General features: G+C 68.9%; 39 protein-coding genes, 1 tRNA gene and 3 pseudogenes. 21 read left to right on the top strand and 22 right to left on the bottom strand.

Features of this window, described 5'->3' with window-relative positions; genetic code table 11:
- Nucleotides 1-30: 30 nt before the first annotated feature.
- Nucleotides 31-186, bottom strand: a complete 156-nt coding sequence (locus tag QR64_RS26995) for a hypothetical protein (protein ID WP_153811621.1) — start codon at nucleotides 184-186, stop codon at nucleotides 31-33.
- Between the two features lie 124 nt (nucleotides 187-310).
- On the opposite strand from QR64_RS26995, the gene QR64_RS02775 reads away from it, so the two are divergent.
- From QR64_RS02775 to QR64_RS02740, 8 genes are all read left to right on the top strand, one after another.
- On the top strand, nucleotides 311-2,719 hold the full coding sequence (locus QR64_RS02775) for an ATP-dependent DNA ligase (protein WP_039583980.1): 2,409 nt from the start codon (nucleotides 311-313) through the stop codon (nucleotides 2,717-2,719).
- A gap of 43 nt (nucleotides 2,720-2,762) precedes the next feature.
- Nucleotides 2,763-3,440 carry a response regulator transcription factor gene (locus QR64_RS02770; protein ID WP_006551596.1) on the top strand — a complete coding sequence of 226 codons (678 nt, stop codon included), beginning with the start codon at nucleotides 2,763-2,765 and terminating at the stop codon, nucleotides 3,438-3,440.
- A complete protein-coding gene (locus QR64_RS02765) occupies nucleotides 3,424-4,647 on the top strand; it encodes a sensor histidine kinase (protein ID WP_039583979.1) in 1,224 nt (407 codons plus the stop codon). Before QR64_RS02770 ends, QR64_RS02765 begins: the two co-directional genes overlap by 17 nt.
- Nucleotides 4,644-5,666, top strand: a complete 1,023-nt coding sequence (locus QR64_RS02760) for a hypothetical protein (RefSeq protein WP_024103134.1) — start codon at nucleotides 4,644-4,646, stop codon at nucleotides 5,664-5,666. The genes QR64_RS02765 and QR64_RS02760 overlap by 4 nt, the downstream gene beginning before the upstream one ends.
- A 148-nt stretch (nucleotides 5,667-5,814) precedes the next feature.
- Nucleotides 5,815-6,087, top strand: a complete 273-nt coding sequence (locus tag QR64_RS02755) for a LuxR C-terminal-related transcriptional regulator (RefSeq protein ID WP_016692216.1) — start codon at nucleotides 5,815-5,817, stop codon at nucleotides 6,085-6,087.
- Entirely contained in the window at nucleotides 6,084-7,298 is a 1,215-nt protein-coding gene (locus tag QR64_RS02750; protein ID WP_039583976.1) for an ATP-binding protein, read from the top strand. The genes QR64_RS02755 and QR64_RS02750 overlap by 4 nt, the downstream gene beginning before the upstream one ends.
- Nucleotides 7,295-8,308 (top strand): hypothetical protein, encoded by a 1,014-nt coding sequence (locus tag QR64_RS02745; protein ID WP_039583988.1) that lies wholly within the window; start codon nucleotides 7,295-7,297, stop codon nucleotides 8,306-8,308. The genes QR64_RS02750 and QR64_RS02745 overlap by 4 nt, the downstream gene beginning before the upstream one ends.
- Nucleotides 8,309-8,319: 11 nt before the next feature.
- Nucleotides 8,320-8,649 carry a YnfA family protein gene (locus QR64_RS02740; protein ID WP_006551592.1) on the top strand — a complete coding sequence of 110 codons (330 nt, stop codon included), beginning with the start codon at nucleotides 8,320-8,322 and terminating at the stop codon, nucleotides 8,647-8,649.
- Between the two features lie 68 nt (nucleotides 8,650-8,717).
- On the opposite strand, the gene QR64_RS02735 is transcribed toward QR64_RS02740, so the two are convergent.
- The 3 genes from QR64_RS02735 to QR64_RS02725 form a co-directional block, all read right to left on the bottom strand.
- The gene (locus tag QR64_RS02735) at nucleotides 8,718-9,170 is read right to left on the bottom strand and encodes a hypothetical protein (RefSeq protein ID WP_039583975.1); all 453 of its coding nucleotides are present in this window, start codon (nucleotides 9,168-9,170) and stop codon (nucleotides 8,718-8,720) included.
- A 94-nt stretch (nucleotides 9,171-9,264) separates the two neighbouring features.
- Entirely contained in the window at nucleotides 9,265-9,885 is a 621-nt protein-coding gene (locus QR64_RS02730) for an amidohydrolase family protein (protein ID WP_039583973.1), read from the bottom strand.
- 55 nt (nucleotides 9,886-9,940) lie between these two features.
- A complete protein-coding gene (locus QR64_RS02725) occupies nucleotides 9,941-10,924 on the bottom strand; it encodes a helix-turn-helix transcriptional regulator (RefSeq protein ID WP_006551589.1) in 984 nt (327 codons plus the stop codon).
- Between the two features lie 99 nt (nucleotides 10,925-11,023).
- Between QR64_RS02725 and QR64_RS02720 the strand changes: the two genes are divergently transcribed.
- A complete protein-coding gene (locus QR64_RS02720) occupies nucleotides 11,024-11,395 on the top strand; it encodes a VOC family protein (protein WP_235366966.1) in 372 nt (123 codons plus the stop codon).
- Between the two features lie 21 nt (nucleotides 11,396-11,416).
- Here the strand turns inward: QR64_RS02720 and QR64_RS02715 are convergent, their stop codons facing one another.
- Complete coding sequence (locus tag QR64_RS02715; protein WP_039583971.1) at nucleotides 11,417-12,232, bottom strand: DUF5602 domain-containing protein; 816 nt, start codon at nucleotides 12,230-12,232, stop codon at nucleotides 11,417-11,419.
- Nucleotides 12,233-12,402: 170 nt separating this feature from the next.
- A tRNA-Arg gene (locus tag QR64_RS02710) sits at nucleotides 12,403-12,475 on the bottom strand.
- Between the two features lie 236 nt (nucleotides 12,476-12,711).
- Here QR64_RS02710 and QR64_RS02705 point away from each other — a divergent pair.
- Nucleotides 12,712-13,533, top strand: a complete 822-nt coding sequence (locus QR64_RS02705) for a M23 family metallopeptidase (RefSeq protein WP_006551574.1) — start codon at nucleotides 12,712-12,714, stop codon at nucleotides 13,531-13,533.
- 109 nt (nucleotides 13,534-13,642) lie between these two features.
- Nucleotides 13,643-15,151 (top strand): glutamate-cysteine ligase family protein, encoded by a 1,509-nt coding sequence (locus tag QR64_RS02700; RefSeq protein ID WP_033096747.1) that lies wholly within the window; start codon nucleotides 13,643-13,645, stop codon nucleotides 15,149-15,151.
- Nucleotides 15,152-15,156: 5 nt separating this feature from the next.
- On the opposite strand, the gene QR64_RS02695 is transcribed toward QR64_RS02700, so the two are convergent.
- The 3 genes from QR64_RS02695 to QR64_RS02685 all read right to left on the bottom strand — a co-directional run bounded on the left by QR64_RS02695 (nucleotide 15,157) and on the right by QR64_RS02685 (nucleotide 19,250).
- Nucleotides 15,157-17,148 carry a M28 family peptidase gene (locus QR64_RS02695; protein WP_235366968.1) on the bottom strand — a complete coding sequence of 664 codons (1,992 nt, stop codon included), beginning with the start codon at nucleotides 17,146-17,148 and terminating at the stop codon, nucleotides 15,157-15,159.
- A gap of 380 nt (nucleotides 17,149-17,528) precedes the next feature.
- Nucleotides 17,529-18,752, bottom strand: a complete 1,224-nt coding sequence (locus tag QR64_RS02690; RefSeq protein WP_019289865.1) for a globin domain-containing protein — start codon at nucleotides 18,750-18,752, stop codon at nucleotides 17,529-17,531.
- Between the two features lie 54 nt (nucleotides 18,753-18,806).
- Entirely contained in the window at nucleotides 18,807-19,250 is a 444-nt protein-coding gene (locus QR64_RS02685; protein ID WP_006551570.1) for an RrF2 family transcriptional regulator, read from the bottom strand.
- 146 nt (nucleotides 19,251-19,396) lie between these two features.
- Here QR64_RS02685 and QR64_RS02680 point away from each other — a divergent pair, with 146 nt between their 5' ends.
- The 3 genes from QR64_RS02680 (at nucleotide 19,397) to QR64_RS02670 (ending at nucleotide 22,356) form a co-directional block, all read left to right on the top strand.
- The gene (locus QR64_RS02680; RefSeq protein WP_006551569.1) at nucleotides 19,397-20,305 is read left to right on the top strand and encodes a universal stress protein; all 909 of its coding nucleotides are present in this window, start codon (nucleotides 19,397-19,399) and stop codon (nucleotides 20,303-20,305) included.
- 73 nt (nucleotides 20,306-20,378) lie between these two features.
- On the top strand, nucleotides 20,379-21,419 hold the full coding sequence (locus tag QR64_RS02675) for an LLM class F420-dependent oxidoreductase (protein ID WP_006551568.1): 1,041 nt from the start codon (nucleotides 20,379-20,381) through the stop codon (nucleotides 21,417-21,419).
- A gap of 25 nt (nucleotides 21,420-21,444) precedes the next feature.
- Nucleotides 21,445-22,356: a universal stress protein gene (locus QR64_RS02670; RefSeq protein ID WP_006551567.1), complete on the top strand. Its 912-nt coding sequence runs from the start codon at nucleotides 21,445-21,447 to the stop codon at nucleotides 22,354-22,356.
- Nucleotides 22,357-22,383: 27 nt separating this feature from the next.
- On the opposite strand, the gene QR64_RS02665 is transcribed toward QR64_RS02670, so the two are convergent.
- Entirely contained in the window at nucleotides 22,384-22,653 is a 270-nt protein-coding gene (locus QR64_RS02665; protein ID WP_006551566.1) for a hypothetical protein, read from the bottom strand.
- Between the two features lie 17 nt (nucleotides 22,654-22,670).
- Nucleotides 22,671-23,594, bottom strand: a complete 924-nt coding sequence (locus QR64_RS02660; RefSeq protein WP_039583966.1) for a nitroreductase family protein — start codon at nucleotides 23,592-23,594, stop codon at nucleotides 22,671-22,673.
- Nucleotides 23,595-23,778: 184 nt separating this feature from the next.
- Between QR64_RS02660 and QR64_RS02655 the strand changes: the two genes are divergently transcribed.
- The gene (locus QR64_RS02655) at nucleotides 23,779-24,426 is read left to right on the top strand and encodes a response regulator transcription factor (RefSeq protein WP_033096942.1); all 648 of its coding nucleotides are present in this window, start codon (nucleotides 23,779-23,781) and stop codon (nucleotides 24,424-24,426) included.
- 25 nt (nucleotides 24,427-24,451) lie between these two features.
- Here the strand turns inward: QR64_RS02655 and QR64_RS02650 are convergent, their stop codons facing one another.
- The 9 genes and pseudogenes from QR64_RS02650 to QR64_RS02610 all read right to left on the bottom strand — a co-directional run bounded on the left by QR64_RS02650 (nucleotide 24,452) and on the right by QR64_RS02610 (nucleotide 32,841).
- Nucleotides 24,452-26,110, bottom strand: a complete 1,659-nt coding sequence (locus tag QR64_RS02650; protein WP_006551563.1) for a GAF domain-containing sensor histidine kinase — start codon at nucleotides 26,108-26,110, stop codon at nucleotides 24,452-24,454.
- Nucleotides 26,107-26,754 carry an alpha/beta family hydrolase gene (locus QR64_RS02645; RefSeq protein ID WP_019289864.1) on the bottom strand — a complete coding sequence of 216 codons (648 nt, stop codon included), beginning with the start codon at nucleotides 26,752-26,754 and terminating at the stop codon, nucleotides 26,107-26,109. The genes QR64_RS02650 and QR64_RS02645 overlap by 4 nt, the downstream gene beginning before the upstream one ends.
- A complete protein-coding gene (locus QR64_RS02640; RefSeq protein ID WP_039583964.1) occupies nucleotides 26,751-27,245 on the bottom strand; it encodes a hypothetical protein in 495 nt (164 codons plus the stop codon). The genes QR64_RS02645 and QR64_RS02640 overlap by 4 nt, the downstream gene beginning before the upstream one ends.
- A pseudogene (locus tag QR64_RS02635) lies at nucleotides 27,242-27,685 on the bottom strand (tellurite resistance protein permease); the annotation flags it as partial. The gene QR64_RS02640 and the pseudogene QR64_RS02635, both read right to left, overlap by 4 nt.
- Nucleotides 27,686-27,695: 10 nt before the next feature.
- Nucleotides 27,696-28,239 (bottom strand): annotated as a pseudogene (locus QR64_RS25420) (ISL3 family transposase).
- A gap of 76 nt (nucleotides 28,240-28,315) precedes the next feature.
- Nucleotides 28,316-29,407 (bottom strand): hypothetical protein, encoded by a 1,092-nt coding sequence (locus QR64_RS02625; protein WP_006551558.1) that lies wholly within the window; start codon nucleotides 29,405-29,407, stop codon nucleotides 28,316-28,318.
- A gap of 527 nt (nucleotides 29,408-29,934) precedes the next feature.
- Nucleotides 29,935-31,224, bottom strand: coding sequence for an ISL3 family transposase (locus QR64_RS02620; protein ID WP_084222265.1), 1,290 nt, complete (start codon nucleotides 31,222-31,224; stop codon nucleotides 29,935-29,937).
- Nucleotides 31,225-31,307: 83 nt separating this feature from the next.
- The gene (locus tag QR64_RS02615) at nucleotides 31,308-31,964 is read right to left on the bottom strand and encodes a tellurite resistance/C4-dicarboxylate transporter family protein (RefSeq protein WP_019289860.1); all 657 of its coding nucleotides are present in this window, start codon (nucleotides 31,962-31,964) and stop codon (nucleotides 31,308-31,310) included.
- Nucleotides 31,965-31,974: 10 nt separating this feature from the next.
- Nucleotides 31,975-32,841 (bottom strand): Fpg/Nei family DNA glycosylase, encoded by an 867-nt coding sequence (locus QR64_RS02610; RefSeq protein ID WP_039583963.1) that lies wholly within the window; start codon nucleotides 32,839-32,841, stop codon nucleotides 31,975-31,977.
- A gap of 73 nt (nucleotides 32,842-32,914) precedes the next feature.
- Here QR64_RS02610 and QR64_RS02605 point away from each other — a divergent pair, with 73 nt between their 5' ends.
- Genes QR64_RS02605 through QR64_RS02595 form a run of 3 tightly spaced genes read left to right on the top strand, consistent with a single transcriptional unit; the run spans nucleotide 32,915 to nucleotide 34,562 of the window.
- Complete coding sequence (locus QR64_RS02605; RefSeq protein ID WP_039583962.1) at nucleotides 32,915-33,715, top strand: thymidylate synthase; 801 nt, start codon at nucleotides 32,915-32,917, stop codon at nucleotides 33,713-33,715.
- Nucleotides 33,715-34,200: a dihydrofolate reductase gene (locus tag QR64_RS02600; RefSeq protein ID WP_033096739.1), complete on the top strand. Its 486-nt coding sequence runs from the start codon at nucleotides 33,715-33,717 to the stop codon at nucleotides 34,198-34,200. Before QR64_RS02605 ends, QR64_RS02600 begins: the two co-directional genes overlap by 1 nt.
- A gap of 35 nt (nucleotides 34,201-34,235) precedes the next feature.
- Nucleotides 34,236-34,562, top strand: a complete 327-nt coding sequence (locus tag QR64_RS02595) for a cupin domain-containing protein (protein ID WP_006551553.1) — start codon at nucleotides 34,236-34,238, stop codon at nucleotides 34,560-34,562.
- A gap of 58 nt (nucleotides 34,563-34,620) precedes the next feature.
- Here the strand turns inward: QR64_RS02595 and QR64_RS02590 are convergent.
- Nucleotides 34,621-36,145 (bottom strand): annotated as a pseudogene (locus QR64_RS02590) (carboxylesterase/lipase family protein).
- Between the two features lie 55 nt (nucleotides 36,146-36,200).
- Nucleotides 36,201-37,424, bottom strand: coding sequence for a hypothetical protein (locus QR64_RS02585; RefSeq protein ID WP_039583960.1), 1,224 nt, complete (start codon nucleotides 37,422-37,424; stop codon nucleotides 36,201-36,203).
- Between the two features lie 59 nt (nucleotides 37,425-37,483).
- On the opposite strand from QR64_RS02585, the gene QR64_RS02580 reads away from it, so the two are divergent.
- From QR64_RS02580 to QR64_RS02570, 3 genes are all read left to right on the top strand, one after another.
- Nucleotides 37,484-38,146, top strand: a complete 663-nt coding sequence (locus tag QR64_RS02580) for a TetR/AcrR family transcriptional regulator (protein WP_024103164.1) — start codon at nucleotides 37,484-37,486, stop codon at nucleotides 38,144-38,146.
- Between the two features lie 4 nt (nucleotides 38,147-38,150).
- Nucleotides 38,151-39,773, top strand: a complete 1,623-nt coding sequence (locus QR64_RS02575) for an acyl-CoA dehydrogenase family protein (protein WP_033096736.1) — start codon at nucleotides 38,151-38,153, stop codon at nucleotides 39,771-39,773.
- A gap of 97 nt (nucleotides 39,774-39,870) precedes the next feature.
- Entirely contained in the window at nucleotides 39,871-40,662 is a 792-nt protein-coding gene (locus QR64_RS02570) for an FAD:protein FMN transferase (protein ID WP_033096735.1), read from the top strand.
- Nucleotides 40,663-40,739: the final 77 nt, after the last annotated feature.

Raw genomic sequence — 40,739 nt, 5'->3', positions numbered from 1 at the left:
GGTCGCACCCAGCCGGCGCCAGTACCACTGCTAACTGCGAAGAGCCAGATACGCCTCGATCTCCATCTTCCCCACCTCGCCGCCGAGTGCGAAGTGGCGGAGCCACAACTCCTCGACACCGGGTTCGGAAGCGCGGAGCGCAGCGAGGAGTTGCCGGCGATGCTCGCCGTCGGGGAAATAGTTCATCGCCGCGTCAGACCGACTCTCCGAACCTACCTCCTTTCGAAGCTCGGCGTTCCCGGACGTGCAGTCCCGATCGTCACCCTTCGACACCGCACCCGAACGCGTCCGAATTGGCAGAATTCGAGATATGCCGACCCGGACGATCGGTGGTCACCGCATCACCCTGACCAACCTCGACAAGGTGCTGTATCCGAGCACCGGGACGACGAAGGGCGAGGTCGTCGAGTACTACGAAGCCGTCGCCGAAGCGATGCTTCCCCACATCGTCGGCCGGGCAGCGACCCGTAATCGGTGGCCGAACGGTGTCGGCGAACAGTCCTTCTTCGAGAAGAACCTCCCCGACCACGCACCGGCCTGGCTCGACCGTCGCACCCTGCATCACAAGGACCGGCGGGTCACCTACCCGCTGTTCGATTCCGCCGCCGGGCTCGTCTGGCTCGGGCAACAGGCAGCCCTCGAACTCCACGTGCACCAGTGGCGTTTCGACGGAGAGAAGGTCGGACCCGCGACCCGCATCGTCTTCGACCTCGACCCGGGGCCCGGCGTGGGCCTGGCCGAGTGTGCGGAGGTCGCGCGCCACGTGCGCGACACCGTCGCCGAACTCGGGTGGTCGGCCTATCCGGTCACCAGCGGCAGCAAGGGCATCCACCTGTACGTCCCGCTCGATCGGATGCTGTCGTCGTCGGGGGCGTCGAAGGTCGCGAAGCAGGTCGCGCGCAATCTCGAGACCACCCTTCCCGACCTGGTGACCGCGACGATGGCGAAATCGGCGCGCGAGGGCAAGGTCTTCGTCGACTGGAGCCAGAACAACAGTTCCAAGACGACGGTCGCGCCGTACTCGCTGCGCGGTCGCGATGAGCCGTGGGTGGCGGCGCCGCGCAGCTGGGACGAACTCGACGACCCCGACCTCGCGCAACTGCAGTTCCGGGAGGTCCTCGCCCGCATCGAGGAGTTCGGGGACCTGCTCGCCGGTCTCGACCCGCCCCTCGACAAGGCTGTGTCCGGAGACAAGGCCGTGTCCGGAGACAAGGCCGTGTCCGGAGACAAGGCCGGGTCCGGCGGCAAGACCGTGTCCGGCGGAGACGCCCTGGACACCTACCGCGGCAAGCGCGACGCGTCGCGCACCCCGGAACCGGTACCCGACCGCGTCCCCGAGGACGGTCCCGGCAACAGGTTCGTCATCCAGGAGCACCACGCGCGTCGCCTGCACTACGACCTGAGGCTCGAACGCGACGGTGTGCTGGCGTCGTGGGCCGTACCGAAGAACCTGCCGGACACCTCGGGGCGCAACAATCTCGCGGTACGGACCGAGGACCACCCGATCGAGTACCTGACCTTCCACGGGACGATCCCGAAGGGCGAATACGGCGCCGGCAGCATGACCGTGTGGGACACCGGCACCTACGAGACCGAGAAGTGGCGGGACGACGAGGTGATCGTGCGGTTCCACGGCGACCGGATCGAGGGACGGTACGCGCTGATCCGCACCGAGAAGAACCAGTGGCTGGCGCACCGCATGAAGGACCAGTCGTCGCCGAGCACCGAGTCGTCCGATGCCGATCCGGCCTCCCTCGTCGGATCGTCGGGGTCCAAGGCCTTCCCGCGCGATCTCGCGCCCATGCTCGCGACCTCCGGTGACGTCTCGGGTCTCGACGCCGAAGACTGGGCGTTCGAAGGCAAATGGGACGGATACCGCGCCATCGCGGAGATCGAGGACGGCACCGTCAGGCTCCGCAGCCGATCCGGTCGCGATGTCACCGGCGACTACCGGAAGCTCGTCGAACTCGCGACGATCCTCGACGGTCACCGGGCGGTGCTCGACGGGGAGATCGTCGCCGTCGACCGCTCCGGGGTGACGAGCTTCTCGATGCTGCAGCGGGGCGTGAACTACGAGTACCGCGTGTTCGACGTGCTGTATCTCGACGGGGTGTCGCTGCTGCGCAAGACCTACGACGATCGCCGACGGGTCCTCGAGGCGCTCGCCGCTGCCACGGACGGACTGATCGTCCCGGATCTGCTCTCGGGTGACGGCTCGAAGGCTCTCGCGCGCAGCCGCGCGAAGAACTGGGAGGGCGTGGTCGCCAAACGCCGGGACTCCGTGTATCTGCCGGGCAAGCGCGGCGCCGGATGGATCAAATCGAAGAACTGGCTCACCCAGACCGTCGTGCTCGGCGGATACCGCCGTGGCAACGGCAACCGTGCCTCGACCTTCGGCTCCCTGCTGCTCGGCGTCTACGACGACGACGGTGAGTTCGTGTACGTCGGCAAGGTCGGCACCGGTTTCGACGACGAGACGCTCCTGTCGGTGGCGAAGGCTGTGAAAGGGCGCATGAGCCGCACGAACCCGTTCGCGAACGAGGTGCCGGCCGCCGAACGCCGCGATGCGGTGTGGTTGCGGCCCGATCTCGTGGGGGAGGTGCGGTTCGGAGGATGGACGGAAGGAGACCGGGTGCGGCACGCGAGCTGGCGTGGTCTGCGCGACGATGTGGACGCGTCGAGTGTGGTGCGAGAAGAGGAAACAGGCGCTGACTGCTAACGTTCGTTCGAAGTCGGGTGATCGGGCATTAGGGGAGGCATCAATGGCCGAGGGCTCGCGTGGCGTCGTCCGTCGGATCGGTTTGGTCGAGGATCACGAGTCGGTCGCGCTCGGGTTCGCAGCGATGCTCGCCGATCAACCCGATCTCGAGCTCGCAGGTACCGCCACCACCGTCTCGGGTCTGCTCGAGCAGGTCACCGACCTCGACCTCGCCGTTCTCGACCTGCGCCTGTCCGACGGATCCTCCCCGAAGAGCAACGTCGAGCAGCTGCGCGCGGCGGGCCTCGAGACCCTGGTCTTCACCGGCGCCGAGAACCCGTATCTGCTGCGTTCGGCCGCCCGCGCCGGTGTGCTCGGGGTGGTGCGGAAATCCGAGCCCGCGGCCGTGGTGATCGAGGCGATCCGCGTGGCCGCCGCCGGAGGGCAGGTCGCCAGCACCGAGTGGGCCGCGGCGATCGACGGTGATCCCGAACTCGACGATGTCGGCCTGAGTCCGCGACAGCTCGAAGTGCTCGAACTGTATGCGTCGGGGGAGAAGCTCGACCGGGTCGCCCGGCTGACGGGTCTCGCTCCGCAGACCGTCAACGACTACCTGCAGCGGATCCGCCAGAAGTACGCGGAGGCAGGTCGTCCCGCACCCACGAAGACGGATCTGTACAAACGTGCCGTCGAGGACGGGTGGCTGCCGATGCCCGAACGGTCGGATGTCCGCCGTCGCTGACGAGCCGGCCGGGGACACCGGGGAGAAGTCGCACGATCGCAGCACGGCGGCTGCCGACCGACTTCTCCGGGTGTTCGCGCGATTCGTCGCGATCGGATATCTCTGCTACTTCGCGTTGCTCGTGCCGGAGATCCTCGAAGTGTCGGCACTCGTCGCGAGGTGGTGGACTCCCACCGCGGCCGTCCTCATGTTCGGATCCGGGGTCGCGCTCGGCTTCGCCTCGTTCCGCGGCACGGTGTGGATGCAGCGGACCGCGACCGTCAATGCGCTCGCCTACGTCGTGATGGTCGCATTGTGGTTCGTGGCGTGGAACGGGACGCAGATCCCGCAGGACCAGTCGTTGTGGTTCACCGCCTTTCCCGGCCTCGCGTCGCTCGCGGCGGCGGTCGCGTGGAGACCCCGGCGGGCGTTCGTCCACATGATCCTCGTGGTTCTGCTCGCGCAGTGCGCGAATCACCTCGTCCGCGACGCCCCCTTCGGATACTTCCTGGCACCCGACCTGGCGTTCGCGTTCGTCTTCTGCACGGTCTTCCTCGCGGCCGCGGTGGTGGGACTCGGCACCGGCCGCACCCTCGACGAGACCATCGCTGCCACCCAGGCCACGGCGGCCGCCGCGGCCTCAGCGGAAGCACGGAACGCCGAGCGCGCACGGTTCGATGCCCTGGTCCACGACCGCGTGATGTCCACCCTGCTGGCGGTGTCACGCAACGCACCCCGAGAGTCGCTCGTCGAGCAGGCCGAACGAGCGGTCGCCGAACTCGACGAGTTGCGGCGCGGCACCGATCGGGAGTCGGCGCTCGACGCCGCCGCGGTCGTGGCGCGGCTCCGATCGGCGGCGACCGAGGCCGACGAGGATGTCGTCTTCACCGGCCGTGTCGCCCCGGGATCCGGCGACGTTGCGTTCCCACCCGAACCCGCGCGCGCGACCGCCGCTGCCCTCGCCGAGGCGGTACGCAACAGCGTGCGGCATGCCGGAAAGGACGCGTCCCGCACGGTCGAGGTCGACGTGGCACCGAGATGGATCTCCGTGCAGGTCGTGGACGACGGCAGAGGCTTCGAACCCGAGGCCGTCGACCCGCACCGGCTCGGTCTGGAAGTGAGCATCCGAGGACGTATGCGCCGGGTGTCCGGGGGCCGGGCGGTCGTGCAGTCCGCTCCCGGCGCCGGGACCCGGGTGTTGTTGTACTGGCGGGATCCGGCCGCATGAACACTGCGAACTCGACCGTCTCCGATCTGCTGCGGATGCACAGCAGGCCCGCGCGGGCCTTCGCCGTCCTGTACGCGGTGACCTGCGTGGTGCTCGCCCTGAACACCGCGCCCCATGCGGAGGTCCGCTGGCCCCTCGCGATCGCCGTGATCGTGTGTGTGGCCGCCGCCTACGCGCTCGTCGCAGTCGAGGGGGACCCACTACCGGTGCGACCCGCACTGGCGATGACGTTCTCGGGCGCGATCGCGTCGGCGTCGGTGCTGTGGGTGGTGCCCGCCGATCCGGCACCGCACCCCATCGAGTTATGGCCGTTCGGGATGTCCACGACGATCCTCGTGTTCATGTGCGTGCGGGGACGCACGGCGTACGCCTGGTGCGGGATGCTCCTCATGCTCGTCGTCGCCGCGCTGTGGTCGCATCTCACGGGCCCCGGGATGGGCTACGGGCTCGGCCTGACGATCACGAGTGCGGGACCGGTGCTCATGGGCACCGTCTGCGCCTACACGATCCGCCCGCTCGCGCGGTCGATCTACCTGCTGCGCGCCCGGTCGATGCAGCGGATCGCGGCGGAGTCCGCGGCCGCCGCGGCTCTGGAGGAACGTGACGTCCGCCTCGGAAGCCTCGACGCGTCGGCGCGTCCGTTGCTCGAGCGGATCGTCTCGGGCGAACCCCTCGACGAGAACGAACGGATCGAGTGCGGACTCGTCGAGGCACGACTGCGCGACGGTCTGCGTGCGCCCGTACTCCAGGTACCCGAGGTCGACCGGGCCGCCGCTACGGCCCGCCGGCGCGGCGTCGAGATCGTTATGCTCGACGACCACGCCATGGACTCGGCATCTCCCGAGGTTCGGCGCGCCGTCTACCGGGAGGTGGTGGACGCGCTCGATTCGGTGAGAGAAGGGTCGGTGACCGTGCGTGTGTTGCCGCCGGCCCGCGCGGCGATGGTGACGATGCTCGTGAAGGGCGAGGATGTGCGCCGAATCGAGATCGGACACGACGGCCGGCGCACCGGTAATTAGGCGAAACACCGATGCCCATATTCTCTTGGGCAGAGAAAAATCTGTCTGGGTAGTTGTCGGTTTCAACCGTTAAGTTGTAGGCACTCGAAACGGAGTTCGTCGGGGGACTCGGTTCGATCCCATGTATTCATCTCGGTAGGGACGCGCTATGACGACGATGCTCGAACATTCCCCGGCACAGAAGCCTGCGCCTCAGAAGCCCGCACTCTCGGCTCGCGAGATCGAGATCCTGCGGGCCTGGCTGCTCTGCGAGTCCAAGTCCGAGGCGGCTGCGAGCCTGTTCGTCACCGCAGCCACGGTCAGCACCCACATCGTCCGCATCCGTGAGAAGTACGCCCGCGTCGGGCGTACGGCGACCACGAAGACGGCACTGCTCGCCCGCGCTCTGCAGGACGGTGTGGTCTCCATCGACGAGCTGTGACCCGTCGGCCTGCCACCACACAGGGTGGACACACGACGGATCCGACGAGCGCGGCCGACCGGATCCACCGGGTCTTCGGTCGGTTCATCAGCGCGGGCTACGTGTTCTACCTGCTGTTCGTCGTCCCCACAGCGGTGTCGCAGGCCCACCTCACGGCATGGTGGTGGTTGCCGACGGCACTGCTCGCGATCTTCGGCACCGGGATCGCGCTCGGGGTGGCGACCTTCCTGAGCGATGTCCGGTGGGTCGGACGACTCGCAGCCGCCAACGCCGTCGCCTTCCTGGTCGCGGCGGTCCTGTGGTTCCCGGCCTGGACGGGTGAGGTTTCCACGAACACGGCCTGGCAGGCGCTCTTCCCCGGAGTGGCAGGACTGTCCGCGGCGGCAGCGTGGCGGCCGCGGACGGCGCTCGCCTACCTCACGGTGGTGGTGCTCGTCGTGCAGACCACCAACTATCTGCTGGTGAACACCACGACGGGATACCGCTTCGTCCCGGAACTCGCGTTCGCGCTCATGTTCTGCGGGGTCTTCGCCGCCGCGGCGATCGTCGCCTTCCGCACGGGCGACGTCCTCGATTCCACCGTCGCGGCCACGGAGAAATCCGTCGTCGCAGCAGCGGCGGCCGCGGCCAGGACGGTCGAACGCGAGCGGTTCGACGCACTCGTCCACGACCGGGTGATGTCCACCCTGCTCGCCTCGGGTCGCGGCGCATCCGACGGTCCCGTCGCGGCCCAGGCCCGTCGTGCGCTGGAGATGTTCGACTCCCTGCGGCGCGGCGACGACACCGAGAGCAGCTTCGACGCCGACCGGGTGGCAGCCCAGTTCCGCTCGGCAGCCTCCGAGGTCGACGAGGACGTCGAGTTCACGACCACGACGAGCACCGATGCCGGACCGCACTACCCGGCCGACGTGATCAGAGCGGTCGCAGCCGCACTGGCCGAGGCCGTGCGGAACAGCGTGCGCCACGCCGGCCCGGGCACGCAGCGGGCCGTGCACGTCGACCTCGGGCCTGGATCGGTCCGGGTGGTCGTCCGCGACGACGGCCACGGATTCGACCCCGCCCAGATCGACCCCTACCGGATGGGCATCCGCGCGAGCATCCACGGACGCATGCGCGGCATGGCCGGGGGCGACTCGGAGATCACCTCGGGTCCCGCGGGCACGACGGTGACGCTGCACTGGTGCGATCCGGCCGAGCGTCGCGCGCCGTGACCGCCGAACCCACCCGCGACGTGCGCGACCTGCTGGGGATGCGCACCACGGCCGCACGTGTGCTCGTGAGCCTCTACGCCCTGGTCTGCCTCGTGCTGGCGGCGTTCGGCGCCGAGCACACTTCCGCGAGCTGGCCTCCCGCCCTCGCCGTGCTCGTGTGCACGTTCGCGGCGTTCACCCTCATCACCGTTCCGGGCGACCCGCTGCCGATGCCGGCGACGATCCTGCTCGCCGCCACCGGGACGGTCTCGTCGGCGCTCGTGTTCTCGGTGCTACCGGTGCCGTCTCCGGGAGGCATCGCGACCTGGCCGCTCGGGATGTCCACGGTCGTCTTCACCTTCATGTGCGTGCGCGGTCGCACCTTCGCGGCGTGGATCGGGTTGGCCTGCATGATCGCGACCGCGACCTTCTGGACCTACGCCACCGGACAGGGGATCGGCTCCGGCCTGTCGCTGTCGCTCGTCAACGCCGCCCCGGTCCTCATGTCCACCTTCTTCGCCTTCACCCTGCGACCCCTCGCCGGATCCATCTACCTGCTGCGTGCGATGTCGTTGCAACGCAGCGCAGAACAGGCGGCCTCGGCTGCAGCGCTCGAGGAGCGCGACGCGCAGCTCGACCGGCTCGACTCCCTGGCCCGGCCCCTCCTCGAACGCATCGCGACCGGGGAGGTACTCGAGGCGGGGGAGCGACGCGCCGGTGTGCTGCTCGAAGCACGTCTGCGGGACGGGCTTCGAGCACCGGCCCTGCAGGACCCCCAGGTCGTCGAGGCGGCCGACGCCGCGCGCCGGCGAGGCGTGGACGTGGTGATGCTCGACGATCACGGCCTGGACGGGGTGCCCCCCGACGAACAGGCCCGCCTCCGCAGTGCGGTCGCCGACGAACTCGACTCGGTGTCACACGGTTCCGTCACGGTGCGGGTCCTGCCCCCGGGACGCCGGGCCCTCGTGACGATCCTCGTGCGCGGGGACTCCGTGCGCCGCATCGAGCTGGGCAAGGCGTCGCAGGGTTAGAGTCACACCTCGTGACCGTGCTGAAGTCGTTGCTGCTGTTCGCCGTTGCCGCCCTGTTCGAGATCGGTGGCGCGTGGCTGGTGTGGCAGGGCGTGCGCGAACACCGCGGCTGGATCTGGATGGGGTTGGGCGTGATCGCTCTCGGCGCTTACGGTTTCGTCGCCACACTCCAGCCCGACGCGAACTTCGGTCGCATCCTCGCGGCGTACGGCGGTGTGTTCGTGGCGGGTTCCCTGGTGTGGGGCATGGTGATGGACGGCTTCCGGCCGGATCGGTGGGATGTCGCGGGCGCGCTGGTGTGCCTCGCCGGCGTCGCCATCATCATGTATTCACCCAGGTGACGACGCATCCGGCACTACCTCGGTGACGAGGCATACGGCACAACTCGGCCGGATGCCTCGTCCGGGCGTCACGGCACCACGACGCTGCCGACTGCGGGGGTCGAGTTGCACAGCGGTCCACTGCCGAGATTCACCGAACCGAAGACCGTCGCCACGACCTCGCCCGGACCGGTGTCGACCAGGGTCGACAGGTTCGGGTACGTACCGACCAGATCGACGATGCCGGTGCGGCCGTTGTTGCGGTTGAGCCATGCGACGCTGACCTGCCCCGCTGCCGGGACCGGCCACAGGGCCTCCCGTGTGGAGAACAGGACGTGGCCACCGGGGATGCCCTCGTCCGGTCCGGGTTGCGCCGTGACCGAGGTGAACGACGCCAGGCTGCCCTGGTTGATGCAGCCGATGGTGATCGCCGTGCCCAGAGGCTGAGGGGGTGCAGCGGTGGCCACACCGGTGAATGCGATTGCGGCGGCGACGGGTGCCGCCAGGGTGAGAACTCGACGTGGAATTCGCAGTGCAGGCATGGTGCTGCTCCTCGGAAAGGGAAGGTCACGTCCGGGAGCCGACCGCAGCGAGGAATACCGCGGCGCGTCCCGCGCACCGATGACGTGCGTGAGTCTATCGAGACACCGAAGACCCAGGAGCGGTTTCGGTCTCGATCCGATACAGCTCGGAAGCATTGCGGCGCAGTACCGCGTCGGAGAGCTCGTCGCCGAGGACGTCCTCGACGAGGGTGATGTCGCTGTCCCGGAACGGTCGCGGTGCGCGGGTCGACGGCAGGTCGGTGCCGAACACGAGTGCCCCGGGATTCACATCGGCAACGGCGCGAAGCGCGTCGGCCACCGGGAGATCGACGCGCCCGAACCCTGTTGCCTTCACGTGGATACCGCTCTCCACCAGCCGCAACAGTGACGGCAAGCCGTCCTGCGACAGGCCCAGGTGGTCGACGGAGACGGCGGGCAGAGCCGCGATCGTGGTGTGCAGCTCGGCCAGATCGCGCGAATCGATGTACAACTCGGCGTGCCAGCCGACGAAAGTGGGCCCGAGCCGGTCGAGCGCATCGAGGAGATAGCCGTGGTCGAAAGCCTGGAACGACCCCGACACCACCGCGCCACCGGTGACACCCAGATGCGCGACCCGCGCGAGATAGTCGTCGACGGTGAACGGTTCGGGCAGATAGCCGTCGTTCTCGACGAGGGGGAAACGCGGATCGATGATGTGCAGGTGGGCGTCGAACATCTCCCCACGATAGGAAGCCCGGTCCGAGCGGAACAGGGTTCGGATCAGCGGGAGTTCACTCGCGGCGGCGATGCGCGGTGTGACGGCGGAGGAGGGATTCGGCCAGTTCCGCCACGAGGTTCCGTGCCTCGGGTGGCCCGACGATCTCGATGTGCTCACCGAACTGCAGCAGTTGCCGCACACCGTCGATCGAGTCGTAGGCCACCGTGATCCGCGAGACGTCCGGTCGCGGCCCTGCGGTGCTCCCGCGCAGGCGGGCACCGAGGATGCGCCGGGCGAGATCGAGGCGGTTCGCCGCGAGATCGGCGGTGACGACGACGTCCTCGCGTCGTTCGAGTGCGTCGCCGAGTTCGCGTGCCAGCGCGGGCAGGGTGCGGCCGGGGGACAGGCGGCGCGGCCGGTCGAGCACTGTCCACGCACTCAGGCGGGTCAGTGCGAACAGTCGTGGTCGCCCCTCGTCGTCCGCCACGAGATACCAACGGCCGGCGCGGGAGAGCACACCGTAGGGATCGACGACGATCTCGCGTTCGCCGCGGTGCCCGCTCGACCGGTACGTGATGGCGAGTTGCCGTCCGCGCCGCAGGTCGCGGGTGAGGGCAGCGACGTCGGCCCGGTCCTCGGTGGCGAACCATCCCCGATTGTCGACGGTGACCACCTCGGTCAGTGGCAGCAGGTCGTTCTCGCGTGCGGTGGAGGGCGTGCGCCGGGCGCGTGCGGTGAGCTTGTGGACGGCGTCCCGCGCGGCGGCGTCGACACCGAGTTGGCGGGCCCGGCCCATGTCGACCCCCAGGGCGCGCAGGACATCCACCTCGGACGCGTTGAGCCGGTTCAGGTCGGTCTGCCGGCCGGGGAGCATCACGATGCCGCCGTACCTGCCGCGTTCGGCGACCACCGGAAGGTCCGCAGCAGCAAGCGTTTCCACATCGCGCAACACGGTGCGCTCGGAGACGCCGAACTCCTCCGCGAGTTCGGCGGCCGTGACCCGGCTGCGGGCCTGCAGGACGACCAGCATGCTCAGCAACCGCTGCGGCCGGTTCATCGGATGCGCGATCTCCTTTCGAAAACACGACAGGAACTGTCGGGTTTCGGTGTCACGGTAGTCCTCGAAGCCTTCACCGCCTACCGGAAGGAGGGACCGATGACCGTGTCGTCGCCCAACCTGTTCCTGATCTACGTGACCGACGTCGAACGCGCGACCCGCTTCTACAGCGACCTGTTCGCCATGACCCCGCAGATGACGACCCCGCGCTACGTCTCCTTCGAAGTGGCGCCGGGAGTGCTGTTCGCACTGTGGTCGGGTCGCGCGGAGACCGTGGATGCGACCGCTCCGCGGTTCTCCGAGGTGGGCCTGATGGTGCCGGGCTCGACCGCCGCCGTCGATGCGATCCACGACGAGTGGGCCGGTACGGGGGTGACGGTCGTGGAGGCGCCGCACGACGAGGTGTTCGGGCGGACGTTCGTGGTCTCGGACCCGGACGGAAACCTCATCCGCGTCTCCCCGCTGGACTGAGCCTCCGCTCGACCGACCGGCCTACGACGCCTCGCGCATCGTGAGCCCACCGAGTTCGACCGTGTACGTCTGCGACGCCTCGTCCCACCACACGGAGTAGGTGGTGGGGTAGAGGCCCTCGCGGTGGTACGCCTCGGGCAGACGGAGTTCCTCGTGGTGCGCCGGCCGCGTCGCGAGCCACTCCCGGCTCAGCATGGGTTCGATGAACGCCTGCCGTCCGTCCCACGTGCCGTAGAGCACGGTCTCGGTGAGGTGGTGTCCCGCTGCCGGATCGTGCTCCGCCTCGGTGGTGTCCACCCAGTGCAGTCCCATGCCCGCGACGGTCGACGTCAGCGGATCCCCGGACGGTGCGTACCCCTCCGGCACGTAACGCGGGTCGGGCACGCGGGCCGCGGCCGGGATGTAGCCGGGGGCGAAGGGATGGATCGACTCCACCGTGGGCCGATCCAGGAGATAGAAGTGGACGTCGAAGTGCGGGACGTCGAAGCCGTGCTGGGGGTCGTGGCCGTGCGAGTTCCAGTCGACCGTGACGTGGTCGAACGCGGTGGCGGCCGCCTCCTCGGGCAACTCGAGCACGTAGGCCTCGGTGACCGGCAGCAGCGCACCGGGCAGGTCGTCGAGGGCCGCCGCATCGAGTCGCACCCCGATGGTGGCCGGCGTGCCCGCCTCGTCGACGGTGACGTACGTGCGGGCGTTGCCCGCCCCGACGGGATGAGCGGGTCCTTCGACCAGGCCGGAGACTCCCCCGGCTCCTGCGGGAGCGGGAGTGACGAACAATCCGAGGACCGCCGCCGAGACGATCACGGCGAGATGTCGGGCACGAGGCCGAATGTCCATGCGGGGTCCTCGATTTCCGTCGTCGTCGAGCGGCATCGTTGTGGATGCTAACTGTCGCGCGAACGGTGGAGGGCTGACTAGATCGAACCGTGATGCGTGGACGGGACGGTACCCGTGACGCTCCGGGGGTGGGGTCCGGGAGTGCTCGCGGAGCCGGCGGACCCGATGTGTGCCCCCGGCAGGATTCGAACCTGCGACACCCGCTTTAGGAGAGCGGTGCTCTATCCCCTGAGCTACGGAGGCGTCCGGCCGGGCGAAGCCGACCTTGGCGCGTTGTGAGTGTAGCCGCCGGGCGCGTGCCGTAACCAAGCGCCCGTTCTCGAGGCTCTCGAGGCCGGGCGTACGACCTGCATGTTCCCGCCGATTGAGATCAAGGAAGGGTAACACTGGCCTTTCCCTATACCGTTTTGTTACCTTGGGTCGCCAGGAGCGGCCGGGGGGATACCCGGTCGAAGTCGGGACGAAACAAGGGACACACTGTGGGACGCCATCAGCGCACACGCGAAGACGAAGCATTCGACCTCGAGACGATTCGCGTGCCGTCCTCCGGCAAGGGCCGTCACCGCGTCGAGCCCACCGGTACGTCCGCGCCGGTCAAGGCCGCCACCGTCGCCGCTGCCACGGGTGCCTTCTTCGCTGTCGGCTCGCAGATCGGCGCCGGCACCGCTGCCGCGCATCCCGGCCACGACCACGTCCAGGCCGAGGCCCCCGCGCCCAGCCTGCCCTTCGAGCTCCCCGCGGGCCTGCTGCCCGAGGGTGTCGAGATCCCGGCCATCCCCGGCATCACCACCCCGGCCGAGCAGGGCGCACCCGAGCTTCCGGCCGAGGTCACCGGCTTCCTCGATCAGTTCTCGGGTCCCAGCTGGCTCGACCAGCTCAACCCGGCTTCTCCCTCCGCCGTCCAGCCCGTCTCCGGCACCCTCACCTCCGACTGGGGTCCGCGCTGGGGCGCCCACCACGGCGGCATCGACATCGCAGCCCCGATCGGAACGCCCATCAAGTCCGCGGCCAACGGCACGGTCCTCGACGCCGGACCGGCTTCCGGCTTCGGCCAGTGGGTCCGCGTCCTCAACGACGACGGCACCACCGCCGTCTACGGTCACGTGAGCACCTACCAGGTCTCGGCGGGTCAGCGTGTCAACGCCGGCCAGCAGATCGCCACCGTCGGCAACGAGGGCTGGTCCACCGGACCGCACCTGCACTTCGAGGTCTGGGACACCGAAGGAACCAAGATCAACCCCAACGCGTGGCTGAGCGATCGCGGCGTCGTCACCGACTGGGGTGGCTACCGCGCCGTCTGATCCCACCGCAGTGTTCGATCCCACCCGACGGCACGCCGTCGATCCCACCCGCAGCGTGAGCGCGCGCTAGGCTTGGCTCGACAGACCGCGCGCCGACCCGGGGGTTCCATTGGGAGCTGAGATATCCGCACGTTCGTTCACCGGGGAAGACCGGCGGATGTTCCGGAGCAAGGTTCGCGACTGCATGAAGGCGCTCGAGCGGATGCTTCGAGAGGACGTCTTCGTCGACGTGCACTCGTCACCCGAACCGCATCTCGGCATGGAGATCGAGTTCAACCTCGTCCGCGACGACATGTCGCCCGCGATGTCGAACCTCGAGGTACTCCAGGCGATCGACGATCACGCGGTCTTCCAGACCGAACTCGGCCAGTTCAACGTCGAGATGAACGTCGAGCCACGACGTCTCACCGGCGACGAACCCTTCGAACTCGAAGAGTCGCTGCGGTCGTCGCTGCGGCGCGCCGACGAGCGGATGCACCTGCACGACGCGCAGCTGGTCATGATCGGCATGCTGCCCACGCTCGAACTCGACGATCTCGAACGGGGCCGGATCACCGCCAATCCCCGCTACGAAGCGCTCAACGAGCAGATCTTCGCGGCGCGCGGCGAGGACATCGAACTCGATCTCGACGGTGTGCCGTTGCCCGGCACTGATGTCGTGGAAACCCTTCGTGCAGACATGAATTCGGTGGTCCCCGAGGCTGCCTGCACGTCCCTGCAGCTGCACCTGCGGATCGCCCCCGAAGATTTCGCGACGCACTGGAACGCCGCCCAGTGCCTGGCCGGAGCGCAGGTCGCGCTCGCGGCGAACTCGCCCTTCCTCGCCGGCAAGGCGCTGTGGCACGAGAGCCGGATCCCGTTGTTCGCGCAGGCCACTGACACGCGTCCGCTCGAACTGCGGAACCAGGGTGTCCGTCCCCGCGTGTGGTTCGGTGAGCGGTGGATCGACTCCGTCCTCGACCTGTTCGAGGAGAACTCCCACTACTTCACGGCTCTCCTTCCGGAGGTCTCGGACGTCGATCCGATGGCCGAACTCGACGCCGGCCGGATTCCCGAACTGCGCGAACTGCAGATGCACAACGGCACCATCTACCGGTGGAACCGGCCCGTCTACGACATCAGCGACGGCCATCCGCACCTGCGCGTCGAGAACCGTGTGCTCCCTGCAGGACCGACCGTCCTCGACACCATGGCCAACGCCGCCTTCTACTACGGGACGCTGCGCGCCCTCACCGACGCCGACGAGCCGCTCTGGCGCGACCTCAGCTTCGACGCCGCCGAGCGGAACCTCGTGCTCGGTGCGAAGTTCGGTCTCGACGCGAAGCTGTACTGGCCGCGCACCGGATGGGTCGGCGCCGACGAACTCGTGCTGCGGTGCCTGTTGCCGCTTGCGCACCAGGGCCTCGAGGCATACGGACTGTCGGCGGCGGTCCGCGACCGCTATCTCGGCATCGTCGAGGGGCGTGCACTGACCCGGCAGACCGGGGCGGCGTGGCAACGACGGCAGGTGGCCCGACGCGAGGCTGCCGGCGAGAACCGTCGCACCGCCCTGCTCGGGATGATGAAGGACTACGTGCAGAACATGGCCTCGGGTACTCCCGCTCACGAGTGGGAGTGACGGCCCTACAGTTGTAGGGTCCGCGTCACGGCCACCGTCGGCTGGACGACGACGCGATCCGCGGGTGGCTCGAGGCCGGCTACTTCGCCGAGATCGTCACCGAGATCGGCGACGCGGACGCCTAGGCGGCTCTCGAGCATGCTCAACGTCAGCTCGACCTCGATCCCGTCGGCGCCGGGAGCCCAGAACAGGAAACCGAAGTCGTCGGACGGTTCGGCGCGGAAGCCGTCCACCGTCGCGCCGTGGACGTGGGCGGTGGTGTTGTCGATCCACAACCCGACAGCCTGGGCGTTCCTCGGTGAGCTCAACCGCAGTCGTATCTTCCGGGCGCTTCCGCCGGTCGTGTCCTCGAGGATCTCGACCTCGGGCGCCTCGAGGTCGGCGACCGGAGCGGGCCCGTGGTACATCGGCCGGTACTCCCGCCACGGGAAGGCGGTGGGGAGCGATTCGGGACCGGTGGTGAGCAGCCCTTCGCTCCAGTCGGATCTCGGGCCGTCCGGCGATCCCCACACCGCGGCACCCCGATCGGCGTCGAGCGAGTACCAAAGGTACTCCTGCCGGGGATCGGTCGCCCCGTCCCGGTTGAGGTAGCCGGCGAGCAGCGTGCCCACCACGACGATCGCGATCGTGCCGGTCGCGGAGACGACGAGCCCGCGGGTGGTCGACGCGAACGGCTCGCACAGCGGGAGTACCGCGGCGAACGTGAATGCGACGAACAGACCGGCCACCGGTGCCCCGTAGAGGAGTCCGGCGTCGAACGACACCAACACGGCGGGCAGGCCGAAGATCAGCGACCCGAGCGCGCCCAGCGTGATCGCGACGAGCGGCCACACCGTGTCGCGTTGCGGAAGGAGCAGCGCCACCAGCAGACCCAGCGCCGCCGGCAGGATGAGTACGAGCATTGTCAGAGGCACACCGGCGAAGGGGATGCCGGCGAGCGCGAGCAGCGCGACGAGCGTGAACGCTCCGCACGTGAGCGCGGCGGCCGGACGGCCGCGACCCCACCACGATCGCGCGACCAGCAGGACGCCGAGGGCCGCGACGACCGCCGCGAACTGGAAGACACCCGGCCGGTAGGGCTCGTCGGCGACCGGCGCGGCCATGCCCGGATCGACGGTCTGCACGATCCACCACGGCAGCCACGCTGCGCCCGCCGCGAGCACGGCGGCGAGCAGGGCCACGGCCACGGCCGCGCCGACCTGCCAGGCAGACGTCTCGCCGCGGCGCACCTGCAGTACGACGATCGCCCCCACGATTCCGGCCAGCGTGATCGCCCCGACGATCTCGGCCCAGCGCGGAATGTGGAGAAGTCCCCAGGGCGCGGTCGTCACGACCTGGTCGCCGCCGTCGCCGACGGTCGTGAGATCGGATCCGGCGAGCGTGCGGGCGGTCGTGAGGGAGGTGTCGCCCATGTGTTGCAGCGACGTCCGGCTGAGACGGTCGGGGGTGTCGAGAGGGCTGTGGTAGTACGCCGAGCCCGCGGAGATCGCGGTGTCGAGGGCGTGGTGGCCGTGTTCGGCGAAGCGTCGGAAATCGGTGTCGTTCGGCAGTGCCTCGAAGATCAGCTCGGTGAGGGAGTCGGCGTTCGCTCCCGGCGCTCCCGCAAGGCTGTCGATCAGGACGCCGTTCGGTGAGGTGATCCGGAAGGTCGTCGGAGTACCGGCGTTTCCGCGCGCCTCGTGGTTGAGCACGACGACGGGACCGGCCCGCACCGACTCCGTGCCCACGAACCGGTGGGCGCCGAGCAGACCGTTCTCCTCACCGTCGGTGAGCAGGACGACGACGTCGTTCCGTGGGGGAGGACCGGAATCGATGGCACGCGCGACCTCGAGGACCGTGCCGACGCCGATCCCGTCGTCGCCCGCGCCGGGGGAGCCCCGGACCGTGTCGTAGTGCGCGGCGAGCACGACGGTGCCGGTGGGGTCGGTACCGTCCCGGGTCGCCACGATGTTCTGCACGCGGGCGCCGCGCTGGGTGGCCTCACCGGACCGCGCCATCCATCCGACGCCGGAGTCGACGCGGGTGGACCACCCGAGTTCCTCGAGGACGGCGACGAGATGGTCGCGGGCATCGGCGTGGGCGGTCGATCCGAGCGGCCGTGGGCCGGTGGCGATCGCGTCGATGTGTTCGCCGGCGCGGGCGGCGCTGAAGACGTCGGCGGGNGGCTCGTCGGACCCGGGGAACAGGGCGACGAGGCCCGCCACGAGGAGGACTCCGATCAGTGCGAGGACACGGCTACCCAGTGCCGTGAATCGGCTGCGCGGGGACCGGGCCGGGTGGCGAACAGCCGCGGCGGAGTCCATGGGTGCAGCCTAGCCGCGAATGCAGCGGTGCCCCGGCAGACTCGGCCGGGGCACCGCGATCGGATCGGGTCGGATCAGGAGGCAGGCGCCCAGCTGTCGGGCCCGAACACCTCGTAGTGGATGTTCTCGGCCGGGACGTTGCGCTCGATCAGGGCCTCGCGCAGCGAGAGCATGAACGGCAGCGGGCCGCACAGGTAGGCCTGGGTCTTCGGATCGAGCGGCAGATCGGAGATGTCGGCACGTCCGACGCGGACCGTCTCGAGCGGCCGGCGGTTGCCGAGGTCCTCGTACCAGCGGTACAGCTGGGCCGACGGGATCTTCTCGGCAAGGGTCTCGAGCTCGCGGCGGTGGGCGTGGCTCGCGACCGACCGGTCGGCGTGCAGGACCGCGACGGGACGCTCGTCGCCGACGCCGGCGAGATGATCGAGCATGCCGATCATCGGGGTGCATCCGATGCCGGCGGACGCCAACAGGATCGGGGTGTCGTCCTCGGTGAGTACGAGATCGCCGAAGGGAGTGGTGACTTCCAGCTCGTCGCCCTCGAAGACGTTGTTGTACAGGAAGTTCGACACCTCACCGGCGGGAAGCACGGTGCCGTCGGGTGCGGTGGTCTCCAGGACCCGCTTGACGGTGATACGCCAGTCGCCCTTCGCGGGTGCGCTCGACAGGCTGTACTGACGGATCTGGCGGGCGCCGTCGGGGAGGCGGACGCCGACCGAGAGGTACTGGCCCGGACGGAAGGTGGGCAGCGGGGAACCGTCGAGCGAGGTGAGCACGAACGAGACGGTGTCGGCGGACTGGTGGACGCGGTCGGCGACGCGGACGGTGCGCCAGACGTCGCCGGCCTCGACACCTGCGGCCCGGTACAGATCGGCCTCCATCGAGATGAGGGTATTGGCCATCAGCCAGTACAGCTCGTCCCACGCCTTCGCGACTTCCGGAGTCACTGCCTCTCCGAGGATTTCGACGATCGCCTCGAAGAGGTGCTTGTGGACGATCCAGTACTCGTCGGGCTTGATGCCGAGCGAGGCGTGCTTGTGGGCGATGCGGGACAGGATCGCCTCGACACGGGCGGGATCGGGATCGAGCTGGAGCGTCGCGAAGGCCGCGATCGATCCGGCGAGTGCCTTCTGCTGCTCACCCTGCTTCTGGTTGCCGCGGTTGAACAGATCGCGTTCGAGCTCGGGATGGGCGGCGAACATCTTGCTATAGAACAACGGGGTGATGTCGCCGATGGCGGCTCCCACCGCCGGGAGGGTCGCGGCGATGACGTCCTTGGATTCGGGTGAGAGCGGCATGGTGTGTCTCCTCGTGTGTGTCGTGACGGGCTGCACCGGCAGCCTCGCCGTGGGTCAGCGGCCGGTGGGTGGTTCGAGGGTGAGCAGGACCGGACCGGCGTCAGGGGTCGCCAGGTCGGCGATCGTGACGTCGTCGAGAGCGGCGTAGAAGGCGTCCTGTGCGGTACGCAGCTTCGAGCGCAGGGTGCAGCCGTGACGCAGGGGGCACGGCTTCGCTCCTTCGCACTCGACGACTTCTTCTTCACCTTCGAGGGCTCGGGTGAGCCATCCGAGGCTCGCCGTGCGGCCGAGTTCGGTGACGGTCAGGCCTCCGCCGCGTCCGCGGCGGGTGGCCACCACCCCGAGCTCGCCGAGTCGGGCGACGACCTTCGTCGTATGTGCGTACGACAGATCGAGCTGGTTTGCAATCGTTCTGGTACCGGGCATACTCCCCGCCGGGCCGGCGACGAGATGCATCACAACTCTCAGTCCGAGATCGGTGAACCGGGTGAGTTGCATGGCCCTACGCTAGTAAATTCGCATTCGCGATGACAATTTTATGTGACGCACATCGCTGTCGATGGAATGCATTGCCACCGAAGGAATCCCGATGTGATGACCAAAGTCCGTATCCGGACGTACCGGATCCGACTAGCCTCACGGACGTGAAACCTCTCGGTGAAGCACCCCGCGACCACAACCACGTAACCGTCGGTGCCGACGGTTCCCCGGCCTCCGAGCGGGCGGTGAGGTGGGCTGCCGCCACCGCGGCCGGCCGGAAGATCCCACTGCATCTCGTCCACGCGGTGGACTTCGCACCCTCGGGTTGGACGAAACTTCCCTTCTTCCGCCCCTCGCAGGTCTTCGAATGGAGCGAGGCCGAGGCTCAGGCACTCCTGAAGGAGGCTGCAGAGACCGCCGAGGCGGTGGCGCCGGACCTCGAGATCACCGCCGAGCTCGCCCTCACCGGAAGCGCCAAGTGGCTCGTCGAACTGTCCCGCACGTCGCGCATGATAGTCCTCGGGGCCACCGGCAGCACCAAGATGGGGGAGGCCTTCCTCGGTTCCACCCCGGTCTCCGTCGCCGGTCATGCCGAATGCCCGGTCGTCGTGGTGCGAGGACCGGAAGGGCCCGTCCCCGACGAGCGACCCGTCGTCGTCGGCGTGGACGGCAGCCCCGCGAGCCGCCAAGCGGTCGATCTGGCGTTCGAGGAGGCATCCTGGCGCAGGGTCGACCTCGTCGCCGTCCACGTCTGGAGCGACCTGAAAGTCGGGGAGATCGACGAGTCGCCCCTCGACTTCGATCCCCGCGCGTTCGAGGAGTACGAGCACTCCCTGCTGTCCGAGTGCCTCGCGGGCTACGGCGAGCGCTATCCGGACGTGACGGTCCACCGGAAGGTCTACGTCGACGGCCCCCGCGCCCATCTGCAGTCCTGGAGCGAGAAAGCCCAGCTCGTCGTGGTAGGGACTCGCGGCAGGGGAGGCTTCAAGGGGATGGTGCTCGGTTCTACCGGAAACGCGCTCATGCGCGAGGCGCGCTGCCCGGTGATGGTGGTGCGACCGGTCACCTCCTGACGGCGGTAGTGTGCGGGGCACATGGACGATCGCGCCCCCGAACGGGGGTGTGCAGCAGGGACGAAGGTGGCGCATGCGCATCGGGATGGGACTGAACTACAGCGGAGGTTTCGCGGAGACCGCGGCGGAGGTGGCCGACCTGGAGAAGGCCGGCCTCGACATCGTGTTCGTACCCGAGGCCTATTCGTTCGATGCGGTGAGTCAGCTCGGCTATCTGGCGGCGAAGACCTCCCGGGTCGAACTCGCCTCCGGCATCCTCCAGTTGTTCACCCGGACACCGACGCTCACCGCCATGACGGCGGCCGGTCTGGACTTCGTCTCCGACGGCCGATTCGTGCTCGGTGTCGGCGCGTCGGGCCCTCAGGTCATCGAAGGTTTCCACGGCGTTCCCTACAACGCGCCGCTGGGTCGCACCCGCGAGATCGTCGACATCTGCCGGCAGGTGTGGCGCCGCGAGAAGGTGGACCACCAGGGCAAGTACTACCAGATCCCGCTGCCCGAAGACCGCGGCACCGGACTCGGCAAGCCGCTGAAGATCATCAACAAGCCTGTGCGCGAACGTATCCCGATCATCATCGCGTCGCTCGGCCCGAAGAACGTCGAGATGACCGCCGAGATCGCCGAGGGCTGGCAGCCGCTGTTCTATTACCCGGAGAAGGCCGCCGACGTGTGGGGCGAATCGATCGCGAAGGGCAAGGCCAAGCGCGATCCCGCACTCGGCGACCTGCAGATCTACGCGCAGACCCCGCTCGCCATCGGCGACGACGTCGACCACATGCTCGACTGGGTCCGGCCCATGGTCGCGCTGTACGTCGGCGGCATGGGCGCCAAGGGCAAGAACTTCTACAACGACCTCGCGATCCGCTACGGCTACGCGAAGGAAGCCGAGACCATCCAGGAGCTCTACCTGGCCGGCAAGAAGGAGGAGGCGGCCGCGGCGGTGCCCGTCGAACTGCTCCGCTCGATCTCCCTGATCGGTTCGGAGGGCTTCGTGCGGGAGCGAGTCGCTGCCTTCGCGGAGGCCGGGGTCACCACCCTCAACGTCACCCCCTTCGCGGCCGACACCGCAGGTCGTGTGCGACTGATCGAACAGCTGCGGCAGATCTGCGGCTGACCCACCGAGAAAGGTTCCTCGTGCGATGACCGAGAACAAGCCGATCGTCGTGGCCGTCGACGGATCCGACGCGTCCACGACCGCGGTGCACTGGGCGGCACGGACGGCTGCGATCCGCGGCCTGCCGTTGCGCATCGTCACCGTCGTGCACATCCCCGCCTTCTACTACTCCGAGCCCTACCTCGCGCAGAGCTTCCACGAGGAGATGAAGGCGACGGCCCGCGACCGGCTCGACAACGCGGCCGTGCTCGCCCGGCAGATCATCGACGAGAACCGTCACGGGAACGTCGAGATCACCACCGAACAGCTCGAAGGCAAGGTCGTTCCCACGCTCATCGCACAGGCCGAGCACGCCGACCGGCTCGTCGTCGGCTCGCGCGGCCTCGGCGAGGTGAAGGGCCTGCTCGCCGGTTCGGTCTCCACGGCGGTCGTCTCGCACGCGATGGCGCCCGTCGTCGTGGTGCGGGGCCGCACCTTCGACGGTGCGCCGCCGACAAAGGGGCCCGTCGTCGTCGGTGTCGACGGCTCGGTCTCGTGCCGCGACGCGGTGGAGGTCGCGTTCGAGGAGGCATCCGCACGCGGCGCGACGCTCGTCGCGGTGAACGTGTGGAGCGACGTGAGCGTCCAGCCCTCGCTCGGCGCCGTCCCGGAGGACCCGCACTGGAGCCGGATCCAGACCGGTGAGGAGATCGTGCTCGCCGAACGTCTCGCCGGATACCAGGAGCGGTACCCGGACGTCACCGTCGAACGTGTCGTCGCCCGCGACCGGCCGGTGCGAGTGCTCAGCGAATACGCCGAGGCCGCACAGCTTCTCGTGGTCGGAACCCGCGGACGCGGCGGCTTCAAGGGGTTGCTGCTCGGCTCCACGAGCAATGCGCTGATCCAGACCGCGGACTGCCCGGTCCTCGTCGTCCGGTCGAAGCAGACCGAGGACTGATCCCGGACGAGGGAGCGATGCGGGGCGTCACCCGAAGTCGTCGACGCCCCGCTCGCGCAGTTCCCTCCACGCGTCGGCCGGATGCACGCCGCGGCTGATCGCGCCGTTCTCGATGAGCACCCCGAGCATCTGCGAGAGTACGAACGCGACGTCCTCGACGCGCCCGCACTCGTAACGGGCGGACAGCCACCCGGAGACGTTGCCGGCCTTGGCGGCCTGTGCCATGTCCAGGGCCGTGCGGAACAACTCGCGGGTCGGATCGTCGATCGGATCCTCGGTCGGTGCGCTCATCGTCACCTCGATCTCTCTTCTCGTCAGAAACCCACGCGCAGGATCACCAGCGGCACGACCGGCAGGTCGAGCATCTCTGCCAGGCGCGAACCGGCGTCCTCGACCCGCAGCGGATGCGTCACGACCGACGCCGACAATCGCGCATCGATGGCCGCGAGCCAGCACCGCTCCACCGCCGCGCCCACCCGGACCAGATCCGCCGGCGAGGTGGACGGGGCGGAGAACAGCAGCACCGATTCGCGCGCGATCGCCGCCGCCAGCGCATCGACGTCGGGGATCCCCGACGTGACCATGGCCTCGCCGGCCGCGCCGTGTTCGTCGAGGGTCGCGCTCCAGGTGGTGACCACCTCGGCGTTGCCGCGCGGCTGCCAGTGGGAGGTCCACGAGAACATCTCCCGCTGGTAGTGCGGGTGACGCCGGCGGGCCTCCGCCGCATAGGCGAGCACCTGCGCCAGGGCGACGGCCTCGTCGGCGGCGAGCAGACGCACGTCGACGTCGGGTATCTCCCCGGCCGCGGCGACGACGTCTGCGAGCGTCGCCGTCGGCACCGGGATGTCGGTGAACGATTCGCGATGGCTGCGCCGATGCGAGATGGCGGCGTACAACCGCAGGTCGCGGCTACTCGGGGTACCCGAGCCGAGCGTCTCGATCCGGGCGATGAGCTCCGGACGTTGCGGATCGGGCAGCACCGAGGTGCGCGATCGGTTGCCGAGGACCCGGATCGCGAGCTCGAGATTCGCGAGGGCCGTGCCACACGAGATCAACCGGTCGACGCGCAGCGGGTCCGGTCCCGGCTCGGCGAACTCGAGGCGTTCCTCCAGTTCGGCGCTGTGATCGGGCAGTCGCAGATTCCACGGTTGCGTGTCGTGTACCGAGGGTGCCTCCACCACCGCACGCGCAATGATCTCGGTGTCACCGAGCGACCAGGTTCCGGCATCGACAGTCACGACATCCTCCGCGTCGGCTCGTTCGCCCTACATGTCCACCTCTGCCCTTCCAGCGTCTCCCGAGCGGCGCCCGCGGGGCAGGGGGAGAAGGTCCCCAGATGGGCGTCGAACGGCCCCGAGGACGTGGGTATCGCGGTACACCTGGGACAATGACGGGACAGCATGTCAACGAAAGGTGCCCGAGATGACCCGCGTGTTCCTCGTCGACGATCACGAGATCGTGCGGCGCGGCCTGGTGGATCTGCTGAGCAGCGTGCCCGACTTCACCGTCGTCGGTGAGGCCGCCTCGGTGGGCGAGGCCCTGGCCCGCGTGCCCGAGAGCGGCGCCGACGTCGCGGTGCTCGACGTGCGGCTTCCCGACGGCAACGGTGTCGAACTGTGCCGCGAGCTGCGTACCCGCATGCCGGGTCTGCGCGCCCTGATGCTCACCTCCTACGCCGACGACGAGGCACTCTTCGACGCGATCATGGCGGGTGCCTCGGGGTTCGTGCTCAAGCAGATCCTCGGCACCGACCTCGTCTCGGCGATCCGCACCGTCGGCGAGGGCGGCTCGTTGCTGGACAGCCGTGCCACCGCCGCCCTCATGGAGCGGATCCGGGCATCGCGCACGGCCGATCCACTGGCCGAGCTGTCGGAGCAGGAACGCGCCGTCTTCGAACTCATCGGTGAAGGCCTGACCAACCGCGAGATCGCCGAGCGGCTGTTCCTCGCGGAGAAGACCGTGAAGAACTACGTCTCGCGGCTGCTGGCGAAGCTCGGCATGCAGCGCCGCACGCAGGCCGCGGTGCTCGCCACCGAGCTGCGCAACGAGCGCGGCAAGCCGACGTCCTAGTCCGACGCGGGCGGGACCCGTTCCGTCAGAGCGGGACCGCCCACAGCACCCGGGTGCCGCGCGGGTGGGCCGGACCGATCTCGCACGACCCGCCGCACTGCACGGCGCGCCGCTCGAGGTTCGCCAGCCCGCTGCGGCGAGGCATGTCGGGCAGACCCGTGCCGTCGTCGAGGATCTCGATCCGGAAATCGTCCTGAACCGAGACCGACACCGAGATGTTGTCGGACTGGGAATGGCGCAGCGCGTTGCTCAGCCCCTCGCGGAGAACAGCCTCGGCATGCGGGTGGATGCGCATCGGCACCAGCGTGTCGATGGGTCCGACGAACTGCACGTTGGGCGCCACCGAGGAGTGGATGCTCAGGTCGCCCACCACGTCCAGCAGTCTCCGGCGCAGACTGTTCGACGCCGCCGCGCCGGTGGTGTGCAGATCGAAGATGGTCGTGCGGATCTCGCGCACCGTCCGGTCGAGCTGTTCGATCGCGTGGCGGATCACCTCCACGACGCGTTCGGTACCCGCACCGTCCGCGGTCGCGCTCTGCAAGCTCATACCCGTGGCGAACAGGCGCTGGATGACGTTGTCGTGCAGGTCCTGTGCGATGCGATCGCGATCGGCCAGCACGTCGAGCAACCGCTTCTTGCGTTGCTGTTCGGCGAATTCGAGGGCCACGGCCGCGAGGTTCGCCATGGATTCGAAGCGGGCCACGTCCTCGTCGTCCCACGGTTCGGTACCGGCCTCGCGGGTCGCGACGAGCACACCCGTGACCGTCGACGTCGCCGACAGCGGCAGCACCACCGCGTGGCCCTCGTCGCCCTGCTCCATCGGTGGCAGTCCCTCGAGAGTGTCGAGGTGCATCGGCTGCCTGCTCTTGAGCGCTTTCAGCACAGGCGATCCGGTGAGATCGAAACGCTTGTCCTTCCCGCACGGCGCCGCGGGGGACGCGGCCTGCAGGCGGCCGTGGTGGCCGTCGACGAGCATCACATAGGCGCCCGCACACCGGGCGAGTTCGCGGACCTGGCCGGTGAGCATCGACAGCGTCTCGTCCACCGACCCACCCATCAGCAGCCGGGAGTTGATGGATGCCATTGCGGTAAGCCATCTCTCGCGGTCGAGGGAGCCCTCGAACAGGCGCGCGTTCTCGACGGCCACACCGGCGGACATCGCGAGCACCTTGAGGATCACCTCGTCCTCTTCGGTGAACTCGGGTGCGCCCAGTTTCTCGGTGAGGTAGATGCTGCCGAAAACCTTGCCGCGCACCATGATCGGAGTTCCGAGGAAGCTCTTCATGGGCGGATGGTTGGGCGGGAAACCGATGGAGGCGGAATGCTTCGACAGGTCGCCGAGACGGACCGGCCGGGGATCGTTGATGAGCAGACCCAGGATGCCCCGGCCCTCGGGCAGATGGCCCATCACCTCGCGCTGCGTCGGATTGATCCCGACGTACACGAACTCCGACAGACCACCGTCGGCGGCGCGCACGCCGAGCGCGCCGTAGCGGGCGTCGAGAAGGGCGGTCGCGGCGGAGACGATGCGCTGGAGCATGGAGTCGAGTTCGAGACCCGACCCCACGACGAGCACCGCTTCGAGCAGTCCGCGCAGGGTCGTCGGGGCGTCGACGGAATCGTCGAGCCGGTCGCGGAGCTCGGCGAGCAGCGTGTCGATGGCGACGTCGGTGGGTTCGATCATGACTTCTTCTCTTCCAGCAGGTGCAGCGCGGCGGACACGGCGGATTCCGAGGGATCCGTCTTCGCGCGGCTCAGGTCGTGTGCGGCCCCGGTGACCTCGATGAGAGTCGTGGCCGCGGGCAGGAGATCGAGTGCCTCCCGCAGTTCGTCGAAGGTACCGAAGGGGTCGCGGTCGCCGTGGACGAACACCGTGGGCACCGATATCTTCGGCAGGTGCTCGGTGCGCAGCTTCTCCGGCTTGCCCGGGGGATGGAGGGGATAGGACAGCAGGACGAGGGCGTCGGCGATGCCGGGTTCGTCGGCCGCGAGCATCGACGTCTGCCGGCCGCCGTAGGAGACGCCGCCGAGCAGTAAGGGCCCGGACACGCGGTCGCGCAGCTCCGCGGCCGCGGCAGACACACCCTCGCGGTCCTCCGCGGCGCGGGACGGCTGCGGGGGTCCCTTGGGCTTGCGACGGCGAAACGGCAGGTCGTAGCGCAGGGCGAGGAAGCCGGCATCGGCGAACCGGGAGCACATCAGCTGCAGGATCCGGGCGTCGCAGTTGCCGCCGGCGCCGTGCGTCAACGCGACGGCACCCCGCGGACTGCCCTCGGGAAGATGCAGGTGACCGGCCACGGTGCCGGTGTCCAGCGGTTCGACATTCACACCGATACGGTAACCGCCGCGTCGGCGACGGCACCGGTGACGAAGCCGTAGACGCTCTTGTGGAGGACGTCGATCGCCAGCTCGGAACGGGGCCACGTTTGCGGGGGTGCTCCCACGCCGGTCGCGTTCTCGAGGATCTGGTCGTTGGTCAGACGGACGACGGTGAACTTCGACGATGCGAGCGGCCCCCGCAGGCCCACCTCGGCCATGACCGAACGCAGGACGCCGAGGGCGATATCCTGCCCGAAGTGCATCGCCCAGTTCAGGGCGGTCGAGCGCTGTCCGGCCGATTCCGAGGCGCCCGTCAACCGTGCGAGTACGCGGCCCGGCACGTGGGAGTTCGGTCGCCCGGTGACGGCCTGCTCGATCTTCTCCCCGATGGTCATGGCGGCCACGCCGGCCGCACCGGCGACCAGGCCTGTGGCCCTGGCTGTCGTGCTCGCCGTCCGCTGGTACGGCGGGATGGGGCGGGCCCGAGCACGGGCGGTCACCGTCGGTCGCGCTCGACCGGCCGTATGAGCCGTACCCACATGCGGTGCAGCATCGCGGCGAACACCGCGACCCAGGCCGCCACCGCGACCCACAATTCGGCGGCGCCGATCGCGCCGACCAGTGGCAGATCGTCGGCGCGACCCAGATACATCCCCGCGATCGCGTACATGCCGAGCGGGAAGACGATCGACCACAGGGACGAGTCGTAGTCCAGCCGCACCCGGTGGACGCGGTGTCGCCACCAACCGGCCGCGACGAGCGGGGGGAGCAGCCACGTCGCGAAGACCCAGATGACGACGGCGAGGCCCGCGATCAGTCCGCGGGTCGCGTCGACCATCGGTGCGTCGTCCATCTCGACGATCCGTGAACCCGCCACGACGGTGATCGAGCACGCTCCCATCGACACCCAGTAAGGGGCTCTCCGCATTTGAGCGGGGCGTGTGCTGATTTCATGCTGCTGGTCTCTGCCCTCGGGTGAGGGCGATGTGGACCATGATGCGCCTTCGGTAGTTGTCCATGTTGGTGAAGCCGCATCCGACACGCTTGGTTTGCTTGATGATCCGGTTGAAGCCCTCGGTGCGGGCGTTGGTCACGTCCTCGGTGAGCGCGACGAGCACCGCTGGCCACCAGGTGTCGATCGTGGTCGCCAGGCGGCTGGTTTCCTCCATGTCGGCGCGGGCGGCGGCGTCGTAGAAGTCGTACAGCCTGCGCCGGATCTGGTGCGGCTGGTGTTCGGCCAGCAGCAGGCGCAGGCGTTCCTTGACGGCATGCGCGGCGGCCGTGCAGTTGCCGGGTGATCCGTTGACGGACCTGGGTGACCATGAGGTTGGCGAGGGCGACGAGATGCCACTTGTCGACTGCGATCCGCGCGTCCGGCAGGGCGGTGCGGATCCCGGATCGACAGGTACAACAGCGCCCGCCCGCACACCCGCCTCGGCAACGCCCCACCCGCCGAGTACGAGGCAGCGCACTGCGCTGAGCCCACCAAGTCATCGCGACCGGCAATGACACCTGCATAGACGTGGCATCAACGCGTAGATGTTTCAGTTTCTTCTGTGCTGGGGCTGTGTCAGGTGCTGGACCGGGTGTAGGCAGCGGCGCGCACCACATCGTCGTCCTCCAGTCCAGCTCCTAGTGCTCCGCCCACGGTGGCCAGGCTGGCGGTGAGCCAGCTGATCTTCGCGTAGTCCAAAGCGTTCACTGGGTGACCGGCGACACCGGCCAGTACCTGCTCGTCGATGAGCAGCAGCGCGCCGACCCAGGACAGGATGAATAAGCCGAGGTAGAACACCACAACCCCGATGGCCACGGTCGCGGTGGTGGCCAAATTGAACAGGATCACCTGCTCACGTTGGGCTCGCCGCCGTGGGCGCTCCCACAAGTCGGCTCCCAGGATCAGGGTGGCACTCACCGCCCCGATCGCCATCACCGCCAGCAGGACCAGGCGCACCGGCCCGTAGGCCATGGCCAGTACCCATAGGTCCGAGGCCACCAATGTCAGCATGCCGGTGGCCGCTGCCACGACCATCGCCCGGGAGAGCCGGGCCACGAAGGCCCAAGGCTGGTTGGCGCGGATCATGCCCAGCAGCAACCGCACGTTGCCGCTCAGCACTCGGGCCGTGAACTGCACGACGTTGTCGTCCGGGCGTTCGTCGAGATCGGTGGACAGCTGGTGGGCTCTTCGAGCAAGATCCCGCTGGGCGTTGAGGTCTTCGGCGTCGTAGCCCAGGAGCTGCCCGACCACGTGCACGGTGGTCTCTTGCACCTTCTGCCGCACGTGCACGGCTCCCAGGGTTGGGACGGAGACCAGTCCTACCCCGTGCACGGGGCTGAGCTGGGTGAGCACCGGACGTCGGCCGGTCTTCAGGGGGATCTCGGTGAGCACCACGGCCAAATCCCAGTTCTCCTCCAGCACGCGGTTTCGGGCCGCCTCCAGCAGGTCCAAGGTCTCGGTGGGTGGATCGACCAGCCGGTCTTCGGCCATCTTCAGTTGCCAGCGCACTCCCGGATACCGCTGCACCAAAATCTTGCGCACCGAGGTGGTGACCTCGGGGCCGAGCATCGCACTCAGGGATGGTGAGACCACCAGGCCGATGAGCAGCTCGGCATCGGAAAGGGGTTCGGCAGGATCGGCGGTGGATCGGCGACGCTTAGCAGTCACCGCTCCATGGTGAGGCAACCACGGGCCGATTGCCACTGGCTCGATGGAGCCCCAAGGTTTCGTGCAGCACCGCGGGCCGGATTCGGTGGTCGCCTCGATCCCGGAGAGAGCGGTGCTGCTCACTGCGAAATCCTCTCCCCGCCGACGCCGCCAGCGCGAAGACATCACAGCCAGCGGGCCCGGGACCTGCCGGTGTCGAGGACGGCTTCTCGATGATGCTGCAGTGACGGATCGGTTGAAGTGCTTCGGCGGTGTGGGAGCAGTGATCAGCGTGGGGCCGGTCGATTCCGTTCGGACAGGTGATGCATCGACTGCCCAGCGGCAGGTGCGGTACTGATGCGGGGGTACCCGGTGCAGGGGTGTCAAGGCCCAGCTCCGAAGACGGCAAGCCGGGCACGTGAAAGGCGAATTATGGCCCGCCGCAACCCGAGCGGGAAGGCATGTGTGGCACGAGGCGCCGAAGACGGGCCGGGCGTTTACTGCAGAGATAAATGGCTCTCCGCATTTGAGCGGGGCGTGTGCTGATTTCATGCTGCTGGTCTCTGCCCTCGGGTGAGGGCGATGTGGACCATGATGCGCCTTCGGTAGTTGTCCATGTTGGTGAAGCCGCATCCGACACGCTTGGTTTGCTTGATGATCCGGTTGAAGCCCTCGGTGCGGGCGTTGGTCACGTCCTCGGTGAGCGCGACGAGCACCGCTGGCCACCAGGTGTCGATCGTGGTCGCCAGGCGGCTGGTTTCCTCCATGTCGGCGCGGGCGGCGGCGTCGTAGAAGTCGTACAGCCTGCGCCGGATCTGGTGCGGCTGGTGTTCGGCCAGCAGCAGGCGCAGGCGTTCCTTGACGGCATGCGCGGCGGCGATCTCGTTGGTCGGATCCTCGGCGGCGAGGGCGGCGTTGAACCGGGCCTTTTGCTTCACGGTGAGGTGCTCGTAGCCGGTGAGCAGCAGTTGCCGGCTGGCCCAGACTTTGTCGGTGGCGGTGCCGCGGCGGCCGTGCAGTTGCCGGGTGATCCGTTGACGGACCTGGGTGACCATGAGGTTGGCGAGGGCGACGAGATGCCACTTGTCGACTGCGATCCGCGCGTCCGGCAGGGCGGTGCGGATCCCGCCCGCGTACGGCGCGGACGGGTCGATCACGACCAGGTCGATGCCGGCCCGGAACGCGGGTGTCTGCAGCGCGAGCCAGTCGATCACGCACGCCCCGGAGCGTCCCGGGGTCAGCCCGAGAAGGTGCCCGGGCAGGGTGGGGTCGGCGTTGACGAACGAGGTCATCCACGGGTTCGACGGTGTCCAGCCGGCCTCTTCGAGCACCCAGCGCACCGACCGGGCGCGGGTCTCGTCGATGTTGAGCACGCGGGTGGGTTCCGGCTCGGGCAGCCACTGGTTGGCCAGTGCGATGAGCGCCCGGTGCGCGGTCGACCACGCCACCTGGTACTCGCTAGCGACCTCGCTGACGGCGCGGTTGCCCGACGCGATCGCCGAACCGATCTTCTCTCGTAGCCGGGTCGTGAGCCGCGACCGTGCCGGCGCAGCGCGGGACTGCTGCGTGAATGTCGCTGCCCCACAGGCCGGTTCGCGGCACACCAAGCGCCGTTTGAGCCACCACAGATCGGTTCTTTGGCCGGAGGCAGGCAAGTCCTTGACTCGAACCAGTGGCCGCTCCTTGATCCTTGAGGTGAGCACCCCGCACTCGGGGCAGGCGCCCTCCGGGTCGATGACCTCGATGACGACACGCACCGTGTCGGCATCGATTCGTTCGAGCTGCGGGACGGTGAACTCGTCCTCCAGCCCGAGCAGCACTGACGTACCCTCGTTCATGCTCGTGGTCTCGCTGTTGTCGCGTTGTGAGAGACCAACAGCATGTCGGGGCCACGAGCCCCATCAACTACCGGGCACCCCGCTCAAGCGCGAAGAGCCCAGTAAGGGGCGGTCAGGTCGGTGGGTCGCAACGGGTACTCCAACATCCGAACCGCGGCGAAGACGCCGGCCGCCGCGTACAGGAACAGCCCGACGCCCCAGGTGAACACCGCGAGGGCGGCGAGGAGCCGGTCCAGTTCGCGGTAGACCGGTTGGAGCGTGGCCGCGGCGATGGCCACCGACTCGCTGGCGACGACCCAGATGAACCACGTTCCGTTCGCCTTCGCGAGGACGGGACGCTCCGCCGTGCCGAGCACGGCGGTCCACGGGACGACATATCCGAGCACCAGCCACGTCGCCGCCGCGCCCACGAGTAGTACGGCCGCGGTGGAATGCCAGCCGTCCATCATCAGGCGTACGCCGAGCACGTTGCTGCCCGCGACGAAGGTGAAGAAGCCGAACGCCCGTCCGGAATCGGCGAGATCGGCGCGGACCTCGTCGCGGAACGCGAAGAACCGCCACACCGACAGGGCCACCAGCGTCGCGTATCCGATCGCGGACACGATCAGCAGCACGGCCGATGCGAGGTGGAAACCGCGGAGGTGGAGTCCGGTGGACACGATTCCGCCGGCCATGACGAAGGCGAAGTAACCCGGCGCGAGGATGCGGACTTCTTCGCGGAGACGGGAAGGGGCCTGCACTGCGTGCCCGCTACTTCAGCAGGCGGGACATCCGCCGGTCGGCGAGGACCTTCCCTCCGGTCTGGCAGGTCGGGCAGTACTGGAACGAACGGTCGGTGTAGGAGACCTCGCGGACGGTGTCGCCGCACACCGGGCACGGCTCACCGGTGCGGCCGTGCACGCGCAGCCCCGACCGTTTCTCGCCCTTGAGGCGCGCCGCGTCCTGCCCGACCGAGCGCGTGACGGCATCGGTCAGCACCGACCGCATCGCCCCGTAAAGGGCGGTCGCCGCGTCGTCGGTGAGCTTGCCGGCGGTCGCGAACGGCGACTGCTGAGCGACGTGCAGGATCTCGTCGGAGTAGGCATTGCCGATGCCCGCGAGAACCTTCTGATCGGTGAGCAGCGTCTTGAGGCGCGAGGTGCTGTCGGTCAGGAGCTCGGCGAACTCGTCGCGGGTGAGGGCGAGCGCGTCGGGGCCGAGGCGGGCGATGCCGGGCACCTGCTGCGGATCGTCGACAATCCAGACCGCGAGGCGCTTCTTCGTGCCGGCCTCGGTGAGATCGAAGGCCGGTGTCGTCGCGTCGGGGGCGAACAGGTGCACGCGGAGGGCGAGCGGACCGCGACCGAGTTTCGGGGGAGTCTGCGACGGTTCGTCGAGCCAGCGCAACCAGCCGCCGCGCGACAGGTGCGTGATCAGGTGCAGCCCCGAGCAGTCGATCGCGAGGAACTTGCCGAAGCGCACCGCTCCGGTGATGTCGCGTCCCTGCAGCGCCGTGATCGGCGGGTCGGCCGTCTGCAGTACGTTCAGCGCCGCGACGTCGATGCGTCCGATGACGCTGCCGACCGCGTGCTCGCGCAGGAACACCGCAAGTGCTTCCACCTCGGGGAGCTCGGGCATGGGAACAGGCTACGGTCGCCGGGCCGTTCGCGGGTGGCGACGGACACCTTCGACCCACCGATAGACTGCGCTCGTGACTGTGTCGACGCCCTACGAAGACCTGATGCGCCTGATCCTCGAGACCGGCGCGGAGAAGGCGGACCGTACCGGAACCGGCACGCGGAGCCTGTTCGGCCATCAGATGCGCTTCGATCTGTCCGAGGGCTTCCCGCTGATCACCACGAAGAAGGTGCACCTGAAGTCCATCGTCTACGAGTTGCTGTGGTTCCTGCGCGGCGACTCCAACGTCAAGTGGCTGCAGGAGCACGGCGTGACGATCTGGGACGAGTGGGCCGCACCCGACGGCGATCTGGGCCCGGTCTACGGCGTGCAGTGGCGCTCGTGGCCGACCCCCGACGGGCAGCACATCGACCAGATCGGCCAGGTGATCGAGACCCTGCGCACCGACCCCGATTCGCGGCGCATCCTCGTCTCGGCGTGGAACGTGGCCGAGCTCGACAAGATGGCGCTCATGCCGTGCCACGCCTTCTTCCAGTTCTACGTGGCCGACGGCAAGCTCAGCTGCCAGCTCTACCAGCGCAGCGCCGACATGTTCCTCGGCGTGCCGTTCAACATCGCCAGCTACGCGCTGCTCACCCACATGGTCGCGCAGCAGACCGGACTCGAGCCGGGAGAGTTCATCTGGACCGGCGGCGACTGCCACATCTACTCGAACCACATCGAGCAGGTCACGGAGCAGCTCACCCGTGATCCGTATCCCTACCCGACGTTGAAGCTGCACCCGCGCGACTCGATCTTCGACTACCGCTACGAGGACGTCGAGGTGGTCGGCTACCGGCACCACCCGGCGATCAAGGCGCCGGTGGCCGTCTGATGGGGGATGTCACCCTCGTCTGGGCTCAGGCACGTGGTGGTGTGATCGGCCGGGAGAACACCATCCCGTGGCACATCCCCGAGGACATGGCGTTCTTCAAGGACGCGACGATGGGAAAGCCGGTGATCATGGGCCGGCTCACCTGGGATTCACTGCCGCCGAGGTTCCGGCCGCTACCGGGACGCCGGAACATCGTCGTCACCCGCAACGTCGAGTGGTCGGCCCAGGGCGCCGAGACCGCGACGAGCCTCGAGGACGCACTGACACTCGCCCGTGAGGACGAGGTCGTCGTCATGGGTGGGGGCCAGATCTACGCGCAGGCGATGCCGTTCGCGAAGCAGCTGCTCGTGACCGAGGTCGACCTCGACGTCGCAGGAGATGCGACCGCACCTCCGATCGGCGCCGAGTGGGTGGCGGATCCCGGAGAATGGCTGACGTCCACCAAGGGAATCAGGTTCCGCTGGATCCGGTACGCCCGAAGCTGAGTTCTCGCGGCGGCATCTGAGCGATACTGCGGTACATGGACAAGCTCTCCTTGACCGCCATGGCACGGCAGCAGCTCAAACTCGCAGCGACGTCCAGCAGCGGACGCAGCTCCCAGACGGTTTTCGGTGGGCATACCAAGCACCTGCGGCAGACCGTCGTCGCGTTGCTGGCGGGGCACGAACTCGGCGAGCACGACAGCCCGGGCGAGGCGACCCTGCAGGTGCTGTCGGGTCAGCTCCAGCTCGTCGCCGGCAACGACGTGTGGAAGGGTTCGGCGGGCGACATGATCATCATCCCGCCGGTCCGGCACAGCGTCAGCGCCATCGAGGACGTCGCCTTCCTGCTCACCGTCGCCAAGTAGCGTCGCTCACTGCACGCGCCGAGTAGCGACGCTCATTGCGCGCGTCGAGAAGCGGCGCTTACTGAACAGGTGCCGGAGCGGCGTACCCGCGGTAGCCCTCCCACGCGAGGCGGCGCTCGCGACGCGGATCGTGCTCGATGCGCGTGACCTCGTCGAAAATCACTGTCGCGCGGTCCTTCTCGTCGTAGGGTGGCCACGACGGCAGTGGTTCACCGTGCCGGGCCACGTTCAGCCACTGGCGCTGCATCGCCCCGGCGGCCGTCCGCAGGCCGCGTCGCCCACCGAGTGCCGTGAGCGCCCGGCCGAGCGGTTCGTCGGTCTGGTCGAAGACCGCGAGCAACTCCACCGCGTGCGTCGCGTCGAAGCCCGTCCAGCGCAGCACTCGCGGCGCGAGATCGAAGCGGTACATGAAGGTCGGCGCGAAACGCGAATGTGCCTGCGCGAACTGCACGGACGGATACCAGAAGGTGAGGTCGCCGCCGAGATCGATCGCGGCACGCTCGTCCGGATATCCCGGATAGATCCCCGTGATGCGATCCTTCGCCTCGGGATCTGTCGCGGCGAACAGTGCGTCGATCCGCCGAGGGTTCGTCGGCAGCGCGTCGAGGAACTTCGGGAACAGTGCACCTTCGCGGTCGTTCGTCCCGAGCACGAGCGGAACGGGATGCGCCGCGCCCGTCTCGTACGCCTCGAGCGGTTGGAGCGGAACGAAATCGCCGTCGACGACCGGGCCGAAGGGATGCAGACCGGGAGTCGCGCGCAGTACCTGCGCCCCGAGGCGCGATCCCACCCGCCCGAGTTCGACGGGGGAGGTGTCGAGCAGCGCCTGCGCGGCGGTATCCGGATCGGCACCGAGCAGTTCGACGAACTTCCGGCCCCATTCGGCCGAGCGGTCGGAGGTGACGACGAGATTCGGCGCCGGGCTCTGTGCGATCGCGGCGGAGAACAGTCCGCGCGCGGCGGGTGTCGCGAGCAGGGTCGTCACCGAGGTGCCGCCGGCGGACTCGCCGAAGATCGTCACGTTGTCGGGGTCGCCGCCGAAGGCCGCGATGTTGCGCTGGACCCATTCGAGCGCCGCCACCTGGTCGCGCAGACCGAGATTGGAATCGAATCGGACCGAATCGGTGGAGAAGGACCCGAAGTCGAGATAGCCGAGCGCTCCGAGACGGTAGTTGATCGACACGTAGACTACGTCGCCGCGTCGGACCAGCGACTCGCCGCCGTAGACCGACAGGGCACTCGTGCCGAGGGTGAAGGCGCCGCCGTGGATGAACACCATGACCGGTCGCGGTGCATGGACCCGACCGGCGGGGGCGAGCACGTTGAGGGTCAGGCAGTCCTCGTCGGGACGCACTCGCACCCCGCGACGACCGGTCTCGGCGTAGCGCGGACGCTGCGGGGGCATTTCCGAACTGCGTCGCATCGCGCACTCCCGTCCAGGGCTCGACCGGTTGCGGCGCCCGCAGCCGCAGCGGGCCCACCGGGGGAGCGGCGTAGGGAATGCCGCGCCAGGCGAGGAGGCCGTCGAGCCGGGTGCCGCGGACGGTTCCGTCGGCGAATGTGACGTGGGTCTCGGGCGTCATGCTCCGCACTGTACGTGACGGGGCGTCACGGTAGCCGCCGTGTCCACCGTCGACGTCACCAGAAGTGGGGCTCGAGGCCTCGGCCCGCGAGCTCTGCCCGTACGTAGGTGTGCAGCGTCGCGGTGTCGGGGAAGCGCTCCTCGTCGAGGGCGACGAACGCGAGTGTGTACCGCTCGTCGGTGTGGCAGGCGTAGACCGACAGGCGGGTCGTGGTGCGGGCCGGCCGGGTGTCGAGTCCCGGGTGCATAGCGCGCATCGCGATCCCGGTGGTGCGGTACGGGCCCAGCGTGGTGAGCTCGCGGGGCACCGCGCCGATGTTGGAACACAACAGGTCCCGCTCACCGGCACCGCGCGCGACGCGGGCGGCGATCCGGTCGGGGAGGAGTTGCAGGATCTCGGCCGGCATGTTGTGCGGCGCGCCCTCCCGCGGCTGCGAATAGGCGTGCGCGGCGCGGGCCCGGATGGAGGCGAGCGTGTCGCCGTCGTCGACGGTGATCCCCACCATCGACACGCCGTTGGAGACGGTTCCTTCCTTCCGGTCGTCGACCGGAACGGAGATGCGCACGGGGAACGGGATGCGGGCGCGCCGGGCGACACCGGCGGACAAGGCGAGCAGCAGGGCGTTCGGGCTGCCGTCCTCCGCGGCCGCGACGGCCTTCCACTGCGCCGCGTCGACGTCGACGAGCGCGGTGCGCGGTCGCGAGTGCACCGACTGCGGCGCGGTCGGTTTCTCCGTGCGAGGTGTGTACTTCACGCGGCGCAGCCCGCTGCCGACCTTCCGGAACAACTGCATCGCATCGCGTAGGTCGGATCGGCGACCGGGGTCGGGTCGTCGCGGCCGGTCGGCGAGCGCGTCGGCGACCGCGCGGACGAATCCCCGCGCGTCGGTCAGGACGTGCGAGCACACGATCGACAGTGCGGTGCCGCCGCTCGTGAGTCGGGTCGCGGCGACCGCCCAGCCGGGACCGAGCTCGGGATCGACGTCCACGTTCGCGTGCTCGTCGGCCCAGGCGAGGAGCTCGTCGTCGGGGATGGGGGTCGCGGGATAGCGCAGTGGATGGACGTGCGTGTTGGGTTCGAAGCGGGGGCGTGCACCGGGAACCCGGGGACGGACCACACGGCGACCGAGCGGGCCTTCGGACAGCACGTCGTGCAGGGACAGCAACAGGGTCGCGTCCACGGTCTCGTCGGTGCGCCACAGACCCTGCATCACCGACGGCAGGCCGGTTCCTTTGTGGCGGTGGAGGAACATCTCGTCCACGACGCTCAGGCGATTCACAATCCCGACCGTAGCGCCGACCGTTGACCGAAGCACTGAACCGAGGTTCAATCCTTGGTGTGGCGTACCGGCGGACACCCGCAGTGCAGGAGCGCCTCGACGCGCAGCGCGAGGCCATCGCCGCTGCCGCCGTGACTCTGCTCAGCGAACGCGGATACAGCGGACTGTCCGTCTCGGCGGTCGCCGAACGGGCCGGCGTCGCCACCGGCAGCGTCTACCGGCACTACGTCGACAAGTCCGATCTCATGGTGCGGATCTTCCGGGAACTGTGCGAGCGGGAGGTCGAGGCCGTGACGTCCGCGGCCGCAACCGGATCCGGTGCCGACCGGGTGACCGCGGTGGTCGACACCTTCTCCCGCCGTGCGCTGCGCAATCCCACCCTCGCCTACGCCCTGCTCGCCGAACCGGTCGACGCCGCGGTCGACGCCGAACGACTCGTGTTGCGCCGCGCCTTCGCAGCGGCCTTCGCGAACGCCGTGCGCCACGGCGTCGAGACCGGTGAATTCCCCGAACAGGACGTCGAGCTCACCGCCGCGGCGCTCGTCGGGGCTGTCGGTGAGGTGCTCACCGGTCGCCTCCCCGGCGCGGCCGACGGTCGCCTTCGAGACAGTGCGGCCGACGGTCGCCTTCGAGACAGCGCGGCCGGATCCACCGTCCCCGACCTCGTCGTCCTCGTACTGCGAGCGGCGGGGCATCTGCCTTCCGGAACGACTCAGGAGTGAAGCCGTGAATTTCCCCGCCACCCACGAAGTGTTCAACCAGGTACCGGACCTCGAGCCCTACGGGGCCGCCGACGACCCCGCCCTCCTCGAAGGACTGCGCCGCGAAGGGGCGAGTTGGGCCGAGGACGAGGTCCGCGAACTCGGCGCCCTCGCCGGCACCGCCCGTGCCCAGGACTGGGGGCGGCTCGCCAACGAGTATCCGCCCGTGCTGCACACCCACGACCGCTACGGCCACCGCGTCGACGAGGTCGAGTTCCATCCGCACTGGCACGACCTGATGACCGTCGCCGTCGAGAACGGCCTGCACGCGGCACCCTGGCGCGACCCGCGTCCCGGCGCGCACGTTGCCCGTGCCGCGAAGTTCTACGTGTGGGGGCATACCGATGCCGGGCACATGTGCCCGATCTCGATGACCTACGCCGCGATCCCGGCGCTGCGCCACAACGCCGAACTCGCCGAGCGCTACGAGCCGCTGCTGGCCGCGCCGCACTACGACTTCGGGCTGCGCGAACCCTCCACGAAACGTGGCCTGATCGCCGGGATGTCGATGACCGAGAAGCAGGGCGGTTCCGACGTCCGCGCCAACACCACCACCGCGACCCCCAACGCCGACGGTTCGTACACGATCGTCGGGCACAAGTGGTTCACGTCCGCGCCGATGTCCGACCTGTTCCTCACGCTCGCGCAGACCGAGCACGGACCGTCGTGCTTCCTGCTCCCGCGCGTCCTGCCCGACGGCACCCGCAACGCCATCCGCATCCAGCGGCTGAAGGACAAGCTCGGCAACAAGTCGAACGCCTCCTCCGAGATCGAGTACGAGAACGCGATCGGCTGGCTCGTCGGCCCGGAAGGTCGCGGCATCAACACCATCATCGAGATGGTGAACATGACGCGACTCGACTGTGTCATCGGCTCGGCCGTGAACATGCGGGTCGCGACGTTGCGCGCGGTTCACCATGCCCGTCACCGGAAGGCGTTCGGCGCGTTGCTCGTCGACCAGCCGCTCATGCGCAACGTCCTCTCCGATCTCGTCGTCGAGTCCGATGCCGCGACGACGATGATGATGCGTCTGGCCGGGGCCACCGACCGCGCCGCCGGGGACGAGCAGGAGGCCGCCCTGCGCCGCATCGCGCTGGCCGTCACCAAGTACTGGGTGTGCAAGCGGGCACCCGCGGTCGCCGCCGAAGCCCTCGAATGCCTCGGCGGCAACGGCTACGCCGAGGAATCGGGCATGCCGCGGCTCTATCGCGAGTCGCCGCTCATGTCGATCTGGGAAGGATCCGGCAACGTCGCGGCACTCGACGCGCTGCGTGCAATGGCGCGGCAACCCGACACCGTCGAGGCGTTCTTCACCGAGGTCAGGCTTGCGGAAGGTGCCGATCCGCGGCTCGATTCGGCCATCGCCCGGATCGGCAAGGAACTCGCCGACCTCGAGGACGCCGAGTACCGGGCACGGCGGGTCGTGGAGCTCATGGCCCTGGCCCTGCAGGGCGCGCAGCTCGTCCGGCACGGACATCCCGCCGTCGCGGAGGCGTTCTGCCGCAGTCGGCTCGACGACGACTGGGGCATCGCGATGGGCACACTGCCGACCGGCGTGGACACCGCCGCGATCCTCGACCGGGTCTGACGAGGGCGGGTCCGATCCTGCGGCGCTGTCACCCGTCTCAGGTCGAGGGCATACTGGAATACGTCCTGCGAGGAATCGACTACGGGTGGAGCCCGTCATGATCGGCAGCAACGAATGGTGGGAGTGGGGTCGGCAGATCGCACTCGCGGTGACCGAGCCGCATGCACTGCACCGTGCCCGCATGATCGTGCGCGGCGTCGTCGCCGAATCCGAGGCGGTGAGCGACAGCCGCCGGGGCGACGCCGAGATCCACTCCGTCAACCTCGCGCAGGGCACTCCGGTCACGATGAGCCCCCGACTGGCATCGATGGTGCGGTCGGCGCTGTGGGCGGCCCGCATGACGGGCGGGACCATCACCCCGGTCGACTCCGACGACGCCTCCGTCGATGCCGGAGCCATCCCGCCGATCCATCCCATCCCCACCTACCGCGACGTGCAGATCGACGGAGACATCGTGCTCGCTCCTTTCGGGGTGAGTCTCGAACTCGGCGCGACGGCCGTGGCCGACACCGTCGACTACTCCGCGGCGCTCGTCGCGAATCTGCTCGAATGCGGGGCGCTCGTGCGCATCGGCGACGTGATGGCCACCGCGGGGCACGCGCCTGCCGGGGGATGGCAGGTGCCGCTCCCGGACCGGGGCTCGGTCGAACTGCCGGCCGGATCGGCGATGGCGTCGCACACCAGCGACGTCGCCGACCCCGAGCGGTGGCGTCTCGTCAGCGTCATCGCTCCCGACGCGGTGTGGGCTCATGCGGCCGCGGCGACGGCGTTGCAGCGGGGCATCGGAGCCCTGTCGTGGCTCGAACAGTACGACCTGCCGGCGCGTCTCGTCGACACGCACGGACGGGTCCGGACCACCACGGCCTGGTCCGATCCGAAGGCTGCTTGATCTCTCGAGCAGGATGCGATCAGGCTCCGTCGCGCAGGGTGCGGTAGACCTCGATCAGGTGGTCGGTGGACGCGTCG

Origin of the sequence: Rhodococcus sp. Chr-9 (genome assembly GCF_000801125.1) — a bacterium.
Lineage (GTDB): Bacteria > Actinomycetota > Actinomycetes > Mycobacteriales > Mycobacteriaceae > Rhodococcus > Rhodococcus pyridinivorans.
The sequence above is the reverse complement of the archived record's forward strand: the minus strand, read 5'-3'. Positions and strand labels throughout refer to the sequence as shown.

Bases quoted from the DNA above. Each gene is read 5' to 3' on its own strand.
- QR64_RS02690 (WP_019289865.1), bottom strand. From the start codon at position 18,752: ATGCCGCTCTCACCCGAATCCAAGGACGTCATCGCCGCGACCCTCCCG.
- QR64_RS02595 (WP_006551553.1), top strand. From the start codon at position 34,236: ATGGACAAGCTCTCCTTGACCGCCATGGCACGGCAGCAGCTCAAACTC.
- QR64_RS02610 (WP_039583963.1), bottom strand. From the start codon at position 32,841: ATGCCCGAGCTCCCCGAGGTGGAAGCACTTGCGGTGTTCCTGCGCGAG.
- QR64_RS02715 (WP_039583971.1), bottom strand. From the start codon at position 12,232: ATGGACATTCGGCCTCGTGCCCGACATCTCGCCGTGATCGTCTCGGCG.
- QR64_RS02725 (WP_006551589.1), bottom strand. From the start codon at position 10,924: ATGAACCGGCCGCAGCGGTTGCTGAGCATGCTGGTCGTCCTGCAGGCC.
- QR64_RS02760 (WP_024103134.1), top strand. From the start codon at position 4,644: ATGAACACTGCGAACTCGACCGTCTCCGATCTGCTGCGGATGCACAGC.
- QR64_RS02650 (WP_006551563.1), bottom strand. From the start codon at position 26,110: ATGATCGAACCCACCGACGTCGCCATCGACACGCTGCTCGCCGAGCTC.
- QR64_RS02765 (WP_039583979.1), top strand. From the start codon at position 3,424: ATGTCCGCCGTCGCTGACGAGCCGGCCGGGGACACCGGGGAGAAGTCG.
- QR64_RS02685 (WP_006551570.1), bottom strand. From the start codon at position 19,250: ATGCAACTCACCCGGTTCACCGATCTCGGACTGAGAGTTGTGATGCAT.
- QR64_RS02755 (WP_016692216.1), top strand. From the start codon at position 5,815: ATGACGACGATGCTCGAACATTCCCCGGCACAGAAGCCTGCGCCTCAG.
- QR64_RS02695 (WP_235366968.1), bottom strand. From the start codon at position 17,148: ATGGCGCGGTCCGGTGAGGCCACCCAGCGCGGCGCCCGCGTGCAGAAC.
- QR64_RS02730 (WP_039583973.1), bottom strand. From the start codon at position 9,885: ATGTTCGACGCCCACCTGCACATCATCGATCCGCGTTTCCCCCTCGTC.
- QR64_RS02620 (WP_084222265.1), bottom strand. From the start codon at position 31,224: ATGAACGAGGGTACGTCAGTGCTGCTCGGGCTGGAGGACGAGTTCACC.
- QR64_RS02670 (WP_006551567.1), top strand. From the start codon at position 21,445: ATGACCGAGAACAAGCCGATCGTCGTGGCCGTCGACGGATCCGACGCG.
- QR64_RS02720 (WP_235366966.1), top strand. From the start codon at position 11,024: ATGACCGTGTCGTCGCCCAACCTGTTCCTGATCTACGTGACCGACGTC.
- QR64_RS02770 (WP_006551596.1), top strand. From the start codon at position 2,763: ATGGCCGAGGGCTCGCGTGGCGTCGTCCGTCGGATCGGTTTGGTCGAG.
- QR64_RS02570 (WP_033096735.1), top strand. From the start codon at position 39,871: ATGATCGGCAGCAACGAATGGTGGGAGTGGGGTCGGCAGATCGCACTC.
- QR64_RS02735 (WP_039583975.1), bottom strand. From the start codon at position 9,170: ATGCCTGCACTGCGAATTCCACGTCGAGTTCTCACCCTGGCGGCACCC.
- QR64_RS02655 (WP_033096942.1), top strand. From the start codon at position 23,779: ATGACCCGCGTGTTCCTCGTCGACGATCACGAGATCGTGCGGCGCGGC.
- QR64_RS26995 (WP_153811621.1), bottom strand. From the start codon at position 186: ATGAACTATTTCCCCGACGGCGAGCATCGCCGGCAACTCCTCGCTGCG.
- QR64_RS02600 (WP_033096739.1), top strand. From the start codon at position 33,715: ATGGGGGATGTCACCCTCGTCTGGGCTCAGGCACGTGGTGGTGTGATC.
- QR64_RS02775 (WP_039583980.1), top strand. From the start codon at position 311: ATGCCGACCCGGACGATCGGTGGTCACCGCATCACCCTGACCAACCTC.
- QR64_RS02675 (WP_006551568.1), top strand. From the start codon at position 20,379: ATGCGCATCGGGATGGGACTGAACTACAGCGGAGGTTTCGCGGAGACC.